Annotated in this window: 45 protein-coding genes (1 of these 45 running past the window's edge); 22 read left to right on the top strand and 23 right to left on the bottom strand. The window is 51.5% G+C overall.

The features are described 5' to 3' along the window. The 3 genes in view from ACYVK4_RS07950 to ACYVK4_RS07940 are tightly spaced (at most 6 nt apart) and all read right to left on the bottom strand, a layout consistent with a single transcriptional unit that may run on beyond the window. A protein-coding gene (locus ACYVK4_RS07950; protein WP_461126961.1) for a hypothetical protein crosses the window boundary here: on the bottom strand, positions 1 to 477 show its 5' portion. The gene continues 189 nt to the left of window position 1, outside the view; only the first 477 of its 666 coding nucleotides appear in the window; its start codon is at positions 475 to 477; its stop codon lies off the left edge, out of view. A 6-nt stretch (positions 478 to 483) separates the two neighbouring features. Next, positions 484 to 1,155 (bottom strand): hypothetical protein, encoded by a 672-nt coding sequence (locus ACYVK4_RS07945; RefSeq protein WP_461126960.1) that lies wholly within the window; start codon positions 1,153 to 1,155, stop codon positions 484 to 486. A 2-nt stretch (positions 1,156 to 1,157) separates the two neighbouring features. After that, entirely contained in the window at positions 1,158 to 1,502 is a 345-nt protein-coding gene (locus ACYVK4_RS07940; RefSeq protein WP_461126959.1) for a PadR family transcriptional regulator, read from the bottom strand. Between the two features lie 174 nt (positions 1,503 to 1,676). On the opposite strand from ACYVK4_RS07940, the gene ACYVK4_RS07935 reads away from it, so the two are divergent. Then, complete coding sequence (locus tag ACYVK4_RS07935) at positions 1,677 to 3,509, top strand: ABC transporter ATP-binding protein (RefSeq protein ID WP_461126958.1); 1,833 nt, start codon at positions 1,677 to 1,679, stop codon at positions 3,507 to 3,509. A gap of 128 nt (positions 3,510 to 3,637) precedes the next feature. Here ACYVK4_RS07935 and ACYVK4_RS07930 read toward each other — a convergent pair whose 3' ends face one another. From ACYVK4_RS07930 to ACYVK4_RS07910, 5 genes are all read right to left on the bottom strand, one after another. After that, on the bottom strand, positions 3,638 to 4,537 hold the full coding sequence (locus tag ACYVK4_RS07930) for an SAM hydrolase/SAM-dependent halogenase family protein (RefSeq protein WP_461126957.1): 900 nt from the start codon (positions 4,535 to 4,537) through the stop codon (positions 3,638 to 3,640). Between the two features lie 10 nt (positions 4,538 to 4,547). After that, entirely contained in the window at positions 4,548 to 5,348 is an 801-nt protein-coding gene (locus ACYVK4_RS07925) for a bacteriorhodopsin (protein ID WP_461126956.1), read from the bottom strand. A 62-nt stretch (positions 5,349 to 5,410) separates the two neighbouring features. Continuing rightward, positions 5,411 to 6,070, bottom strand: a complete 660-nt coding sequence (locus ACYVK4_RS07920; protein WP_461126955.1) for a DUF305 domain-containing protein — start codon at positions 6,068 to 6,070, stop codon at positions 5,411 to 5,413. A gap of 691 nt (positions 6,071 to 6,761) precedes the next feature. After that, positions 6,762 to 8,069: a UDP-N-acetylglucosamine 1-carboxyvinyltransferase gene (murA, locus tag ACYVK4_RS07915; RefSeq protein ID WP_461126954.1), complete on the bottom strand. Its 1,308-nt coding sequence runs from the start codon at positions 8,067 to 8,069 to the stop codon at positions 6,762 to 6,764. Positions 8,070 to 8,177: 108 nt separating this feature from the next. Continuing rightward, entirely contained in the window at positions 8,178 to 8,981 is an 804-nt protein-coding gene (locus ACYVK4_RS07910) for a DUF4290 domain-containing protein (protein WP_461127502.1), read from the bottom strand. A 198-nt stretch (positions 8,982 to 9,179) separates the two neighbouring features. Between ACYVK4_RS07910 and ACYVK4_RS07905 the strand changes: the two genes are divergently transcribed. Next, on the top strand, positions 9,180 to 10,580 hold the full coding sequence (locus ACYVK4_RS07905; protein WP_461126953.1) for an MATE family efflux transporter: 1,401 nt from the start codon (positions 9,180 to 9,182) through the stop codon (positions 10,578 to 10,580). Positions 10,581 to 10,585: 5 nt separating this feature from the next. Here the strand turns inward: ACYVK4_RS07905 and ACYVK4_RS07900 are convergent, their stop codons facing one another. From ACYVK4_RS07900 to ACYVK4_RS07890, 3 genes are all read right to left on the bottom strand, one after another. Next, complete coding sequence (locus ACYVK4_RS07900) at positions 10,586 to 10,825, bottom strand: hypothetical protein (RefSeq protein WP_461126952.1); 240 nt, start codon at positions 10,823 to 10,825, stop codon at positions 10,586 to 10,588. 88 nt (positions 10,826 to 10,913) lie between these two features. Further along, complete coding sequence (locus ACYVK4_RS07895; protein ID WP_461126951.1) at positions 10,914 to 13,052, bottom strand: carboxy terminal-processing peptidase; 2,139 nt, start codon at positions 13,050 to 13,052, stop codon at positions 10,914 to 10,916. Positions 13,053 to 13,197: 145 nt separating this feature from the next. Beyond that, positions 13,198 to 13,971, bottom strand: coding sequence for an FKBP-type peptidyl-prolyl cis-trans isomerase (locus tag ACYVK4_RS07890; RefSeq protein ID WP_461126950.1), 774 nt, complete (start codon positions 13,969 to 13,971; stop codon positions 13,198 to 13,200). Between the two features lie 373 nt (positions 13,972 to 14,344). Here ACYVK4_RS07890 and atpA point away from each other — a divergent pair, with 373 nt between their 5' ends. From atpA to ACYVK4_RS07840, 10 genes are all read left to right on the top strand, one after another. Next, complete coding sequence (gene atpA / locus ACYVK4_RS07885) at positions 14,345 to 15,919, top strand: F0F1 ATP synthase subunit alpha (protein ID WP_461126949.1); 1,575 nt, start codon at positions 14,345 to 14,347, stop codon at positions 15,917 to 15,919. A 96-nt stretch (positions 15,920 to 16,015) separates the two neighbouring features. Further along, complete coding sequence (gene atpG, locus ACYVK4_RS07880; protein ID WP_461126948.1) at positions 16,016 to 16,906, top strand: ATP synthase F1 subunit gamma; 891 nt, start codon at positions 16,016 to 16,018, stop codon at positions 16,904 to 16,906. A 263-nt stretch (positions 16,907 to 17,169) separates the two neighbouring features. Continuing rightward, positions 17,170 to 17,742 (top strand): DUF4136 domain-containing protein, encoded by a 573-nt coding sequence (locus tag ACYVK4_RS07875; RefSeq protein WP_461126947.1) that lies wholly within the window; start codon positions 17,170 to 17,172, stop codon positions 17,740 to 17,742. A 98-nt stretch (positions 17,743 to 17,840) separates the two neighbouring features. Beyond that, the gene (locus ACYVK4_RS07870; RefSeq protein WP_461126946.1) at positions 17,841 to 18,164 is read left to right on the top strand and encodes a hypothetical protein; all 324 of its coding nucleotides are present in this window, start codon (positions 17,841 to 17,843) and stop codon (positions 18,162 to 18,164) included. A 624-nt stretch (positions 18,165 to 18,788) separates the two neighbouring features. Continuing rightward, positions 18,789 to 19,436, top strand: a complete 648-nt coding sequence (locus ACYVK4_RS07865) for a response regulator (protein WP_461126945.1) — start codon at positions 18,789 to 18,791, stop codon at positions 19,434 to 19,436. Positions 19,437 to 19,462: 26 nt separating this feature from the next. Next, a complete protein-coding gene (locus ACYVK4_RS07860; protein WP_461126944.1) occupies positions 19,463 to 21,241 on the top strand; it encodes a tetratricopeptide repeat-containing sensor histidine kinase in 1,779 nt (592 codons plus the stop codon). 84 nt (positions 21,242 to 21,325) lie between these two features. Then, a complete protein-coding gene (locus tag ACYVK4_RS07855; RefSeq protein WP_461126943.1) occupies positions 21,326 to 24,553 on the top strand; it encodes a SusC/RagA family TonB-linked outer membrane protein in 3,228 nt (1,075 codons plus the stop codon). A gap of 121 nt (positions 24,554 to 24,674) precedes the next feature. Then, positions 24,675 to 26,240, top strand: a complete 1,566-nt coding sequence (locus ACYVK4_RS07850; protein ID WP_461126942.1) for a RagB/SusD family nutrient uptake outer membrane protein — start codon at positions 24,675 to 24,677, stop codon at positions 26,238 to 26,240. Between the two features lie 75 nt (positions 26,241 to 26,315). Further along, positions 26,316 to 27,407 carry an IPT/TIG domain-containing protein gene (locus tag ACYVK4_RS07845; protein ID WP_461126941.1) on the top strand — a complete coding sequence of 364 codons (1,092 nt, stop codon included), beginning with the start codon at positions 26,316 to 26,318 and terminating at the stop codon, positions 27,405 to 27,407. Between the two features lie 196 nt (positions 27,408 to 27,603). Next, complete coding sequence (locus ACYVK4_RS07840; protein ID WP_461126940.1) at positions 27,604 to 29,361, top strand: glycosyl hydrolase; 1,758 nt, start codon at positions 27,604 to 27,606, stop codon at positions 29,359 to 29,361. A gap of 103 nt (positions 29,362 to 29,464) precedes the next feature. On the opposite strand, the gene ACYVK4_RS07835 is transcribed toward ACYVK4_RS07840, so the two are convergent. Both ACYVK4_RS07835 and ACYVK4_RS07830 read right to left on the bottom strand, forming a co-directional pair. Next, positions 29,465 to 31,375 carry a PAS domain-containing protein gene (locus tag ACYVK4_RS07835; protein ID WP_461126939.1) on the bottom strand — a complete coding sequence of 637 codons (1,911 nt, stop codon included), beginning with the start codon at positions 31,373 to 31,375 and terminating at the stop codon, positions 29,465 to 29,467. A gap of 487 nt (positions 31,376 to 31,862) precedes the next feature. Then, positions 31,863 to 32,792: a DUF6607 family protein gene (locus ACYVK4_RS07830; protein ID WP_461126938.1), complete on the bottom strand. Its 930-nt coding sequence runs from the start codon at positions 32,790 to 32,792 to the stop codon at positions 31,863 to 31,865. 178 nt (positions 32,793 to 32,970) lie between these two features. Here ACYVK4_RS07830 and ACYVK4_RS07825 point away from each other — a divergent pair, with 178 nt between their 5' ends. From ACYVK4_RS07825 to ACYVK4_RS07810, 4 genes are all read left to right on the top strand, one after another. After that, positions 32,971 to 35,055 (top strand): TonB-dependent receptor plug domain-containing protein, encoded by a 2,085-nt coding sequence (locus ACYVK4_RS07825; RefSeq protein ID WP_461126937.1) that lies wholly within the window; start codon positions 32,971 to 32,973, stop codon positions 35,053 to 35,055. 71 nt (positions 35,056 to 35,126) lie between these two features. Then, positions 35,127 to 35,480: a hypothetical protein gene (locus tag ACYVK4_RS07820; protein ID WP_461126936.1), complete on the top strand. Its 354-nt coding sequence runs from the start codon at positions 35,127 to 35,129 to the stop codon at positions 35,478 to 35,480. A gap of 12 nt (positions 35,481 to 35,492) precedes the next feature. Next, a complete protein-coding gene (locus ACYVK4_RS07815; RefSeq protein ID WP_461126935.1) occupies positions 35,493 to 35,699 on the top strand; it encodes a hypothetical protein in 207 nt (68 codons plus the stop codon). Between the two features lie 28 nt (positions 35,700 to 35,727). Next, positions 35,728 to 36,360, top strand: coding sequence for an HmuY family protein (locus ACYVK4_RS07810; protein WP_461126934.1), 633 nt, complete (start codon positions 35,728 to 35,730; stop codon positions 36,358 to 36,360). Between the two features lie 76 nt (positions 36,361 to 36,436). On the opposite strand, the gene ACYVK4_RS07805 is transcribed toward ACYVK4_RS07810, so the two are convergent. The 8 genes from ACYVK4_RS07805 to ACYVK4_RS07770 form a co-directional block, all read right to left on the bottom strand. Next, positions 36,437 to 36,967: a ferritin gene (locus ACYVK4_RS07805; protein WP_461127501.1), complete on the bottom strand. Its 531-nt coding sequence runs from the start codon at positions 36,965 to 36,967 to the stop codon at positions 36,437 to 36,439. Between the two features lie 113 nt (positions 36,968 to 37,080). After that, entirely contained in the window at positions 37,081 to 37,437 is a 357-nt protein-coding gene (locus tag ACYVK4_RS07800; RefSeq protein ID WP_461126933.1) for a hypothetical protein, read from the bottom strand. An 88-nt stretch (positions 37,438 to 37,525) separates the two neighbouring features. Further along, the gene (locus tag ACYVK4_RS07795) at positions 37,526 to 38,392 is read right to left on the bottom strand and encodes an aldo/keto reductase (RefSeq protein ID WP_461126932.1); all 867 of its coding nucleotides are present in this window, start codon (positions 38,390 to 38,392) and stop codon (positions 37,526 to 37,528) included. A 108-nt stretch (positions 38,393 to 38,500) separates the two neighbouring features. Further along, positions 38,501 to 39,358, bottom strand: coding sequence for a prephenate dehydrogenase (locus tag ACYVK4_RS07790; protein ID WP_461126931.1), 858 nt, complete (start codon positions 39,356 to 39,358; stop codon positions 38,501 to 38,503). Positions 39,359 to 39,470: 112 nt separating this feature from the next. Next, positions 39,471 to 39,863: a GxxExxY protein gene (locus ACYVK4_RS07785; RefSeq protein WP_461126930.1), complete on the bottom strand. Its 393-nt coding sequence runs from the start codon at positions 39,861 to 39,863 to the stop codon at positions 39,471 to 39,473. 152 nt (positions 39,864 to 40,015) lie between these two features. Then, complete coding sequence (locus tag ACYVK4_RS07780) at positions 40,016 to 41,191, bottom strand: pyridoxal phosphate-dependent aminotransferase (RefSeq protein ID WP_461126929.1); 1,176 nt, start codon at positions 41,189 to 41,191, stop codon at positions 40,016 to 40,018. A gap of 134 nt (positions 41,192 to 41,325) precedes the next feature. Next, positions 41,326 to 41,904 carry an NUDIX hydrolase gene (locus tag ACYVK4_RS07775; protein ID WP_461126928.1) on the bottom strand — a complete coding sequence of 193 codons (579 nt, stop codon included), beginning with the start codon at positions 41,902 to 41,904 and terminating at the stop codon, positions 41,326 to 41,328. Positions 41,905 to 42,004: 100 nt separating this feature from the next. Beyond that, positions 42,005 to 43,270, bottom strand: coding sequence for a glucuronyl esterase domain-containing protein (locus ACYVK4_RS07770; RefSeq protein ID WP_461126927.1), 1,266 nt, complete (start codon positions 43,268 to 43,270; stop codon positions 42,005 to 42,007). 306 nt (positions 43,271 to 43,576) lie between these two features. Here ACYVK4_RS07770 and ACYVK4_RS07765 point away from each other — a divergent pair, with 306 nt between their 5' ends. After that, a complete protein-coding gene (locus tag ACYVK4_RS07765; RefSeq protein WP_461126926.1) occupies positions 43,577 to 44,221 on the top strand; it encodes a hypothetical protein in 645 nt (214 codons plus the stop codon). 130 nt (positions 44,222 to 44,351) lie between these two features. On the opposite strand, the gene ACYVK4_RS07760 is transcribed toward ACYVK4_RS07765, so the two are convergent. Further along, complete coding sequence (locus ACYVK4_RS07760) at positions 44,352 to 45,290, bottom strand: nucleoside hydrolase (protein WP_461126925.1); 939 nt, start codon at positions 45,288 to 45,290, stop codon at positions 44,352 to 44,354. 306 nt (positions 45,291 to 45,596) lie between these two features. Between ACYVK4_RS07760 and ACYVK4_RS07755 the strand changes: the two genes are divergently transcribed. Next, the gene (locus ACYVK4_RS07755) at positions 45,597 to 47,564 is read left to right on the top strand and encodes a sensor histidine kinase (protein WP_461126924.1); all 1,968 of its coding nucleotides are present in this window, start codon (positions 45,597 to 45,599) and stop codon (positions 47,562 to 47,564) included. A gap of 29 nt (positions 47,565 to 47,593) precedes the next feature. Here the strand turns inward: ACYVK4_RS07755 and ACYVK4_RS07750 are convergent, their stop codons facing one another. Further along, the gene (locus tag ACYVK4_RS07750; protein WP_461126923.1) at positions 47,594 to 49,624 is read right to left on the bottom strand and encodes a PAS domain-containing protein; all 2,031 of its coding nucleotides are present in this window, start codon (positions 49,622 to 49,624) and stop codon (positions 47,594 to 47,596) included. Positions 49,625 to 50,182: 558 nt separating this feature from the next. Between ACYVK4_RS07750 and ACYVK4_RS07745 the strand changes: the two genes are divergently transcribed. From ACYVK4_RS07745 to ACYVK4_RS07730, 4 genes are all read left to right on the top strand, one after another. After that, entirely contained in the window at positions 50,183 to 51,868 is a 1,686-nt protein-coding gene (locus ACYVK4_RS07745; protein WP_461126922.1) for a M28 family metallopeptidase, read from the top strand. A 152-nt stretch (positions 51,869 to 52,020) separates the two neighbouring features. Continuing rightward, positions 52,021 to 53,322, top strand: coding sequence for a TolC family protein (locus tag ACYVK4_RS07740; protein ID WP_461126921.1), 1,302 nt, complete (start codon positions 52,021 to 52,023; stop codon positions 53,320 to 53,322). Positions 53,323 to 53,324: 2 nt separating this feature from the next. Then, a complete protein-coding gene (locus ACYVK4_RS07735; RefSeq protein WP_461126920.1) occupies positions 53,325 to 54,284 on the top strand; it encodes an efflux RND transporter periplasmic adaptor subunit in 960 nt (319 codons plus the stop codon). Between the two features lie 78 nt (positions 54,285 to 54,362). Next, positions 54,363 to 57,545: an efflux RND transporter permease subunit gene (locus ACYVK4_RS07730; RefSeq protein WP_461126919.1), complete on the top strand. Its 3,183-nt coding sequence runs from the start codon at positions 54,363 to 54,365 to the stop codon at positions 57,543 to 57,545. The last annotated feature ends 126 nt before the right edge of the window (positions 57,546 to 57,671 follow it).

Raw genomic sequence — 57,671 nt, 5'->3', positions numbered from 1 at the left:
TCCTGATTCTCGCAGATAAGTCCAGACAATTTTTCGACTATCCGTTTGCTGGTCCAAGTGCTTCCGATGACCATAGAATAACACCGCCAACGGAGATAAACCACAAATGAAGAAAATAGTAAACATGCCATTCGCGGTAATAAGCGGGGCAGTAAAGTACATTAATGCACCAACTAGTGTGGTTGTCACGAAAGTTGGCCACCGGAAATAGCTCTTCAGGATTTCAACGTGCCGGGTTCGCACCTGTGCTGTGATACTTTTCTCATAATCGGTCTGAATCTGCTGCAGGCCTTCGCCACTGCCCAACTCAGCCCAGGCCCACTTGCTGGCGTCTTCGAACGACATATTGAGCGCCATTTTTCGCTCGGTAAGGCTGGCGTAATGATCCAGCAACTCGGTCATCACTTCGTCATATTCAATGTTCGCCAGACCAGATAGATCTTGTTGGAGATAGTCAAGTTGGGTGGGAGTGAGCATGGCGGCTTAAACGAATTTGTGTTTATACTGGTGCTGAAATAATTGGATAAAACTCGCGGTGTAAAGTAACAGGAGCAGGCAAACAAGAACCGAAACAGTGGGGTAAGTTTGCAAAAACGTTCGTGTTGACTCAGGAGTGTTTTCTAAAAAGTGATTAGGTAGGTTTAGGCTTAGGTGGAAAAGACAAACGGCTAATCCGCATTTGTTTAACAGATATTCCCAGACTAGTTTGCCCGTATCAGTTTGCTGGTGAAAGCCGTAATAATACCCTCGTAATATGAACAGATATGGTGTTATGCCAATAAGCAACGTGACCCAGATCAACCAGTTTACGGGCACCAGCGGTATTATTATGTAGATGAGCAAGCCTACAAGTATGGTAGTGACCAGAGTGGGCCAGCGGAAATAACTTTTCAGGGTATTGATGTGCTGCGTTTTGATCTGTTGCTCAATTGACCTCACAAACGACGCCTGAATACTCTGAACGCCTTTTTCTCCTCCAAGGTCAGCCCATGCCTGTTTGCTGGCTTCCTCAAATGCCAGACCACTCGTCATTTTCTGTTCGGTCAGGCTGGCGTAATGGTCGAGCAGTTCGTCGACAACATCGTCGTATTTGATGTCGCCCAATCCGATTAAATCGAAGCGTAGGTATTTCAGTTGAAAAGGTGTCAGAGCCATGATTACGTGGATGGTTTAAGTTTCAGAACCAGGTTCAGGTTTTCCAGAAAGGCGGCTAACTCGGCGATGCGCCCGGCGGCTTCGGTATGGCCGGTTTTGGTGAGCGAGTAGTATTTACGGGCGCGGCCGTCGACAATCTGGGTTTCGGTGGTGAGCAGCCCATCGGCTTCGAGCTTGTGCAGGGCGGGGTAGAGGGCCCCCTCCGTAATGGTCATTTCGCCCGCCGTCAGGTCTTTCACCTTTTGCGTAATCTCGTAGCCGTACATCTTCTCGCGGTCTTCCAGCAACCGCAAAATCATAACCGACAGGCTACCTTTCAATAAAGAGGAATTCGAGGACGTGTTCATAACCCAAACGTACAAAAGAAATTTACATACCTCCAAATCTTAGGTATTAAATCTGAACCCGAATTTGTATGATTTTTTTGATTACTCTGATTTTTCAGCGGAAGCAACCTATTAAAATCATGGTCAGTCAAAAAAATCACATAAATCCAGGTTCGGATTAACTTTGCACCATCAATGAAAACATACCTTCGATTACTCTCTTTTGCCAAACCACTCGGGCGTTTTCTGACACCGTTCGTGTTTACATCGCTGTTGTCCAGTGTTTTTGGCGTGTTGAATTTTACACTGCTCATTCCCCTGCTCAGCATTCTGTTCGATAAAGTGAACGCACAGGAAATGAAGGCGTTTCTGAATCAGCCCGCGCCAACGCTCACTACCAGCCCAACCGGTTTTTTCAGATACTATTTCGCGCAGGTTTTTCAGGACTATGGCAAAGTAGGAGCCCTGCAATTTGTCTGCTTCGTGATTATCCTGTCTGTTCTGCTCAATAATCTTTTTAAATACCTTTCGGTCAGGCAGTTGGAGTCGTTCAAGGCAAAGATGGTGGCCAAGCTGCGCGAGGCTGTTTTTGCCAAAACGCTACACCTTCATCTCGGCTTTTTTACGAACGAACGCAAAGGCAACCTCATTTCCCGGACCACCACCGACGTGCAGGAAGTGGAAAATTCCATTGCCAACACGCTGTCGGCAGCCTCGAAAGAAGTGTTTCTGTTGATTGGCTACGTCATTGCCCTGCTTACTATTTCGGTAAAGCTGACACTGTTTGCCATAGTCGTCATTCCCATTTCGGGGGTCTTTATTGCCACGCTGGTTCGCCGGATGAAGCGCGATGCTCAGGAAGGACAGCAACGGTTGAGTGGTCTGGTAAGCTTGCTGGACGAGACCTTTGGCGGCATGCGGGTGGTGAAAGGGTTCGTGGCGGAGGGCTTTATCCTGGATAAATTTCGCCGAGAAAACGAAGGCTACCGCGACGCCATCCGCTCGCTGGCCAACCGGCGCGAACTGGCGTCGCCGTTCTCGGAAGTAGTCGGTGTAGCCGCCGTAGCCAGTATCCTGTTTTATGGCGGGTCGCTGATCCTGAGTGGACAATCGGACCTTACAGCGTCCGAATTTATAACTTACATCGCCATTTTCTCACAGGTGACGCGTCCGGCCAAAGATATTTCCAACGCCTTCAGCGGCTCACAGCGGGGGCTGGCATCGGGCGAGCGGGTGCTTGAACTGATCGACACGATGCCTGTGGTTCAGGACAAACCCGACGCGGTGACGCTGACTGGTTTCCGGGATAAAATCTCGGTGCAGCATGTGTCGTTTGCCTACAATGTCGACACTCCCGTGTTGCGTGATATTACGTTCGATCTGCAAAAGGGCAAAACCATTGCGCTGGTGGGCTCATCGGGGGGCGGCAAGTCGACCATTGCCGATTTGATTCCGCGCTTTTATGACCCTACTGCCGGACAAATTCTGATTGATGGTGTCGATATGCGCAATTGCAGCATGGCTTCCCTGCGCGCGCAAATGGGCATCGTGACGCAGGAAAGCATTCTGTTCAACGACACGATCTTTAATAACATCGCCTTTGGCAGTGCCGCCACTGAGGCCCAGATCATGGAAGCGGCCCGGATTGCCAATGCGCACGACTTTATCATGGCGCAGTCAGACGGTTATCAGACCATTATCGGCGACCGGGGCGGCAAATTATCGGGTGGTCAGCGGCAGCGCATCAGCATTGCCCGCGCCATCCTGAAAAATCCGCCAATCCTGATTCTGGATGAAGCCACCTCGGCGCTCGACACCGAATCCGAAAAGCTGGTGCAGGAAGCCCTGACGCGCCTGATGGCCAACCGTACCACCCTCGTGATTGCCCATCGGCTCAGCACCATTCAGCATGCCGACGAGATTCTGGTGGTTAATCAGGGTCGTATTGTGGAGCGCGGACGGCACGACGAACTGCTCACACTGGACGAAGGATTTTATCGAAAATTAAGTACGATGCAGAGTGTTTAGTACTATTTGAGTGGTTGTGTTGTGCGTATGTGGTGTGTGTGTGGTGTCGGGTCCTCAGACCCGACACCACACACACCACAACTAGTATCAGGAGTTGATTCCCGGCTACACCTATTTCACTTACTCCACTACTTACCATTAACGACAATCCTCCAGTCCGGGCCGCTGAATACGTTATACTTCTCTGAAAAGTTTTTCTGATTGACGGCTATGGAAAAGTTGAGCAGGCTGTTTATGTAGGCTACATCGTCGCCAACCGGAGCTTCACCAAAGGTATTGACCATTCGTACGACCTTATCGTACAGGCTCGTATCGCCGTGGAAAATCTGCACCCGCACCGAGGCACCGGGCTTTACGCCTAGCTGGTCAATCATAGTGCGTGGAATGTTGCTCCAGACATTGCCGTACTGAATATCAAGCACGGGGATGTTCCCTTTCGCCGTGCCATTGCTGTACTCCGCTTTCTGGTAGTCTAACTTAACGACCTGAGCGGGTAGCTTTGGGCCTACCTGCTGAAAGGTTATGGCATGAGCGGCCAGCCGGGCGGCTGTATACGCATAAACATCGCGGCCGTGGAAAGTGTATGACGCTCCTGAATTTCTCAGGCGGTTAATGGCTTCATCAATTTGTCGTATTTCGGCGATGCCGAGGTGTTCGGCCAATAGGGTAAGCGTACCATTATCGGGCGTAACGATGTAGTGCCCCGACTTTGTGAGCATCACCACCGATTTCCGTTCGGTGCCCACACCGGGGTCGCATACGGATACGAAAACGGTTCCTTTGGGGTAGTACGGCACGGTCTGGTATAGCCGATAGGCCGCTTCCCAGATGTTGTAGGCCGGAATTTCGTGGGTAAGATCTTCCAGTTTAAGGGATGGCGATACGCCCAGTGCAACGCCTTTCATGGCCGAGACGGCTCCATCTTTCAGGCCAAAGTCAGATTGGAAAACAACGATACCATTCTGGGATTTAGCCAGGGTAGATACCAGAATCAGGAAAAGTGCAGTCAGGTGGTAGGGGTTTCGCATAAATTACGGTTCAGGTTGATGGTTTAATCTCCTCGTCCTTATTCAAAAAGTAGACCGCCAGGCCCATAACTGCCTGGCTGCAACTATCTGCAACGGTAAAAGTGATGTGAATAAGGTTAAAGTCAATGTTGGTAAGCGAAAGAAAATACCCGATCGGATAAGCAAGCCCTAAACTACCAACCGATAGCGTTATTAGCTGGCTGATTCGCTGTTTATCCGTTTGGATTCCGGTAACAGGCTGTTTCCAGAACGGAAGCAGCGTTCGAACAAGAGTAGCATAGCCAAGCAGGGACACAACGCCCCATATACCCTTCAAGCCGGGTAAAATCTCGTTGTCGAACCCGAGTTGTTGATGCCCTATGTAACCCGTCAGGATCATGAAAAAACTCGCTGCCAGAATCGTAAAAGACGTTCGGGCAGACAGAACAGGGGCGGCCTTGCGTAGCACAGCCGCCTGAATCAGCAGTAGGGGGATTATAATGGCCCAGGCCATAAAACGGTATTGGCCGATTGCATTATACGATTCGCGAATGAGAACCTGCCGGTTGCCGGGGTCAGTGACCGTTACCAGTTCGGCCAGCATGTGGTGATAATAGCCCTGAATCTGGTAATAGGAAAGGGCCGACACAGCCGCCATTACTGCCGTTAGTATCCACAAAGAACGCTGCCGGGAAGTGGCCGGGTGTATAGCCAGCGCAGCGATAAAGATGCCGAGAAAGACATAAACTGCCACGACTAAAAAGAAGTACGTGACTAAAGGCAAAATTCCAACGACGCCCGCCGTTGGAACAAAAGAATCGGCTATTTCCATGAATGCAATAACGTTAGTCTGTCAAAACTAACGCTACTGCATTCATAGTGCAACGATTTGTTTTATTTAGGCGCTGCGATCCGTGCTTTCATTTGCTGCACCTGCATGTTGGACTTATCAACAATTTGCTGCGCAAAAGATCGCAGCGAGGTATTTTTGCCGTATTGCAGATAGGTGTTTGCCATGTCGATAGCATCCTGCCGCTGATCGAGAAGGAGCGTCGAGAAATTTTTATCGATGTCACTGGTCAGCTTATCGCTCGATCCTGTCTGTTGCAGTTTAAGGGTCATCGCTTCCAGGTTTCGGCTTTGCTGTTGCACAAAAGCCTGATTGGGCCGCGTTGGCTTAATGCTGGTGAGCGTACTATTCAGGGTAGCAACGTCCGAATCGGTCGTGGTCAGCATCGCTTTTGCCATTTGCTTCAACGACGAATCCTTTCCATTCTGAATTTCCATTTTCAGCAGGTCCTGAGCACCTTGTGTATGAAGTTTGGCCTGCACAGCGTAATCAAAATCGGGGTCGCCGGTTGCCTGTAACTTCTTCATTTTAGTGATCATTTGCTGCAGCGGCTGGAGTAGCGTTGTTTTAGCCGGATCGTTGGCTGTTGTCGAAGCACTAGCCGTAGCGCCACCGGTTGTCGCCTGTGCGCAGGCTGCGAGTGAACCACCGGATAAAAGGGCGGCCAATGCCCAAACGGTCAGGTTGGATTGTAGCGTTTTCATTAGGTACACAATTTTTTTGCTGTTAAACTAACCCTATTCTATTCTAAAGACAAAAACCAGTGAAGAAGGTTTAATCAGGTTACCTGAACAGCAGGGGCAGATACCGTAAAACGAGCTCATTCGGGGCCATTATGCTATTGACACAAAAAGATTGCCCACAAAATCACAGGAGTCTATATTAGAGTCTCTGTGTCCTTTGTGCCTCTGTGGTTACTCTTTTTGCGTCAATAGCAACTTATAAATGCGATAAGTTGTATAAAATCAAGCTGTTGTCCATTAGTCACATCTGGTACATGTCATTAATAGTTAATCACTTATAAATAAAGTGAATAACAGCTGTATCTAGGTTAAATCAGGTCCGTTTTGCACGCCTAATGCAATAATTTTTAACCACAGAGACGGTCCGCCGTTGCGGCACAAAGCGCACAGAGGTTGATGGGGGAAGAAAGTGCCCTAATAAACCTCTGTGCGCTTTGTGCCGCAACGGCGGACCGTCTCTGTGGTTAAAAAAAACCACTAGCAATACGTATAAGCTAAATTTTGATCGAGCCAGCCCATTATTTACATTAAATAAGAGATTAGTTGGATTTTTATAAGCTGGGATTGTTCAAAGGAAATAATCGCCTGTAACCAAAAAACAAAAAGCCCAGCCCGCAAGGTGCGGGCTGGGCTCAATATAAATACGTTTCGGCTACAACCGGATGATCTCGGCACCAATGGCATTCAGTCGGGTGTCGATGTGCTGGTAGCCCCGGTCAATCTGTTCAATATTGTCAATGATGCTGGTGCCTTTGGCCGACATGGCCGCAATCAGCAGGGCAACCCCCGCCCGAATATCCGGCGATGACATACGAATGCCCTTGAGCGGAATCTGACGGTTCAGGCCAACAACCGTGGCGCGGTGCGGGTCGCACAGGATAATCTGAGCCCCCATGTCGATGAGTTTATCGACAAAGAACAGGCGGCTTTCAAACATTTTCTGGTGAATGAGCAGCGTGCCCTGCGCCTGAACGGCCGTTACGAGCACAATGCTCAGCAGGTCGGGCGTGAAGCCAGGCCAGGGTGCATCGGCAACGGTCATCATGCCACCGTCCAGGAAGCTTTCGATTTGATAATGCTCCTGAGCCGGAATGAAAATATCGTCGCCCCGGAATTCCATCTGGATACCGAGTCGTTTGAACTGATCGGGAATAATGCCTAATTCAGGAATCCGGCAGTTTTTAATCGTGATCTCCGACTGGGTCATGGCGGCCAGCCCAATAAATGAGCCGATCTCGATCATATCGGGAAGCATGGTATGCTCCGTACCTTTCAATTCCGACACGCCCTCAATGGTCAGCAAATTCGAGCCCACGCCCGTAATTTTAGCGCCCATCGAATTAAGCATCTTGCTCAGTTGCTGGAGGTAGGGCTCACAGGCAGCATTGTAGATCTGGGTGGTACCTTCGGCCATCACAGCCGCCATTAGTACGTTGGCCGTACCCGTCACGGATGCTTCGTCGAGCAGCATATAGGTGCCGCGCAGGTTGCTGGCGTCTACCTGGTAATAGCCACCGTCATTGGCATCGTAATTGAACTGAGCACCGAGCTTCTCAAAACCCAGAAAGTGCGTGTCCAACCGACGACGGCCGATTTTATCGCCACCGGGCCGGGGAATACGTCCCTTTTTGAAACGGGCCAGCATGGGGCCAAGCAGCATAACTGAGCCACGAAGGGCAGCTGCTTTACGCTTGTAGGTATCGGTTTCAAGGTATTCGAGGTTCACATCGCTGGCCTGAAAGCGGTACGAACTTTCGCCGATACGGGTAACCCATACCCCTAGATCGCCCAGGAGTTCGATGAGCTGGTTAACATCCCGAATACCAGGAATATTATGAATCGTGACGGGTTCTTTGGTAAGCAATACTGCGCAAAGAATTTGCAGGGCTTCGTTTTTTGCGCCTTGCGGATTGAGTTCACCTTTGAGCTTGCGCCCGCCTGTAATTTGAAAAGATGCCATTTAGGAAATAATGAATGATGAATGATGAGCTCTACGAACAGCCGAGCTGCCGGTGTCCTGGAATAAGTGCCAGCGACAGGCTATTCTGTAGGCTTCGTCATTAATAGATTACCGTCTCCGACGGTCGTTGTTTCTGTTCTGATCCCGGTCGTTACGGTTCCGGCTGCCGAAGTTCCGTGGGTTTTGCCCGCCATCGCGATCGTTGCGATTATTTGGCCGTCCCTGGCCATTATCGTTCCGGTTGCGATTGTTGGCATTACGCTGGTTAGGCCCGCTATCGTTGTTTCGGTCGTTGCGATTGTTATTGGGTCGGCCCTGCGTACTGTTATTTCGATCATTCCGGTACGTGTTCCCACCGATGCGCTGAGGTTGGTCGCCGGTGCGTTCGCGGGGGGTGGCTTCCACCAGACCCTGTTCCCGAATGAGCTTGATATCGTCGAAAAGTTTACCGTTGGAGAGTTCGATCAGGCTCTGGTAGATGGTCTCATCTTCAACAGACTCTTTGTTCCAGGCCTGATAGAAGGTACGCATCAGGCGCGTCAGGTACGAAACAAACGCGCGTCGTTCTTCGGGCTCTTCCAGGGCAACCGCCTTGGCAATCAACAGATCGACGTTGCGGCCAAAATGTTTGAATTTTAGATTGTGCGTGTTATAGGGTACACGCTGCGGTTTTTTGCCCAGTGCTTCTTCGGATGGGGGCGGATAGGGGCTATCCACATCCAGGGTAAAATTGGACATGATGTACAGGTCGTCCCATAATTTATTATAGTAGTCCTGACCATCCTTCATGTTGGGATGGATTTGCCGCATCAACTCAATCAGGATATGTGCATACCGAGTTCGGGTTGAGCGATCTTCGATGTTGACCATATTGTCAACTAACTTTTGGATACTACTGCCGTATTCTTTCAAGGGCTTGCCCGATAGGTGATAAAGAAAACAAAAGTACGAAGGAATGGGCCAAGGGGCAAGGGGTAATGAGCGTAGGGGCACAGGGCGTTGGAGGTATGAGACAAAGAGTATCGGCTGCGGAGAATGGGACATCAGGAAATGCTATCTTTGTGCCCCTGTCTCCTTACTCGTACCCCTCTGCCCAACGCTCTTTGCCCAATGCGTGCTGCCCAACGTTCTCTGCTGCTTACCTACCGAGCCGAATTTGCCGATACCCTTCGTCTGAGTATACCCATTATCATTGCCCAGCTAGGTGTGGTCCTGATGGGCGTAACGGATAATCTGTTTGTTGGCCGGTTGCTGGGAGCCGTGCCCTTAGGTGCCGCTGGCCTGGCCAATTCGCTTTCTTTTCTGATGTCCAGTATCGGCGTCGGCGGCCTGTCAGTAGTAGCGGCTCTGGTGTCGAAAGCCAATAACCAGAATGATCCGGCAGCTGTAAATCGGCTGTTTCGGGCCGGATTGCGGGTGGCTATTCAGTTAAGCGTTCTGTTGGGGGGGCTTTCTATCCTGTTAGCTTACAACTTCGATCTGTTTGGACAAACACCCATCGTAACGCGGCTGGCTCGTGACTTTATGCTGATCCTGAGTGCGTCGCTGATTCCACTGCTGATTTTTGTAGCTGCCCGGCAGTTGTGTGATGGCCTTCGTTACCCCCGCGTAGCCATGATAATTACGCTCTCGGCCCTTGGGGTAAACGCACTCTTCAACTATGTATTTATTATAGGCGTTGGGCCCTTTCCTGCTCTTGGCTTGATGGGGTCGGCGTTGGCTACGCTGCTCTCCCGCATATTCATGGCCGGGGCCATGCTGCTCTATATTTACCGCACCCCTCATTTCAGGGCTTACCTGAAGAAGGAATTTAGCGAACTGCCGTCAGCTGAAGAAGCCTGGACGATTCTGCGGCTGGGTATTCCCGGTGGTTTAACGTTTTTCTTTGAAGTCGCCACCTTTTCTCTGGCCGTTGTTATTGTGGGCTGGCTTGGCGAAGCGCAGTTAGCGGCTCACCAGATTGCGATCAATATGGCTTCCGTTACCTACATGATGGCTACGGGTATCTCCTCGGCAGCTGCTATTCGGGTCAGTGCTGCGGTGGGGCGGGCCAATCGGGAGGAAGTCTGGCGCGCGGGAGTAGCCGCCTTTCTGCTATCCGTGAGCTTCATGAGCGTTACGGCACTTATCTTTCTGACTGCCAACGACTGGCTGGTAACGCTCTATATCCGCGACAGCCCGGATGTGATGACCATAGCCGCTTCACTGGTCATTATGGCCGGTTTTTTTCAGCTGTCCGATGGTGTGCAGGTGGTAGCGCTAGGCAGTTTACGGGGAATGTCAGATGTAAATGTACCGACGATCATTACCCTGTTCTCCTATTGGGTCGTTGCGCTGCCACTCAGCTACGTCCTGGCGTTTCCTGCCGGAATGGATGCCGTTGGTGTTTGGATCGGCTTATTGGTGGGGCTGTCCATTGCCGCCGTTTTACTCACCTGGCGGTTTTTTCAGCGGGTAAAGCGAGTCGATATACGCACCGGGTCGAATTTGTCGGCACCGTTCCCGGCCTGAAGGTTCTACCGCATCCTGGCCAGCATCTCATCCCGCGTTGGGCGTTCGGTGGCCAGGTCGTAGTCAATCCCGTCGCGGTCCAGATAATCCATGAAAGCGGCATAGCTGTCTTTCTCCACAGAAAACACGTACCAGTTATCGTACGGCTCGTTGAATAATTCAACTTCCGTCAGGGAAGCACGCTTTTGTAAGGCCTGATATTGTGTTCGCTCAAGTGTGTTTTGTTTGATTAGGAAATACCACATTTTGAGGGTCTTGCTGGGTTAATGGTCATTATAAAAAACGCGCAGCGATTCGCTGCGCGTTTTTTATAAGATAAAATGGGTGTGTCGTTTACTTGTTTACGGCCAGATGAGCGGTCATAATGTAATCGGCCAGCACCAGACCTGCTTCATTCAGATACAGGTCTTTTTTCTTCTTGGGTGCCGCAACGGTTGGGGCTCCGGTTTCATCTACCGGCGCTGATGCCTGCGACACTTTGTTGGCAGCGGCTCGTTTACGTTCAGCTTCGTCGCGCTCTTTGCGCCGTTTCGCTTCCTGCAGGGACACCACCGTGTTTTCCTTCGCTTTCTTGAAGTCGGACAGGTCCTGAGCGAGTTGTTTCAGTTCAGGATCCGACTTGAGACGTTGTTCGAAGCGATCCCGCAGGCGGTTCAGAACTTTGTCATCAAGGCCCCGCGACAGTTCGTAACGTGTAGAATTGATCTGATCCCAGGGGAGGGCACTTGGCTGCGAACTCTCACCATATTCCTCCGCCGAAAAGGCCGATGGGAACTGAACATCCGGCGTAACCCCTTTATGCTGGGTGCTGCTGCCATTGATGCGGTAAAACTTCTGGATCGTCATCTTCACTTCACCCACTTTTTCCGGCTCTTTAGGGAGCCATTGGTTCAGCGGGATCAATGTCTGTACGGTTCCTTTACCAAATGTCTGGCCACCCACTATGATTCCACGCTTATAATCCTGAATAGCTGCGGCAAAGATCTCAGAAGCCGAAGCACTGAAGCGGTTTACCAGAACGGCCATCGGACCATCGTAGAACACCGTTCCACCATCTTTATCCGAATAGACTTCGGTTTCGCCAGTCGATTCTTTAACCTGTACAACCGGTCCTTTTGGGATGAACAAACCCGTCAGGTCGATGGCTTCGGTCAATGACCCACCGCCATTGTCGCGAAGGTCGATCACAATACCGGCTACTTTCTCGGCTTTGAGCGAATCGATCAGCCGTTTCACGTCACTCGTTGTGCTGCTAAAGCCTTCTTCACGTTTGCGGGCTCCTTCAAAGTCGCGGTAGAACATCGGAATGTTGATGACTCCAATCTTAAAAGGCTTACCATTATCCGTTACTTCGATGACTTCTTTTTTCGCCCGCTGCTCTTCCAGTTTGATCTTTTCGCGAACCAGTCGGATTTCTTTGGGCGGAGCACCGGCCAGTGCGTTGGGCGATATGATCTGCAAGCGCACAACCGTACCTTTAGGTCCTTTTATTAACTTAACGACCTCATCGACCTGCCAGTTGGTGGTGTTCACCATCGGGCCATTATCGCCCTGGGCTACCCCCGAGATTTTATCGTCCTTGTTCAGCAACTTGCTTTTGAACGCCGGTCCACCGGGCAACACGTCACTGATGCGAATGTAATCGCCATCTTCCCGAAGCAGGGCACCAATACCTTCCAGCGACTGGCTCATATCCTGATTGAAGCGGTCGGCACTGGCGGGCGACAGATAGTTCGTGTGCGGATCGAGTGCTTCGGCAAACGAGTTCATGTACATCTGGAACACATCCGCGCTTTTCACCCGGTTAATGGCTTTGTCCAGGTTAGTGTACCGCTGGTTCATCAACGCGACTACCGCACTATCCTTTCTGTTTCCCAAACGGAGTTCCAGCGCCTGATTCTTCAGGATTTTTGTCCACAGATCGTTTTGCTCTTCAATCGATTTAGGCCAGGCTGCTTTTTCCCGGTCGGTGTTGAAGCTCTCGTCGGCCGTAAACGTAAACGGCTTTTTGATCTGTTCTTTAATGAACGTGCTTCGCTCCTGATAACGCTTGCGGAAAAGGTTATACAGGTCATACGCTGCGGTCAGGTCACCATTAACCAGCGCGTCGTCGATCTGATAGCGGTATTTCTCAAAAGAGGCTACATCCGATGCCAGCAGATACGTTTTGTTGGCGTCTACTTCTTTCAGATAATTGTCCCAAACCACTGATGAAAGCGAATCATTGAGCCGTACTTTCCGGTAATGATAAGTGGTCAGCAGTTTGGCTACCAGCGTCTCTACTTTTTCCTGCGAAACGGATGGCTGCAGATCGCCCTGTGCCGACACCGACGTTGGGGAGGAGATTGCCCCATCCTGGGCCATACCGATAGTCGTGCCGGATGCATCTACATTGGGCGCACCATTCGATGGCGAATCCGGCTGAAAGCTGAGCATCAGCACGGGTACTAGGGTCACCAGATACTTTTTCATCTATATTACCCGAGGTTAATGGCGAAAGAGCGAATGAGTGAAAGAGTGGGTTGCCAGTGTAGAGAAGAAGCAAACGATAAAGATTTAAACTCGTTTCTTTACTCCTTTGGCGGCCTGCTCTTTCGCTCTTTCATTCTTTCACTCTTTATTGTTTTACAATATCAAGTAACTCTACATCGAAGACTAATGTTGAGCCGGGCTTGATATCGGCACCAGCACCACGATCTCCGTAGGCTAAATCAGACGGGATGTAGAGTTTCCACTTTGAGCCAACCGGCATCAACTGCAGGGCTTCCGTCCAGCCTTTAATCACTTCATTTACGCCAAATTCAGCAGGTTGGCCACGCTCTACAGAACTGTCAAAAACTTTGCCATCGAGCAGGCGGCCTGTGTAGTGCACCTTAACCCGATCCGTAGGGGCAGGTTTAGCGCCAGTGCCTTCTTTTTCAACAGAATACTGCAGGCCGCTAGCGGTAGTAACTACACCCGCCTTGGCTTTGTTTTCCGTCAAAAAAGCAGTGCCTATCTTTTTATTTTCGGCCGATGCTTTTGCGCCTTCTGCGTTCCGAACGGCCATTTGTTTCTGTTGGAATTCGTTGAGGCACTGGCCCATTTGTTCCAGCGAAAGTTGAGTTTTCTGACCTTTCAGCGCATCGCTCAAACCCTGAGCCAGCATCTCGGTGTTCAGGTCTGTCATGCCTTGCTGCTTGAAATTTTGGGCCATTGCCATCCCAATACTATAACTGACAGAATCTTTATTGGAGGCAAGAGCATTGCCTGTCGTTGATGGCTTGGCCGCCGAAGCTGGTCTAGCCGAAACGGGCTTTTTAACAGTTGGTTTTTTTACCTGAGCTGTCGCCGAACCGGCGACAAAAACGGCTGACACGAAACTGGCCAGCATCCATTGGTTGAACTTCATGCGAAAACTAAACGGGGTGTATGTAAACAAAATCAGATACTATTGAAACGTGAAAGAATAGGATAAAAGTTTAAGTACGGGTCTCTTTGATGAAAAAAGATAAGGTGCCGGGCTGTTAATAAATCTTAATTCTATATAAGGCCAGAGAGATAAAAGTAGTTGAAAAGTTGGCGTATGTCAATTTTCACGGGCTAAAGTACTGTTATTTTGGATGAACGGTTTCTATGGCCCGGCTACTGGCTGAAAGCTGCCGGGTGATTTAGCGGAAAAGTCTAACATTCAGACGTTGTTTCTTTGTTTCATCGCAGTTTTATTAAATTTTAATCGTACCTTTGCGGCCGAAAAATCAACATTAAATTCTCATTATACACATATGGAATCCGTAAGACCCGACGAGATATCAGCCATCCTGCGCCAGCAACTGGCCGGTACGCAAACTGAGGCTGAACTCGAAGAAGTCGGTACGGTGCTGCAAATCGGCGACGGCGTAGCGCGTATCTACGGCCTCTCGAAAGTGCAGGCCGGCGAATTGCTGTCGTTCGACAATGGTCTTCAGGCCATGGCCCTGAACCTTGAAGAAGACAACGTTGGAGCTGTATTGCTCGGCGATTATTCAGAAATCAAAGAAGGTGACACCGTGAAGCGTACCGACCAAATTGCCTACGTAAACGTAGGTGACGGTATTCTGGGACGGGTGGTCAATACGCTTGGTTTGCCTATTGACGGTTTGGGCCCTATCCAGGGTGACTTGTATCAAATGCCACTGGAGCGCAAAGCACCGGGCGTTATCTTCCGTCAGCCGGTAACCGAGCCACTGCAAACGGGTATTAAGGCTATCGACGCCATGATCCCCATCGGCCGTGGTCAACGCGAATTGATCATTGGTGACCGTCAGACGGGTAAGACTGCTGTGGCCATCGATACGATCATCAACCAGAAAGAATTTTACGACAAAGGTCAGCCTGTGTTCTGTATCTACGTTGCCTGCGGTCAGAAAGCATCGACCGTGAAGCAGGTAGAACAAACGCTGCGGAAAGCCGGTGCTATGGATTACACGGTAATCGTAGCCGCCAACGCATCTGACCCATCGCCGATGCAGTTCTTCGCGCCGTTCACGGGTGCCGCCATTGGCGAGTTCTTCCGCGACACAGGCCGTCCTGCCCTGGTCGTTTATGACGATCTGTCGAAACAGGCTGTTGCCTACCGCGAAGTGTCGCTGCTGCTGCGTCGCCCACCAGGCCGTGAGGCTTATCCGGGAGACGTGTTCTACCTGCACAGCCGTTTGTTAGAGCGGGCCGCTAAAATCAACGCCAACGATGACATCGCCAAAACAATGAACGACCTGCCACCAAGTCTGAAAGACCGGGTGAAAGGGGGTGGTTCGCTGACAGCGCTTCCCATCATTGAAACGCAGGCGGGTGACGTATCGGCTTATATCCCAACCAACGTAATCTCCATTACGGATGGTCAGATCTTCCTGGAGTCGAACCTGTTTAACTCGGGTATCCGTCCGGCCATTAACGTAGGTATCTCGGTATCGCGGGTGGGTGGTAACGCCCAGATCAAGTCGATGAAGAAAGTGGCCGGTACGCTGAAACTCGACCAGGCTCAGTTCCGCGAACTGGAAGCCTTCGCCAAGTTCGGTTCGGACCTTGACGCATCGACCAAATTGACCATCGAACGGGGTCGGCGGAACCAGGAGATGCTGAAACAGCCTCAGTACTCGCCGGTACCCGTTGAGCAGCAGGTAGCGATCATCTATGCCTCGACCAACGGTCTGCTGGATAAAGTGCCGGTCAACAAAGTGAAACAATTCGAAAGTGAATTTGGCATGATACTCAGCGCTCAGTACCCATCGGTGCTGAACGACCTTCGCGCCGGTAAACTGACCGACGAAGCAACCGCAGCGTTGAAGAAAGTAGCGGCTGACCTGTCTGCAAATTATTAGTTTTAAGGAGTTAGTAGTTAGGAGTGAGGAATGAGGAGCCATTCGGCGTCTAAATTCTCGCTCCTCACTCCTCGCTCCTAACTACTTAAAAAGAAAATGGCCTCACTAAAAGAAGTACGTGCCCGGATTTCGTCGATCAACTCGACCCAACAGATAACCAAAGCCATGAAAATGGTGGCGGCTGCCAAGTTGCGCCGGGCTCAGGATAATATTACGCAATTGCGGCCCTATGCCCAGAAGTTGAGCCAGATGCTCGGAACCGTGTCGGCCGGGGCAGAAACGGCTTCGGAGAACCCATACAAGCAGGCTCGTCCTATTGGGCGTGTTCTCCTGATCGTGGTTACTTCTGACCGGGGTCTGTGCGGTGCCTTCAATACAAACGTGGTGAAGGCCGCTCTGACGCTGATTGATGAAAAGTATGCGGCTCAGGCTCGTTCGGGTAACGTTGAGATTATGGCCATCGGTAAAAAAGGCGGTGAAGCCTTTCAGCGCCGGGGTTTTAAAGTCAATACGTCGCACGTCGATGCGTTTGGTTCGTTGAGCTTTGCTACCGTTCGTACGGCTGCCGAGGAAGCCATGGAAGGTTTTGCCAATGGTCGGTACGACATGGTTGAGGTAATCTACAATGAGTTCAAGAATGCCGCCATGCAAATTGTCCGGACGGAGCAGATGCTGCCGATCGTATCAACTGAAACACCAGGCACGGGCGCGGCAACAGCATCAATCAACTACACCTTCGAGCCTTCGGAAGTGGAAATCATCACCGAGCTGATTCCCAAGACAATTAAAATTCAGTTATACAAAGCTGTCCTGGATTCGAACGCATCAGAACATGGTGCCCGGATGACGGCGATGGACAAAGCAACTGAAAATGCTGGCGAGCTTTTGAAAGAGCTTCGTTTGGTCTACAACCGGACCCGTCAGGCGGCTATCACAACCGAGATTCTTGAAATCGTGGGTGGTGCCGAAGCACTGGCCAGCGCATAAAGCAACTGATTTATACATTAATACGAAAAGCCATCGCCCCATTGGGTGTTGGCTTTTTTGTTGCAGGATTAAGTGCTTGTTAAAAAAGCTTAACGCCCAGAAAGGACTTTGACTGTCAGTAGGTTAACAGCCTGTCTCTGCTCGTAGACTCTATAGAAATCCTGAACGAATATGACTTGATTTTAGTTATTTAGTTGTGATATACGAACCACTATCTTTCAGCGTTTACTAATCGGTTCGATACCAACTAACGATTCAAAAAGATGAAACTTACCCACATAATCACCAGTTTGTTTGTCGCCGGTACGCTGGCGTCCTGCGCTCCGGCCATTACGGTCAAATACGATTATGACCCGAAAGTAAACGTTCGGCAGTTCGCCACTTATCGCATCGAGGCCGACCGTCAGCGAAATGCTGATCCAATTGTTGGCAGTAACCTGAACCAGCGTCGGATTGCCGATGCCCTTGACATGTCGCTTAAGGCACGGGGTTATAAGCCCGTCACACAGGGAGAAGCCGATCTTATTGTTCGGTTCTTTATGGACTCTAAAGACAAGCAGCAGATTCAGTCCAATGGCATGTACTCGCCTTATTCCTGGTGGGGATATGGTGGTATGAACAACAACGTTTATTCCCGACAGTATGAAGAAAACCGGGTTGTTGTCAACGTATCCGATGCCCGGACGAACGATATCATCTGGCAGGGTTGGGCTACCGGTCAACTGAACAGCCGTAACAAGGAACGTGACCGCGATCAGGCCTTCCGCGAAACGGTGACCAGCATTATGAAGAACTTTCCTGAAAGTGCCGGTCAGGATTACGGCGCTGCCCGATAAGTTATTCAACTGCTTAAGTAAAAAAACCTACTGCCCAATGGTAAGTAGGTTTTTTTATGCACTTTGGTTTCGTTAATTTGCGCCTTTACTAGCGTAACATGCCTGCTGCAAGCCGAGGAGTTGTGTATTCACTCATAACGGTAGTTGTTGTACTACTACTTGGCATTGCTGCAATCCTGGGTGTCTCCTACCACCGTCACCAGCGGCTGGAGGACGCTGCCATCGATCTTCAGCATAATTTAAGCCAGCAGGAAGGTCAGATAAAAGCATTACGGCAGCAGCTGGACGATTGTGATACCATCCAGCCAGCGGTTTCGGCTGACTCAGGCTGGGGCACCACAGACCGCGTCGATTCTGTCCGTAGTGTAAGTCAGATAACGCACTCCACATCCACAAAGGATTGGCCTGCCGTCGGGAAGTGACCCCCAAGCCTTTGTATTCCCGCCTGTACCGTACAACGAGTTGATTGTAGCCAATGGGCGCGTTCAAAAGCAGATTCCCCGTCCCTGCACGATTCGAGTCGGTAATTAATTGGCCAGCCAATTGCATCGGTACAACCAACAACCCATTCAAACGGAACGCTTTGTCGCGTCAATATAGCAGAACGGCAAACGGTGCCGAGATGTGCTCCAGGCTATTCCCTTCACCTGACTGCTCAGGGACGACACGCTCCTTTGCCGATAGCAGTTGACGCCACGGCCCGCCGAGGTCAGCCGATCCAATTGAAAATCGAACTGATTTTCATAGGTTGGTACAGTTGCCTTTAATTTTGGCTTAGGAGTAGAGTAGTTCTATAGGGTTTACCCTAAATTTGTGTAGAGTTGGGTTTTCACTATTATATTGATGGTAAAGTATGTCCTACTTTTGCTAAACAAAATTCTATTTAGCTGTATCGTACAACTAAATAATCAACCAGTCAAATTACACGGGTTTGTTTTTGTAAGCTGGTAAGAAAAAGTAGGCGATTAGAAGGGCTCATTTTTCGTTAAGCGACGTAGTATTGGCCGTTATAGCTTATTTTTAGTCTATACGAACTAAAAAAATACATGATACGGGTACTGATTGCGGATGACCATAATGTCTTTGTCGAAGGCATCGCATCGCTTATTTCGGGGTCATCAGATATTAAGGTAACCGAGCGTTGTTATACGGTTCAATCCGTGATAGAGCGGTTGGCTGAAACGGATGTGGATGTGGTGTTGCTGGATATTTCTTTTCCGCAGATAGAAGATGGACTCAACCTGTGTGATCACATTACGCGAAGTTATCCAAAAACAAAGGTCGTAGCGTTGACTATGCACGACGACGCCAGCCTTATTAAGCGGGTGGTGAAAAAAGGGGCGAAGGGCTATTTATTGAAGAATACAACCAAGACCGAGTTATTGCAGGCCATTCAGACGGTTCATCACGAAAAGCAGTACTTCAACGAGACCATTACGCACATTCTGCTGAATGACGGACCAAAAAATAGAAAATCAGTTGCCGGGATGGGTGTAAAACCCAACCTGACGCCCCGGGAGTCGGAAGTGCTGATGCTGATGTCGCAGGGGTTAACAACTCAGCAAATGGCTACACAACTGTTTGTCAGTGCCAAAGCCGTTGAGTTTCACCGGAGTAGTTTACTGATGAAATTCGGGGTGCCCAATACTGCGCTGCTGATTAAGACGGCCATGGAAATGCAGTACATTGATTGAGCCATACAGGTTGTACAACAAAATAGATGTCATCCAATTCCGGATTTTTCCTGTTTTACAAAAAAACGATACTGGTTGTACTGCTCCTCGGAGTTGGTGGCTGGTGTCGGCAGGGATGGGCATTGTCGGCGTCTTCGTCAATTGACAGTCTGAAAAGGCAGATCAGTGTGTTAACTAAAGACCGGAAGTATGGAGATGTGGCCCGGACATACGAGAACCTGGGGTGGCAGTATCACCAGCAGTACGGCTATAACAAGTACACGATGGATGCCTTCTTCAACAGCCTGAAGTATTACAGTCTGCTGGGCGATTCACTGGGGTACTATAACGAGCATATTGTTATTGGCGACTACTACACGCATGACGAGTTCATGCAGCCCTACGCCGAGAAGTATCTGAAGAAAGCGCGTCAGTATTTTGAACGGACAAAGAACATTCCGAAGGTGATCGAGTGCCAGTTGGGGTTGGCCGACATCAATCAGAAGAAAGAACCAATACCTACCGGACTGCTCACGGAACTGCGGGAAACGGAACGGATGAGCGATCAGCACAAACAAGCCTACTCGCAGGCCTATGCGCTGAACCTGCTGGCTAGTACCTATTCCCGGATCAAGCAGCCGGACTCGGCGCAGTATTTCGCCAGTCGGAGTTTAACCATAGCGCAGCGGCTGAAGATTAACTGGCTCATTGCGCTGAATCATTTCTACCTGGGCATCGTCAACCAGTTTAGAAATCATCCGAAAGAAGCAATAGCCGAATACCAGAAGAGTTATAAACTGGCTGAAAATGAAAATAATGTGTCCATGTTACGGGAGCTGTCCAAACACATGGCCGACAGTTATTCGCGAATGGGCGACCATAAGACGGCATACGCAGCTTCGTTGAAGGCGCTGGATTTTACAACACAATTTTATACGTCAGAACAGACCAAAAGTATTCGATTGCAGGAGTTGGATAGTCAAATTAAAACGCTGGCTGTTGAGAAACAGCTGGTTGAAGAACAAAGCCGCAGCCAGCACGTGCTGAACTCTATGTTAGCGATTGGCTTATTGATCAGTGTGCTGGGCGTAGGAGCGCTGGTATTTCTGCGTCGTCAGCAGAAGTTGATTGCGCATCAGGAAACCGTTATTGCTCAGCAGCAGATTCGGCAGCTGGAGCTTAAGTCGCTGCGGGCAATGATCGAAGGGCAGGAGGGCGAACGGAGCCGGATAGCCCGCGATCTGCACGATGGGCTGGGCATTCAACTCTCGCGTATCAAGCTGTTTGTCGAAGCGCATCAGGAACAGTTACCCTTGTCCGTAAAAGAACCGTTAAACCAGTTTTTAGATGAAGCTTGCACAGAAACGCGCTTGATTTCCAATAATTTACGTCCTTACGCACTGTCGACATTCGGGCTCATTCCGGCGCTGGAGGACTTGGTACAAAAGTTAAATCTGGTCAATCAGACGAAGCTGGTGCTGGAGCACTATGGCGAGGTACCGTCGCTGGACGATGAATCTTCGGTCATGCTTTACCGGGTGGTGCAGGAGCTACTAAATAACGCACTCAAACATGCCAATGCACAAACCATTACCGTTCAGCTGATGGCCAGCGACGAAACAACCCTGATTAGTGTCGATGACGATGGGAAAGGGGGTGATTTCGAGAACATGCCAGCCAGGGGCAACGGTATTGCCAATATTAAATCTCGAATTGCCTACCTCGGCGGGCAGGTCATGTGGCAGAGCGAAGAGGGAAAAGGAACGTCCGTCATGATCTCGCTGCCCGTTAAAAAAGAATCACCAACAATTGCTTCAGCTGCGTAACCTTTAGGGGAGGCCACCCTGTCAGGTACGCTAAAATTTAAATTTCCTACTTGCTCTATATAATTGCTTTCAATTAACTATCGTATGATTAAACATATGCTTTCAGGCGCGTTCGTCCTGAGTAGCTGGCTTACTGTCCACGCTCAGGATCGAACCATACCCAGATTGGCCCAGTTGAGAAACCAGGCTGTTCTGGCGACCATTAAAGGTGCACCGACACGCATCGACATCCAGTCGGATGTAAAAGCCCTGATAAAAGGGACGGTATCCGACGAAAAAGGGAATACATTGCCCGGCGCTACGGTGTCGGTGAAGGGTACGCAGTTGGGAACGACGACGGACGTGAACGGGGCCTTCTCGATCAATATGCCCGCTGGTGCCAAAGTACTCGTCATCTCGTTTATCGGGATGAAAACGCAGGAGGTTGAAGTAGGAAGTCGTACAACGCTCAACATCACCCTTCAATCCGGTGATCAGTCGCTGGACGAAGTGGTCGTGATCGGGTATGGTACTGCCAAACGTTCGGACGTAACGTCGTCCATTACGACCGTAAAAGCGGCCGATCTGAAAGATATTCCGGCCGCCGGCATTGACCAGCTTTTGCAGGGCAAAGCGGCCGGCGTAACCGTCACCAGCAATGGCGGACAGCCGGGCGGTGGGGTATCGGTGAAAGTGCGTGGGGTAACGTCCATCAACAGCAACGACCCGCTGTTCGTGATTGATGGTGTGCCGTTTATTGGCGGTAACACATCCAACAGCACGGGTTATGCAGGCCTGGGTGGTGGCGATGGCCAGACCGGAAACAGCGTAATGGCCATGCTGAACCCCAACGATATCGAGTCGATCGACGTCCTCAAAGACGCGTCGGCGCAGGCTATCTACGGGTCGCAGGCGGCTAACGGTGTGATCATGGTTACGACCAAAAAAGGCAAGCAGGGCGAAGGCAAGATCAACTACGAAATGTATACAGGCGTTTCGGAAGTGGCCCGTCGGCTGAACCTGATGAAACTGCCTGATTTTGCCCGGTATCAGAACGAAGTGCTGCCGATCATCGGGAACCCCGTTGCCGACGAGTTCAAGAATCCGGATCTGCTCGGACCCGGTACCGACTGGCAGGAAGCGATGTTCCAGCAGGGTAAAATCAATAACCACCAGTTGAGCTTCTCGGGTGGACGCGATAAAACAACTTACTACCTGTCGCTGAACTACTTCGATAACAAAGGGATTCTGCTGGGGTCTGATTTTAAACGGTATTCATCGCGCTTCAGCCTCGATACCCAACTGAAAAGCTGGGCTAAAGTAGGCCTGAGTGCCAACGTGTCGCGCAGTATCCAGAACGTATCCCTGGCCGATGCCGCCGAAGGTACCATCTGGTGGGGTGCGTCGACCAGCCCGCTGATTCCCGTCAAAAACCTCGATGGTTCGTGGGGTGGTGGCCAGACCGTTGGTGGTGTTCAGTACAACAACGCCAACCTGGTTGGTAACAGCCAGTTTCGGGGAAATACCAAAACCTCGAACAACGTGTTCGGTAGCCTTTATGCTGAGTTTCAGTTGTTGAAAGGTCTGTCACTGCGTAACGAACTGTCGTATTCGTTAGGACAGGACAACAACATAGCGTTCCAGAAAGCCGGTAACGTAGGTGGCACGTCGTTCCGTAGCAAACTGATCGACTCCCGGTCGGATAGCTATTACTACTCGATCACCAATTACCTGAACTACAATCTGTATTACAAAAAGCATGGTATTCAGGCCACGCTCGGCCATCAGGCGCAGAACTCGTACTACCAGTCGATTTCGGGTACGAAAGTAGATTTGCAGGCCAACATTTTTGACCTGAACACGGGTAGCTCCGACCAGACAACCTGGGGACTGAGCGGAGGTAAAGGCCAGTGGGCTATGGAGTCGTATTTCGCCCGTGCCAACTATACGTACGATGATCGTTACTCGATTTCGGCCAGCTTCCGGGCGGATGGTTCATCGAACTTCGGTCCTAACAACCGTTGGGGTTACTTCCCCGGTGTATCGGCGGGCTGGACGATCTCGAATGAGAAGTTCATGAAAGGCGACATTTCGAAAGTGCTGACCTACGCCAAAGCCCGTATTGGCTACGGTATTGTGGGTAACCAGAACTTCCCTGGTGGTGCGCCAAACCCGGCCTATGTGGGTGCGGTTCAGTTCTTCTCCGGTCCGGTGGGCTTCGGTTCGTCGAACATGATCAACGGTATTCCCAACCCGAATCTGAAGTGGGAATCCGTCAAAACCGCCAACGCGGGGGTTGACCTCGGCTTCTTCAACGGCCGCATCGACGCGACTATCGACGTTTACAAGAAAGTAACGTCCGACATGATCATCTTCCTGACCGGCCCAAACCTGATCGGGGTAGGCGACCAGTGGGACGATCTGAAAGCACCGCTGGGTAACGCCGGTCAGATGACCAACACCGGTATCGACATTGGCCTGACCACGACGAATATCAAGAAGGGTAATTTCAGCTGGAAGACCAACGTGGTGTTCACCCAGTTTACGAACAGCTACGACCGGGCCGCCAGTGCTGCTTCAGCCCTTGATGGCAAAGTGTACTACAACAATTACCTGATCACACACACCACGCCGGGCCGTCCGGTTGGCTCCTTCTGGGGATTGGTAACGGACGGGTTGTTCCGCACACAGGCTGATCTGGACGCCAGTCTGCCACAGTTCGGCTACAAAGTGAACCAGACCGAAACCTGGCTGGGCGATATCCGGTACAAAGACATCAACGGCGACAAGAAGATCGACGCACAGGATCTGACTTTCATTGGCAGCCCGCTGCCGAAGTTCACCTGGGGCTTCACGAACTCGCTTAACTACGGCGATTTCGACTTCTCACTGTTCTTGCAGGGAAGCCAGGGCGCTAAAGCCTACAACTTCCTGCGCTGGCAGCTGGAAGGGCTGAACAACGCCTACACCAACCAGCTGAACACCGTAACGGACCGGTATACCGAGGCCAACCCGAATGGAAGTCTGCCGCGCTTCACGAACACCAACAAGAATAACACGGCCATGTCGGACCGGTATATTGAGGATGCTTCGTACGCCCGGATTCAGAACATCACGCTGGGTTACCGGCTACCCCGGACGCTGCTGAGCAAGGTAAAGATCACCAACCTACGGGTATACGGATCAATTCAGAATCTGAAAACCTTCACCAACTACTCGGGCTATGACCCCGAAATCGGAGCCTTCAACAACAGCATCAAACTGATGAACGTGGACACCGGCCACTACCCGAACCCACGGACGTTTACAGTAGGCGCTAATCTGCAATTCTAAGTCAAAGAGCGAAAGAGCGAATGAGTGAAAGAGCAGGATGAGGCATAACGCTTTATCACACTGGGTCTTTTTCACAACAGACGTTCACTCTTTCGCTCATTCACTCTTTCACTCTTTAAAAATGAAAATCAAGCCACTATATGCCTTTGTTCTGACGGCGATGTTGTCTTCCTGTTCGAAAGACTTCATTGATCGGCCGTCGCTTTCGGGCACCACAACGGGTAACTATTACAATAACGCCGACGAGGTTCGGGCGGCAACGAGTACACTCTACAGCGGTCTGCCCTGGCGTAACTACGAAAGCCGGGCGCAGGATGCCATCGGCGACGTGATGTCGGGGAACATGTTCACCTACACCGATGTCGAATACCTGAACTTCACCGTGTCGTCGGCTTCTGAGCGGATTGGCGCGTCGTGGGGTGCCTTCTACAAGATCATCGGCTATGCTAACGTGATGATCAAAACCTTCGAAGAGAAGAAAGCCGCCGGTGGTGGAGCCGCTTATCTGGACCCCGCCATTGCCGAATGTCATTTCATTCGCGGGATGCTGTATTTCTACATTGCCCGTACCTGGGGAGCAGCTCCGATCATTACTGATCCGGGCGCTACGGCCCTGTCGGGGAACTTCAACATTCCCCGTTACATCCAGAAAGATGTACTACGGTTTGCTCTCGAAGAGCTGCAGCTGGCCGAAGCTGGTTTGCCAGAGTCGGACGTGCCGGGTCGGGTAACGAAGTATGCCGCGAAGGGGATGATGGCGAAACTGTATCTCTACAACAAAGATTACGCAAACGCCAAAGCCAAAGCCGAGGAAGTGATCAACTCGGGAAAATATAACCTGGTGACCGATTACAGCGGCATGTTCACCAAGATGAGCATGAATAACAATACCGAAAGTATTTTCTCGATCCAGCACCAACTGGCGCAGGATCCCTGGGGAACGGGCAACATCAAAAACCCCGACCGGGGAGCCGGTGCCCTGCGGACGTCCGAAGCCGATGCCTGGGAAATGTACGTGCCATCGCTGGATTTGCTGAAGGAATATGAATTTGGTGATCTGCGTCGGCAATGGTCAGTAATGGAACACGGCTGGACCAATCCGAACTGGAAGCCGCAGCGTGTGAATGCACCTAAATACAATGCCTTTATGGCCAATGGGTTCAAATATGATACCCTGCAGCCAACCGCCGATGGGGGCAGTCTGAGCCCAACCCGCGCAAATATTGTCAAGTATTTTGCCGGACCCGGTAAAAGCTTCGGTGGTGACCCTGTGCTGGGGCAAAACTCCGGTAACAACGTGGTGCTGCTTCGCTACGCCGACATTCTGCTGATTTATGCCGAGGCTGTACTGGCCGGTGGCGCATCGACCAGCGATGCCAAAGCCCTCGACGCCCTGAACAAAGTACGGAGCCGGGCGGGCCTGTCGCCAAAAACAGCCTTTACGCAGGATGATATTCTGCACGAACGCCGGGTGGAGTTTGCCTTTGAGGGCGACTACTGGTACGACATTCAGCGCCAGGGTTATGCGAAAGCCAAAGCCATGATCGAGAAGCAAAATCGGGGTACCGTTACGGGCGCTACATACATTACCAACTTCACGGAAGAAAAAATGTACCTGCCCATTCCATCGGGCGAAATCGTTCAGGATCCCGAGTTAGGCAAAGACCCCGTTCCGTATTATAAATGATCATCCAGGATTCAATAGTTGGTTTGTGGTAACTGGCCGCAAGTCAACTATTGAATACCGCAAACTATATTAATAATGAAACTCAAGACATTCAGTCGTTTATCGGGCTTGTTACTCCTGGCGGGGTTGACCAGCTTCGTGATGACCTCCTGCGAAAAAGATACGGACGGAAGTCCGCTGGTAGCGCCCGGAAACCCCGTAGCGAAAACCTTTACGCCTGACTCTGCATCCGGCGGCTCCGTCGTTACCCTGACCGGCTCGGGCCTGGGCGACATTCGGACAATCGTTTTCGAGAAGCAAAATATACCGGCCGGTTTTCAGCCAACGCTCAACACAGACAATGCCATTATTTTCCGGGTGCCCACCGAGGCTTTGGGCGGCAAGCAGAAAGTGACCTTCACCAACAGCGCCGGACAATCCGTTGCCGTGGACTTTAAGGTCCTTGCTTATGCTACCGTTTCTGACGTATCGAACTACGATTTTTCCAAAGGGGCGGAGATCACGCTGACGGGCAATAACCTGGACGACGTATCGTCCGTTGCCTTTGCTGATTCCGTAAAAGGCATTTCGGATGCCGCTACGATTGTGTCGAAATCGCAGAAGCAACTGGTCGTTAAAATGCCTGCGTCTACACTGACTCGTGGTACACTGACGATCGTTAATGGCACGGGACGCACCCGTACCAAACAGGAGTTCGTGAATATGGACATGGCGTACAAAGTCTTTACGGATGCGTATGGTACTGGCTTCCAGGATGCTTCCTGGGGTGATGCCGGTGCGGTGTCTGCCAAAGAGTTTAAAACGGGCACGGCTTCGGTGAGTAAAACCTACCAGAAGGGCAACTGGCACTTGATTGGTTTCGCAAACTGGTCCGCTGCTGTTCCATACTCGGCTGATTATACCTACGTAACAGGCTGGATAAAAGGTGCATCGGCCGATTATTCGCTGTATCTGACGACCGACGCCAGCAAAGCCGGTTTTGGTGGGTTTGACGACAAGAACAAGATCAATGTGAAAGCCGGTGTCTGGAATTACTTCAAACTCAAGCTATCCGACATCGACTTCTGGGTACCCGGCAAAACCCTGAGCCAGGTTGGTTTCCGAATCCAGGGCCCTGACAAGCAGGACGAAACGTTCTACTTCGATGATATCCTGCTGGTGAAGTAATTGATTGTACATTACTTAAAGACAATATCTACCCCACGGCAGCGGCCGACCGTCCCCGGCCCCTCCCCTTGAAAAAAGGAGAGGGGAGTAACGAGCAGCCGGTTCTTCTCCCCTCTCCTTTTTTCAAGGGGAGGGGCCGGGGACGGTCGGCCGCTGCCGTGGGGTACCTCTTTTATTCCTATTCCCTTTCCTTTTCATGATTTTTGATTTACTCAATACGGTAAACCGGGCGATACTTCGCCCAAAGGGAGCAATCCCTTTTTTTTTGTCCATATACCTGATCTTTGGGCCTCTTTCAGACATCTTAGCCGCTCCTGGCCCCATTAAAGTCGAGGCTGAACTGGGCGAGTTGACCGGCGTTCAGGTGGCGTCAACCAATCCGGGTTTTTCCGGGACGGGGTACGTAACGGGGCTGGACAATGAAACCGATAAACTAACGCTGACGGTCAATGCTCCCGCCGGGCTCTATGAGTTGAGCATTGGCTATGCGGCCCCCTACGGCGATAAAGGGATTGATTTTCAGGTGAATACTGGGCGGGGAAGTGGTATGCTCAAACAAACGCTCGCCGGATTCACCACCGCCGGGTTAGGCAAGTTCTTGTTAACCGAAGGGCGGAACACCCTTACCATCTACCGGGGTTGGGGCTATTACGATATTGATTACCTGCTACTTACGCCAACAGTCGTGTCTATGCCCACTAAACCATCCCAAACACTTGTCGATGCACAGGCTACTTCATCCACAAAGGGTTTGTTCTCGTATTTGGTCGATCAGTACGGGAGCAAAGTGATTTCGGGTCAGCAGGACGATGTGGCGTATATTCTGGAAAAGACGGGGAAAGAACCGGCCATCGGTTCTTTCGACCTGATCGACTACTCGCCCAGCCGGGTGCAGTTCGGGGCAACGCCCCAACGCAGTAGCGAAGACATCATCAAGTGGGCTCGGAAAGGCGAGGGGCGGGGCATCATCAGCCTGATGTGGCACTGGAACGCGCCCACTGACCTGATCAATCAGGCTCCTGACAAGCTCTGGTGGCGGGGTTTTTATACCGAGGCCACCACCTTCGATATTGCCGCTGTGCTGGCCGATAAACAGAGTGAACGCTACCAGTTTATTCTGCGCGATATTGACGCGATTGCCGTACAACTCAAGAAATTTCAGGCGGCCGATGTGCCGGTACTCTGGCGACCGCTGCATGAAGCCTCTGGCGCCTGGTTCTGGTGGGGCGCCAAAGGGGCGGGGCCGTTAAAAGAACTCTGGCGCATTCTATATGATCGGCTCACCAACTATCACCAGTTGCACAACCTGATCTGGGTCTATACCGCCACCGACACGTTCAAAACCGACTGGTACCCCGGTAATCAATACGTGGATATTGTCGGGATGGACATTTACGCCGACCCAACGGCTAACATGAGCGGTAGCTGGGCCAGTGCTCAAGCTCAGCTTAACGGTAAGAAGCTGGTAACATTATCGGAAACCGGCAACTTGCCTAGTCCGGATAAAATTCGCGGGTTTGGCACGTGGTGGTCATGGTTTGCCGTCTGGACAGGGGCGGATTACATTAAAAAACAACCTGTCGATCAGTTGAAAGCCGTGTTCACCGATACCGACGTGATCACACGCGATGAACTGCCCGATTGGCGGCCACCCCTTACGCTGGGCGTTGAGGAGCAGGACACCGCTAAAACTGTCGTGAAGCGGTTTGTCGTAACTCTGCTGGGAAACCCTGCCACCGGCGATAAAGTCGATATACGTGTGTGGAGTAGAGCCGGAAGTCGGTTGAAATTTGTGGTGACAGACGCCAAAGGCAATTCACTATTGACAAAAGAGACTGAGCATGCTGCCGATGTTGAAAGCCACTCACTTCCCTTAGGCAAAGGGGCGGGCGTTTACTTCATTCGCGTCAGCACTCAGAATGAGAGCCAGACGCTGAAAGTGGTGAAACCGTGAAATGAACGGGTTAATCAGGCCTTGCCTGATTGACCTTTCGCTACCTACTAAAATCGATTAAAACCATGTAAATTAATATTTGTAGCCAAAGTAACCTGCTGAGCTAGCTGGCCTCAGCGGGTAGAAAGAGCGTAAAGGTAGCTCCTTCATCCTCGCTTGAATGGGCCGTTACACCCCCCTGGTGATTCTCCATTACTTTACGCACAATAGCCAGGCCGATCCCGGTGCCCCCATACACACTGCTTTTACTATGGAGCCTTTCAAAAGCACCGAAAATTTGCTCACGATACGCATCGCCAAAACCAATGCCATTGTCAGCCACTGTAATCTGCCAATAAGAGCCCGGAGCCAGCCCAGCCTCCTCCGGAAGTTCGTTTTCGTTTAGTGGCCGGGCGCTCAGTATGACTTTGGGTAAGCGACCCGGTTTAGTGAATTTCAGCGCATTACTCAGCAAGTTTTGAAATACCTGTCGTAGCTGAAGGGCATCTCCGGGTAAGGTCGGTAAGTCGCCTAGTTCCAGCATGGCCCCTTTCTCCTGAATGGCCACTTCCAAGTCATTTAGCACTTCGGTAACTACGCGATTTAGATCGATGGGTTGAAACGTGGTAGGCTGCTCCTGCGACAAACGCGAATACGTCAGCAGAGACCGGATGAGTGTTTGCATGCGGTCGGCGGCCGATTGCATCCGGCTCAGCAAGCTCACTCCATCACCCAGATTAGGGGCGTACTGGTCCTGCAGAATATCACCGAACGATTTGATTTTGCGGAGCGGTTCCTGCAGGTCGTGGCTGGCTACGGCGGCAAATTGGTCCAGGCTGGCGTTACGGCGCTGAAGCTGTTGGTTGAGTTGTTCAACCTGAAGCTGGGCCTGCTTCAGCAGCGTAATATCAAGAGATGAGGTCAGTAGACCGTCCTCGCCAAAGCGGACGGCGTTCGCCAGGAACCAGCGTCCCTGCCGATGGCGTTCAAAGGTGATCGGCAGGCCGGTCTGGACCACCGTAACATACTGATTGAACAATTCACTATTGGCCAGATCAGGACTTACCTCCAGCAGGGTTCGGGTATACAACTCGTCGGCTGTCAGGTTAACCACCTCCAGGGCTGCCTGATTGGCCATCGTGAAGCGAAAATCTACAATTTGGCTCATCGGGTTGCGAATGGCCTGATAGGTAGCAACCGTATTCATGGTCGCATTGAGCACACTTTGTAAGAGGTCGGCCTGCTCTCGCACCATCACTTCGGTTTGCTTGTAATCAGTCACGTTCATGAAGGTGAGCACAACTTTATCCGGGGCGTACCCTACCACCGAGACTTCGAACCAGCCCTGATAGCCATTGACGTCCGTATAATGAAGCGTTGCCTGCTGTGACTCCCCGGTGTCGGCGGCTTTGGCATAAAGGGCGAAAAAGCCGCTTTCTACATTACCCGGATACACGCTCAACAGCGTACGGCCTTCCAGTTCGGCAGGTGTCTTCCCTAAGCTACGCTCCACAGCCTGATTGGCCTTATCTATCCAGAAGTCAGTAATCTGCCCTTGTGGGTTACGAATAGCGGTCAGCGCCAGAATACTGCTTATCGACCCATCCAGGGTAGCCTGAAGTTGTCGGGCCTGCTGTTGAACCAGTTGCCGGTCTTTGTATTTGGCCGTAGTGTCTATGAAATTTACGACCAGGCCATCCCCAAATGGGCTCACGGATAAATCGTACCAGAATGAGTCGCTTGAATTAGGGAAATACTCCTCTCCCCGAAAAATCTGACGCGTTTCGACTACCTCTACAAATCGATCCAGCATGGCTGATTGAGCTAATTCCGGATAAAGCGTTAGCAGGCTCTGGCTGCGTAGCTGGCTGCCGGTATATCCGCTTCGTGCTCGGAAGGTGGGGTTGGCCAGTATAATCTGGAAGTCGATAATTTGTCCGGATTGGGGGTCTCGTACGGCGTTAGCCGCGTATATGTTTGTAAGCGAATTGGCTAATACAGCCTCGAGTAATTCAGGTGACTCATTCGCGTCCATGCAGGTAGTGGCTAAGGTCTGGTTGACTGAAAAAGTATAAAACTACGATGAAATACGTATAAATAGATGTAAATGAGTCTATGTTTGCTCTATGTAAACTTAATATAAAAGCAGAAGCGGCTATTCGGGGTAAGTTTACTCAGAAGCTTCCTGAACTTGGTTAAGCCAGATGGATCATGACTCAATTGGATGCCGACCACAAGTGGTCAGGTATGGCGGGGGGATGATGGGTTTTCTTAGATGCGGGATAGGTGAACGGTACATTAACCGGAATGCAATAGGCAAAAAATCATATTTCTTCGTCTGTCTGCTTGACAGTCAATCGCTTGAGCCGGGCTGAATAATGAGTTTGCTGATGAATTCGACAGGCAGCTTTTTTCCTGTCTGGCTGCCTATACAAAAACTGGGTGCTACGGCTTTGACGCTGTAGCACCCAGTTTACATTGTAACCCACAGGGCAGACGGACCGACACATGGTTGGTCGGTACTATTTCAGATACCTTTCAATCGTTTGCCGGATGAGCTGATGGCTGGCAGCCGAATTATAGGTGGATTTCTGTGCTGTCGCGGCTAGTTCGTCAAGTTCCCGGCCTAATATCTGTCCTTTCACCTGCCCTTTCAGCGCTACGCTATTCCGATTGGCCAGCACTTCGTTCCATACGTTGCGGACATCGACCCAGTAGGCCCGGTTCTTTGTCCACCAGGCTTTTGCCGACTGGCATTTGGCGGCATCCGTACGCTGGTACGTATTGAGTCCTTTTTCGGATGCCAATATCTGGTCACCCGCTTCGGAGCGAATAATTTTATCGTTGTCCTGCTCATGAATGTAGCCGTCCGGACGGATTTCGTGGTGGTTGGTCCGTCGCATCACATTGTAATCCGTTCGTTTGGTGTATTCCCGGCGGGGTAGGGGCGCATCGACCGTGCTCTCCCAATAAGTGCGTCCATCGACATGAACCCAGGTGGCCGAGCCTTCGTAGCGTGGGCTGTCATCCACTTCGAAGACCTTCTGCGTCCACTGACCTTTGGCTTGTTCGGGCGTTAGCTTTATCCGTTTCCAACTGGCGTTCCGGTCGAACTTGAGCAGGCTGGTATTCTGAAATTCCCAGTCCTCGCGCCAGTGCTTGATGACCATCGAATCGCCTACGACCAGCAAATGCTGAATGACCAGTTTCGTCGGGCGATTTGCCGGGCCGACTTCTTCATCGACGAAAACCAGTTCGGTGCCTTTTGCCGTGTATCTGTCTTTGAAGGCATAGCCTTTATCCGGGGCAAACGTCTCGGCATATAAAAAGCTGACCTCATGACAACCGCATTGGCCCTTAATAGCCGCAATGTCTTCAGCTTTTGGCATTTGCTGGGCTCTAAGCAAGTTAACGGTTAGTAAAAAAACGGGTAGTATAAACAATGAGCGCATAGGAAAGACAGATTTCAGTATTGTGTAATGATGAGGCAAAGGTATCCTTATTTAGAATCTTTACAAATTATTTACCGTTTTGTTTGGACAGATTCTAAATAGGGCATACGTTTGTGCCATCAATTCAGCTGATGCCAGCCGGGTGGCTCTGCACCAGAGAAGCTTTATCAACGTTTCCATGCCTTTGTTTATACTCCTTACCTTATCGCTCATACAACCGGGGCCAAAAGACACGCTCAAAGCGCGACCTATCGATGAGGTTGTTATTACGGCTACACGTACCGAACGGTCGATGGGGGCTTTGCCTTTGCCGGTTACGGTAATTAGCGGAAAGCAGATTCAGCAGATGGGCAGCCTGCGGCTCAACGATGTACTTCGTGAGCAGACGGGTCTGGCCATTGTTACAGATCATGGGCAAGGTGTTCAGGTGCAGGGCTTCGGACCCGACTATACCCTGATTCTGGTGGATGGTGAACCCGTCGTGGGGCGAATGGCGGGCACCCTCGACCTAACGCGGCTCGCTGTTGGCAACATCAAACAGATCGAAGTGGTTAAAGGGCCATCGTCCAGCCTGTACGGTTCCGAGGCTCTGGCTGGCGTGGTGAACATCATTACCCAAACGCCCGGCGAAATAGATCCGCGGGCGAAAGGCAACTTGTCGACACGCTATGGAGCCAACAAAACCAGCGATCTCTCGGGCGACATCGCCAAACAGTGGGCGGTTGGCCAATCGGCAAAACTGAGTGTTTATGCCTTTGGAAATCGGTACCAGTCGGGGGGGTACTCGCTTGTTGAGGGAAACCAGACTGTGGCACCGTTTACAAATTATACCGGCAGTGGCCGCTTAACGGTTGCTTTTTCGCCAGTGCTAAAATTATCGGTATCGGGGCGTTTTTTCACCGAGAGCCAGGCCAATGCGTTCATCATTAGTCCGGCTACGCAGGTGACTGGCCCCGGAACGGTACGCGATTATTCGCTGAACCCAGTTCTGACGCATCAGATCAGGCCGGACTGGAAAATGACCTACCGATTCTACCGAACCGGTTACTTTACAGCAACTGACCTGCGCTACACGGTCAGTCAGGAAGCATACGATGCCAGCTTTTTTCGGCAGACATTCAATCGGCCGGAAGTCGTTACCGAACGGATCTTCAATCCAAAGAATATACTGACCCTGGGTACCGGCTTCATTGCCGAAACGGTAGAAGCAACCCGGTATACCAATCGGAAGCAGTTCAACACCACCTACGGTTTCGCGCAGTATGAGTGGATGCCCACGCTTCGCTGGACGGTCATTGCCGGTGGTCGTTACGATGCCCATAGCCAGTACGCCAGTCAGTTTAGCCCCAAGTTATCGGCGCGTTATGCCCTTAGTTCGCTGGTGGCGTTGCGGGGCAGCGTGGGCGTTGGTTTTAAAGCCCCTGATTTTCGACAGTTGTACCTGAATTTTGATAATGCCGTGGCGGGGTATAGTGTCTTTGGAACGCAGGAAGCCGCTGCCGGAATCGCCCGCCTGACGCAACAGGGGCAGATTGCCGAAATTGTGCTTGACCCCGCCCGTTTATCGGCTATTCGTGCCGAGCGTTCGGTGGCCTATAACCTGGGGGCGCAGCTTAAGTCGCCGGTGTTACCCCTGACGGTGGGTCTGAACCTGTTTCGCAACGACGTTCGGGATCTGATCGAGACACAGGTGATTGCCCGGAAAACGAATGGGCAGAATGTATTCAGCTATAACAACCTGAATCGGGTATTTACGCAGGGGGCTGAACTGGAAAGCAGTTGGCGATGGGTTATCGGCAACGGCTACCTGAGTCTTAGTGGCGGCTACCAATACCTCGTTGCCAAAGACAAAGCGGTTGTAGACGGTATTAAGGCCGGAACGGTATACCGGCGTAACCCGGAAACGCTGGCGAGTGAGCGGGTGAATCCCGGCGAATACGGTGGCTTATTCAACCGCTCCCGGCACATGGCAAACGGCAAGCTTTTTTACGAACAGACAAAAAAAGGCTTTACGGCTTCGTTGCGGGCTATTTATCGGGGGCGGTATGGCTTTGCCGACCGTGACGGCAACCTTATCCTGGACTCCAATACCGAGTATGTTCGGGGATACATGCTCTACAACCTGTCGGCTGCCAAAACGTGGAAGTCGATGACGCTGCAAGCCGGTGTCGACAACCTGACGGGTTATACCGACCCGGCATACATACCTAATCTGGCCGGGCGGCTTTGGTACACAACCCTGCGCTGGGCCTGGAAATCCTGATCTGTTTTCGGAAGACTATACAAGCAACATAAACGAACGACTCAATGTGCAAAAACTGTGAATGTCAACTTTTGTCCTGTTCCCCTCATGGGCGAATCACACTGTATGAGAACCCCATTTCCGATGCCATAGACCCGGCCGCTACACCGGCGCAGGGCCTGTATAACATAGCACTTGAGTTCAATAATATAACGCAATGGCTGTGTTATGAGGATTTTCTGGCCCTAGAATGGAATGTACGCAGCATTGATACATCGGCCTATTTTGAAGCCCATCCCTACGAGGAGCGCATTCATTTAAGTACGCCCTCACGCTACCTGAGCTTCAGTTTTCGGCTGCATGAACTACTCGAACTGCGAAAAATGCTGAGTAAGGCTGTAGCGCGGCTGCACTGGTTGGAAGTGCTGCGAAACAGCCAGAACTAACGCCTTTACGGTATGAACGTCCTTGCTTTTCGAACCAACATCAATACCGATGAGCGGGTGTGTCGGGCGGCCTGCCGGTTGTGCAGGCTCCGGGCCATCTGCCGCTGGAGTATCGATCTGGAAGACTGTGTGCTCCGGGTCGAATCTGAATCCCTTACCGAAACAGATGTCATTCGGCTGCTGACGAAGGCCGGATTGCAATGTGATGCGTTGACTTAACACCTATTTACAAACAACTCAATCAATTATGCGTATTTACCATGTACTTCTGGCGGTTTGCCTGGGCACCGCTTTTGTTTCGTGTAACAGTGAAGACAATCCGGTCGTTGTACAGCCTTTGACGGCTACGACCGTCAGGGATCTAGCCGCCGACCCAACCAGCATGACATCGACCGGCGGACAGCAGCCGGTTGCCGCAACGGGTAAGTTCACCCTGTTCAATTTTAAAGACAACAAGCAGATAGCAAACACCGATTCGGCGACGAATAAATGGGATGTTGGCTTCCGGGGAACAATGCTTATTGTGAACGGTGGCGCTATCCGTACCGGGCAGGGGGGCGCTTATGTGCATACGGGAACATTTGAGGAGACAACCACGGTGCCTGTGTCGGCTACCTTTGCGCAGGACCAAAGTGCTACGCAACTGGCTATAACGGCAAGCTCGGGTAAAGGCTGGTACAATTACGAGCCAACAACGAATATTATCTCGTCCGTACCCGGCAAAGTACTGATCATTCGCACGGGCGATGGCAAGTACGCCAAGATGGAAATACTCAGCTACTATCAGGGAGCGCCAACAACGCCGACATCGGCCAACGTAGCCCGGTATTATACGTTTCGATATCTGTATCAGCCGGATGGCAGCCAGGTTTTGAAGTAAATAAGTCGGGTCAGTTAAACGCCATATCTTCAAAATATGGCGTTTAACTGACCCGACTTATTTACTTCAGTCTTATTTACTCAAAAGGGTTGCCATCGTAGGTCACGCTGGCTAGTTTTTTATCGAGGTAGTAAATCTGGTCTGATGGAATCTGATCGATGAGTTCGAGGCAGCGACGGGCAATGTATTCCTCTTCCATCTGCTCTTTCACGTACCATTTCAGCAGCTCTTCAGTTGCGTAATCGCCCTCCCGGCGGCAGATTCCAATGATTCGGTTGATGGAGTCTGTGACCGCAATCTCTTGATCGAGAGCACCTTCAAACACCGAACGAAGCGTATCGAACTCCTGGCTAACGGCTGGAATTTCAGGCGAAAATGCTGTTCCACCCTGGTCGCAGAGGTAGTGAAAAAGCTTCATGCCGTGCTTCCGTTCCTCTTCCGATTGATTATAGAAGAAGCCGGCGCAATGATCGAGGCCATTGCGGTCGCACCAGCCTGCCATGGCCAGGTATTTCGACGATGAAATCATTTCCATCTGTATTTGCTGGTTTAGTGCCAGCTCAACGCTTTCCTTTACCGAACTGCGTAGTCGTACCAAGTCTTTCATCATGAGTGACTGTTTGCGGTGAGAAGTTAATATAACAAAACAACGAAAAAAAACCGACTGTTGTTAAGCAGTCGATTCAATTATAGAAAACCCGGATTAAAGTCTACTGGAGCTTATTCAGCCATTGAACAGCCGCATTCCCGCAGCATTGAATTCAGCTCTAACATAAGCCGGGCACCGGCAAGCAATTCCCGCAAATGAACAACCTCACAAAGGGTGAGCACATAACACCGCTCAGAACGGGGCAGCGCCAGAATTTCAACATCATCGGCAGCGGCTGTACTTAATGCCATTTGTCGAATGTCGACCGTTTCGACCATGCGCCGGAATTGGGCAAAATCGCGAACCGATAGGTAGGTGTGCGTATCCCAGAATTCCAGTACTAATCGATTACTGGCATCGCACTGATAAACAGTCCCTTTATCGGTTCGGAATACTTCCTGTAATGTTGTTGTTACGTCCTTACTCACCGCTGTTGTATATGATTGAACAAAGATACAACGCACAATTTAGTTTAGATAGTTTCTAAACAACAATTTTTACTGAGCCGTCAAGACCTTACTCAGGCAAGGGCATATCCTGCAAATCTTCGTCTGTCAGTTTGATGGTGGCCGCCTGAACGTTCTCTTCCAGGTGTTTTACCGACGAAGTTCCGGCAATGGGCAACATAACCGGTGAAGCAGCCAGTAACCAGGCGAGGGCAATCTGATAGTCGGTAGCCCCGTGGCGTTCCGCCACCTTTTTGATTGCTTTTTCAGCCGCTACATTGCCCGCATTGAGCGGATACCAGGGGATGAAGGCGATGTTGTTCTGTTCGCAGTATTTCAGCACATCGTTCCAGCGCTGCTGCCCGAAATTGTACATGTTCTGCACAGACACAACCTCGAAGTATTGTTTGGCTTCTTCAATTTGATCGACGCTAACCTCCGAGAGGCCAATGTGGCGAATTTTACCCTGCTGCTGGGCTTCCTTTAAAAAACCGAGGAATTCTTCTGAGGGGACTTTATCGTCGAAGCGGTGGAGCTGATACAGGTCGATCCGATCCAGTTTCAGGCGTTTGAGGCTGCCGTTCAGGGCTTCTTCCAGGTGTTTGCGGCTCCCATCAACCGGCCATTGGTTCGGGCCGGTGCGGAGTAAACCACCTTTGGTGCCAATAATCAAGCCATCCGGGTAGGGGTGAAGGGCTTCGGCGATAAGCTCTTCTGATATATGCGGGCCGTAGCTGTCGGCAGTGTCGATAAAATTAATGCCAAGTTCGAGGGCACGTTGCAGTACCCGTATGGATTCATCATGGTCTTTGGGTGGCCCCCAGATGCCATCACCGGTGATACGCATGGCTCCGTAGGCCATTCTGTTGACGGTCAAATCTCCGCCGATGGTAATTGTACCTGCCTGTACAGCGGGTTGTTGATCGGTTGCTTGCATGAGTATTTCGTGTTGTTGACTAATCAGCCCGGAATCAGTATCCGGGCTATGCTATAGTAACTAACAGAAACACCTTTTGGATAAGTTGCATGATGAAGTTTTTGCGACTTACCGCTTCTCAATACCGTCCAGCACGCGCCGGATCACGTTGGCCCGCTGCATGAAATCGAATGAGTTTTTTACATCCTGATCGTCGATGATTTGCTTGAACTGCTGCAGAAACTCGATGTAATCGGCCAGGGCCTGCGACACGTTTTGCCGATTCTGGTCGAAGATGGGTGCCCACATGGCAGGCGAGCTTTTGGCCAGCCGCACCGTGGAGCTGAAGCCGGTACTCGCCATGTCGAAAATAGCCTGTTCGTCTTTTTCCTTCTCCAGCACCGTCAGGCCAAGGGCAAAGGCGCTCACGTGGCTCAGGTGCGACACATAGGCCAGATGCAGGTCGTGCTCCTGCGGGCTCATGTAGAACAGCTTCATGCCCACATCCCGAAACAGGCTTTCGGCCAGCGTTAAACTGTCGGAGTTGCTCTTCTCCCGATCGCAGATGATGAGGTTTTTACCCACCAGCAGTTCCTTAAACGCAGCCCCCGGCCCGGAGTTTTCGGTGCCGGCCATGGGGTGAGCGGCAACGAACTGCGCCCGTTTGGGGTGAGCATCCGCGACCTCGCAGATGAGTCCTTTGGTAGAACCCAAATCCAAAACGGTTGCCCCCGGCGGCAGGTGATCGAGTACGGCGGGCAGCATGTCGATGATGACATTGACAGGGGTTGCCAGCACGACTAATGTGCTTTGTGCAATAGCTTCGGGTAAGGGCAGAAGTTCATCGACAATGCCTTTCGCCAGGGCCAGCTGTCCATTTACGGGCGACATGTCGACGCCGATAAACCGCATTTTTGGGTATTTTTCACGCACGGCAAGGGCAAACGAACCCCCGAGTAAGCCTATTCCAATAATGGTAACTGTCATGAACCAGGATTTTTATGATTTTTTTGACGGGCTATGATTTCTGAAAATCATGGTCAATTCTATTCTTCTGTGCTTGAGTAGGCTAAGATCAAGAATTAGCCGTTGTTGATGATCAGGGCCTGAACTTTCTATTTATCAATCGTTTAAATTGAAGGCTCTGAGCTCCAAAATTAATTAACATACCGACTTCAAGATTATAAGCTTCAAGGTAGTTGATTGCCTGAGCCAAGTGGTCGTCAATAAGGGTAGAAATTGCTTTTAACTCAACGGATATTTTGTCTTCGATCAAAAAATCAACCCTTCGCGAGCCAATGTGCCGTCCTTTAAAAAAAATGGGCATGTCAAACTCCCGTGCGAACACAAGCTGACATTCCTCCAATTCTATAGCTAATGCCCGTTGATAAATAACCTCCTGAAAGCCATTACCCAATACTTTATGAACCTCGAACGCACATCCAATGATTTTACCGGTTAACTCTGAGTGTTTGTACTCGGGCTTAATCATATATGATGAATGTCTATCTTTTGCTTTAATTGGTTGCAATCAATGGCAAATCATCGCAAAATCAAAATAGTTAAATTCATGTACTCCCTGATATAACCAACAGGAATAAGTAAATCAAAGAAATAAAATCATAGTCAGTCAGGAAAATCAAATTAATCCCGGTTCAGACGCCCCGTTGCCTCTTCGATACGCTCCTTGGGCATACACAGCGACACCCGCACGTATCGGTTTCCTTTTGGCCCGAAGATGAAGCCGGGGGCAATGAACACGTGCTTTGTCAGGAGCAAATCATTGACCAGATCTTCGGCCGATGCGACCGAGTCGGGGAGTTTGGCCCAGATGAACAGCCCTTCCTGATCGGTCGAATAGCTACAACCCAGTGCATCCAGAAAGGCGTGAATGGCTTCCAGCCGACCCTGATACACGGCATTGCGTTCCCGATGCCATTCGTCCGAGTTGGTGAGTGCTTCGGTAGCTGCGTCCATCAGAGGCTTGAACTGCCCCGAATCGACATTGCTTTTTATGGTCAGCACCGCATCTACATACGCTTTCGCGCCAGCCATCCAGCCAATGCGCCAGCCCGCCATGTTGTGCGACTTGCTCAGAGAGTTCAATTCAATGGCTACCTCGTTGGCACCATCAATAGAAAGCAGGCTGATGGGCGCTTTCTTGTTGAGAATCAGGCTGTACGGATTATCGTGGCCGAGCAGAATTTTATGGTCGTGCGCGAAGCGAACCGCCCGCTCAAACAGGGCACGGGTAGCGGGTGCGCCGGTAGGCATGTGCGGGTAGTTCATCCAGAGAATCTTCGTTGGACTGGCCGATGCGTTGTTCGCCACTAGCTCAGTCAGCACATCCCAGTCAGGTTGCCAGCCGCCATGTTCCAGCAGTGGGTATTCGCGCACGTTCGCGCCTACCATCGTGCTCACGGCGCGATAGGCCGGGTAGCCCAGTTCGGGAACCAGCACGCCGTCGCCTTCATCCAGAAACGTCAGTGAAATATGCGTAATGCCTTCTTTCGAGCCAATCAGCGGCAGGATTTCAGTTTCCGCGTCAAGGGTAACACCGTAGGTGTGTTGATAGAAATTAGCGATAGCCTGCCGCAGTCCCGGCGTGCCTTTATAAGGTTGATAGCCGTGCGAGGTAGGCTGCTGCACCGACTTGATGAGTGCCTCAATCGTGTTTGTTGACGGCATCAGGTCGGGGTTGCCGATGCCTAAATTGATCACATCATGACCAGCCGCCTGTAAACGACGGACTTCGGCCAGCTTAACGGAAAAATAATACTCCTGCGTTTGGTCAGCGCGTTGGGCGAGGGGGATAATCACTTCTGAACCGGGATTTGTGGGATTTTTTTGATTTCCCTGATTTTGTAAAAAATGAATGAGTAGGTAGTATAACAGCTTGCAAAGATACTAGCCGCTACCATGCTATGAATCATCACCCACTCACATTATAAAAATCAAGACTGTTCAGGTAAATCAGGTGAATCCCGGTTCAGGAGGTATTTTAACAACGGGGCCAGATGCAAGGCCTGCATCATCTCGCCCGTATTGATGATTTCCAAAGCCCGTTCGTGCGAAACGATATGTACTGTGATCTCTTCCGTCGATTCGAGATGCTGGGCCTGTTTCAGTTCGACACCCGTAGCCAGATAGGCGTACGTAACGTTGGAATGCGTACCGGGATTGGCCGAAAGCGTCATGAGCGGCTCCCAGTGCCCGCCACCAAAGCCTGTTTCTTCCAGCAGTTCGCGCTGGGCGGCTACCAGCGGCTCTTCATTTGGGTCGACTACGCCCGCGCACAGTTCGTAGTGAACCCCCGCAATCGCATGACGGTACTGCCGAATCAGCACCAGCTGATTATCGGTTGTGACGGCCACAACATTGATCCAGCTGGGGTATTCAAAGACGAAATAGTTAGGGATCGTGCCGCCGTTTTCCATGCGGATGGCATCCTTCCGAACGGTGAACCATGGCAGATTATGGATGTATTCCGATTGATCGACCTGCCAGGGTCGTGGGTCATTTTCATGAATCATGCCGCAAAGGTAGGCACAGCTAGCGAGAGTGCTGGCTAAAGTGTGTTTTAAACGCTATATCTTCAAAATACGGCGTTTAAAACACACTTTAGCTCTTTGCTTAACGGACTACTTCATCGGCAAAGCGCAGGTATTGCTCCCAATCGTAGTCCATTACATCGTGTTTGCCGGTGCGGTCGTGGTAGCGAACGTTTTTGCCAATGGGCTGATCAACAGCAGGAAACGTCGTTGTGCCCAGCCCCGTTTTTCCATAAAGTTGATAAACCGGTTCAGTATGAAGCGCACCCAGAAACTCCCCTTTCGGGTCCGACCACTGGTCGCCGTCGGCACTGGCCACGTACAGCGGACGAGGAGCAACGAGGGCCAGCAACTCGTGCTGATCGATGGGTAAGTCGGCTACGCGTTTGTTGTATGTACTGTATCGGCCACAGAACCAGTGAGGGAAACTGGTATTCAGCCGCTCAACGGTTTCGCCATACCAGCGTCGGGCCAGAGCCGCTCCGCCTTCGCCCGATTCGTTGGCAATAACGGCGGCAAACCGTTCGTCCTGCGCCCCGGCCCACACGGCGGCTTTGCCAATCCGCGAGTGGCCGATAGAAATAACGCGTTTGGCATCAATAGCGGGATCGGTTTGCAGGTAGTCGAGAATACGGCTCATGCCCCAGGCCCAGGCACCAATGGCTCCCCAGTTAGTTGCTTTCGTCGTATCGCCCAGCACCGACCGGATTCCGGTATGCCATCCCTGCGGGTAGTCGGGTTCGATATCGCCGTAATAAGCCGTAGCCAGGGCATAACCGCGTTTGACGATCATGTTGATGGGCCAGCGTCGGGCCTGCATCCCGCGTGCTTTCTCCGTTGCCTTGTTTTTAGTCACAACGTCGTTATCTCCGCCCATCATCCAGCGGGCCGATAGTGGAATATCCGCTTCTGTCGTGACACAGTGATTGCCGCAGAAATTCAGGCCCAGAAATACCGGAGCGGGCTTCGAACCCGCCTTGGGGAGGTAGATCAGGACGTCGATGGGTGGTAACTGTGGGTAATCGACAAAGAAGATGGATACCTGTTTCCGAATAGCCAGGCCATTCAGGGCCGACTTATCAATAGACGTTGTCTGAAACCGAAGTTTAACGGCTTTGGTGGGTGTTTGACCATACACATTGTCGGCAAACAGTTTCAGTAGCTCGGCCCGTCGGTTGCGCCACTCGGCTTTAGTCCTGACCGCTTTGCCATTTGTATTGATTAATGGATCGGGTAGGGTATAGGTGCCTACTTTCGCTTCATCGTAGTTGTAGCCTTCCGGACCCTGGCCGTTGGCAAATTGCCCGGAGAATAGAATAAGCGTTGCCCAAAACAGGAATCGAATCATAAAACAGGCGTGTGAGAAAATCTTATTCCGAAAAGGCGAGTAGGCTGCCTTTCATACTTGTAGCGCCGATCCGGAATAATTGTAAAACGCTGATTTTTAGGCGATTTCCGATTGGCTGTGGTCAAGGTACAGCCCTGTTGTTTTCGCTTGAATTCATCTGAAAAATCAGTGTAAAACATACCGATCATAAGAATCAGCGTTCTATCAACCCGACAAAGATTTCGGGCAAATCATATTAACCGCCCTGTCCAATTCGTTGTAGAGAGGATTTTACGCTTTGCCTTCGTTCGTACAACCTTTAACCTGATGAGGAACACCATTGCCCTGTTTGCTGCTGCATCCTGTCTTTTCTTTTCGTCCTGCCAGCGTCCTGTGGCGTATTTTCAACCAACAGCGCACCCGGCAGCCGCCCGACTGTCGACGGGCAAAATGGAAAATCAAAAAGCAGCCGTAAAAACCGTCGATGCTGTTGAAAAAATAGACTCGCAGTCGTTCGCGCAGGCAGAAGATCCGGCATTGGATGCACCTCAGGAAAGCACGAAACGAACAACCGACCTTCCCGCACCTGCCAGCCTTGCCGTTGCCAGCCAAACAGCCCGATCCAGCCAAACGACGGCCAGCCGTATCGAACACCGAATGCAGCGGGCAAATACCCTGCTGTCGGCACCTGAGACGCAAACGACTGATCAGCAGCCGGGGCCAAAGCCTAAGAAAAAGCTGAGATTGGGGAATCAGATTCGCCAGAGTCTGGGCATGAAACTACGCCCCGAACTGAACTGGTGGCAGCGCATCAGCTGGAAACTGAAAGCGTCGGTGCTGATTATTCTGGTGGCCGTTGTGTTTGCCATTTTAGGTATCACCATTCTGGCCATCATCTTCGGCATTTTAGGTGCGTTCCTGATGATCAGCGGCTTGAAAAAGTCGTTTAAAGTACGCAGGCCCTGGTTTTGATGCTGCTGTGGTGGTGTCAGATGCTTACATCTGATAAGGGAGGTTTCTCAAAACCTGCCGGTAGGTTTTGAGAAACCTCCCTTATCGGGTTTAAGAACCCGACATCACGGAACGGTAGCACGTTCACGGCTCACGGCAGCACGTTCACTGCGTCGTAAATCAGCTGAATGTATTTCTTTCGGTCGATGTCATACACGAAATCGACGTTTGGTGTTTGTTTCAACACATCAAAGAAATCGACTACTGTGGTGCCCGCCGTCAGCATTCCGGCCACTTCCACATCCACGTAACAGGGTTTAGATGTGAACATTGTAGGGTCAATAAGCCAGGCGATGGCACAGGGGTCGTGCAGGGCGGCACCCCCTTCCAGTTCGGGACGTTCGCGTCGGTAATAGATCGAGAAGAAATCCATTAGTTCAGCTACTACCTTGCCGGACTTATTGCCAATGGCTCTGAACCGCTCAATATCTTCCTGGAAGACCAGCGCTTTGTGCGTCACGTCCAGGCCGCACATCGTAATTGGAACGCCCGACTTGAACACGATGGCAGCCGCTTCGGGGTCGACATAGATATTGAATTCGGCCGTGGGCGTCATATTTCCCCGAAAAGCCCCGCCACCCATCAGCGAAATGCGTTCGATCTTTGGTTTTAAGTGCGGGTAGGCCAGCAAAAATGTGGCAACATTGGTTAGCGGACCAGTTGGCACGATCGTGATCTTCTCGTCACTCTCGGCCAGAATCTGCGCCATGGCTTCCAGGGCCGACAACGGATGATGTTGCAGGGTAGGTTCGGGCAATACCGGGCCATCCATCCCCATCTCGCCATGTACCTTATCGGCAATGATCAACTTGCGAAAAAGGGGTTTGTCACTACCTCTATAAACGGGAACATCGGCACCAATCAGTTCCATGATGCGCATCGTATTCTTGAGCGTTTTTTCCTGTGTCTGATTGCCTGCCGAACTGGTGATCGCTTTAATGTCGAACAGGCCGCTGCCAAAGGCAAGCAATAGCATCACGGCATCATCGTGGCCGGGGTCACAGTCGATAAGTACAGGTATTTTTTTCATAATCGATCAGTTGAGAAACCGTGCTGCACAAAAAAACAGGACGGTGGTGGTTTCGGTGAGCGAAGATACTCGCCTTTGAGCGTGTGCATGGATAAATGGAGATAAATAGATTACCAGTCCAGTCACTAATCAACGCTTGTACAGCAGGTATTCTCAAACATTTACATGATTGTATGAACACATTAGTAAAATCAATAACTTTGAAGTTTATTAAATTTATAGAATATACAGGTAATAAAGACTTTTCCGTACCAATCGTATCAGGGGAAGTACTAATTGGTAAAAGCTTTCTGCTTTATCCCGTCCATGAAAAACCATGCGTTGCTTCAAGGTATTCTGAACGGCTCCTCCAACGCGATGGCTGTTTACAAGCCAGTTCGTGACTCGCAGGGGAGTCTTGTTGATATGCGTCTGGTGATGCTCAACGATTTATCGGCGAAGTGGATGGGCTTCCCCGCCCACCAGCTGGCTGGTCAGCGTTGGAGCGAATTAGCACAACAGTGTTTTTGGATCGAACGCTTCGAATGGCTCAGCCAAGTGCTGGAAACGGACACTGACTTCGAGCAGGAAGTAGATGTGCGCAGGCCTGATGGGTCGTACCAACGGCTGAAGGTGTCTATTCAGAAAGTTGAGAAGTATGTACTCATCACGCACTACCCTTCTGCTCATGACAAGGAGGTCGACGTGCAGGAAGCCCGACATAATGCGTTGCTGGAACGCATCTTTGCTACCTCACTCCTGGGTATTGTCGTGCATCGGGCCATTCGCGATTCGATTGGAGTCATTACCGATTTCCGGGTGATCGAAGTGAACGAAGCCAGTCTGAAAATGATGGGCTCGTTGACCACAATAAAGGGACAGACGCTTAAACAGTACCATCCCCAAACCGAAACGCATGGTTTGTTCAATCAATTTGTGCAGGTGTGTGAAACGGGCGTTTCCTTCGAGACGGAACGCTATTACCCACATATCGGGCGCTGGTACATCCTGATGGGTGTTCAGCTGGGCGATGGGCTGGTGGTTACCTATCAGGATATTACCGATCGTAAGACCGCAGAAATGGCTCGTAAACAGCAATCCGACCTACTGGCCCACATTACAGATGTGGCGCAAATTGGAGTTGTCATCTACGAGCCAATTCGGGATCAGGAAGGTCGGATTATTGATTTTCAGTTCAACTATTTTAATGCACAGGCCCAAAAACGATTGCCCTTAGACTGGAAACAGGTTATCAATAAGTCCATGCGTGCCACGGCTATATTTGAGGATACAGATATAATCATTAGTCACATGATACAGGTGATCGAAACCGACACGCCTGTTCGCCTGGATATGGTGCTTCCCAATGGACATGTGCTGGCAGTCACGTTTTCTACCTTCGGCGAAAATATCGTGTCGTCGGGTGCTGATGTCACGAAGCTTCGGCATACTGAGCAACAGGCCCGCTACAATGCCGAATTAGAGCAGAAAGTAGCGGATCGGACCCGGACATTAAGTTTGACGCTGGAGGAGTTGAAAAAATCCAAAGAGGAACTGGCCAGTGCTCTGGCTGCCGAACGTGAATTGGGGGAGTTAAAATCCCGTTTTGTCGCTATGGCTTCGCACGAGTTTCGGACCCCGCTCACATCGATCAGCACCTCGGCGGCACTGGCGGGGCGGTATACGAACCCAGACCAGTTGGACAAGCAGAAAAAGCACCTTGACCGTATCAATACATCGGTATTTCATTTAAATTCTATTCTTGAGGACTTCCTGTCCGTCAGTCGGCTGGAGGAGGGGAAGATTCGGGCCCAGGTTACGGAGGTCGATTTGAGCCGATTGGTCGATGAAGCCGTGGCCGATATTCAGGGATTATTAAAGCCCGATCAGTCGGTGCAACTGGCTATTGTCTGTCCGGATATTCTTCATCTGGATGCTTCTTTACTCCGTAAAATTCTGATCAATCTGCTGTCCAATGCCATTAAATATTCCGGGCCCGGATCGGTGGTTTTCATTGAAGGGTATTGTGTGGAGAACCAATTACAGTTATCGGTGCAGGACCAGGGCGTAGGTATTTCTGAAGAAGACCAGCGGCATCTTTTTCAGCGGTTTTTCCGGGCCCGCAACGTGAGCCATGTTTCGGGTACAGGGCTGGGTCTTCATATTGTAGGTCAATACGTTAAAGCAATGGGCGGCCACGTATCGGTGCAGAGTGAATTAAATAAGGGAACGGTCGTCACCCTTACCCTTCCGCTGCTCCTGTCATCGTTACATAGGGATCCGATAAGTGGATAAATAGGCGCTTAACGTACCCGGTCCGACGGTCACGCCTTGTCTGAAACGGGCAAGTATACCTTAAATGTAGCTCCCTGGCCGGGCCGGCTGCTGGCGGTAATAGCGCCACCATGATTGGTAACTACTTTCTCGCAGATAGCCAGACCGATGCCCGTTCCTGCATACGTATTACGACCATGCAGCCGCTGGAAAACCTGAAATAGCTGATGCAGGTACTTCTCATCAAAACCAATACCGTTATCGATCACCTCGATCTGATGGTATGTCGTTTCTTTACGAACAGGGGTAACACCTGAAGGTAAGCTGTCAGCCGTCAGGATACTGGCTTTTATTTCAATCATGGGTGCCACTCCGGTCTGGTGAAATTTAAGCGCGTTGCTCAGGAGATTTTGAAACAGTTGACCAAGCTGCATAGAGTCGCCCGGAACTGTTGGTAAGGGGTTTACCTTCACCTGAGCACTGGTTTCATTGATAACGACCTCCAGATCCGTTAATACTGTGTCCACTACCTGATTCAGTGAGACAGGCGTTTGGGCGTTTTGCAGAACCGCAGCAATGCGTGAGAAATTAAGTAAATCGTTGATCAGACGCGACATGCGGCTGGCTGCTGTCTGCATCCGGTCCAGATAAATCGCGCTTTCTCCCAACCCATTGCCCAGGTTGTCCTTCAGCAGGTCGCCGAATTGCTGAATCTTGCGGAGTGGCTCCTGCAGGTCATGGCTGGCCACATAAGCAAACTGCTGGAGGTTGTCATTGGATCGTTTTAGCTCAACGACCGAGGCTTGCAGCTCCTCCGTTCGTTGTTGAACTTCAAGGTCTAATTTGCCCGATAAAGCCCGGAAGCGGGCTTCACTATCGGTTAATGCCTGGCGGGCGATGGTCTGCTCATGCACATCGACGACCGTACCGATCATGCCCTGGTAAATCCCGTCTTCAGTGAATCGGGGACTGCCCAGGTCAAGAGACCAGCGATACAATCCATTCTCCTGGCGTAACCGATACAAGGCGCTAAACGGGACCTGCCTTTCGTTCGCTTCTTTAAACAGGCGGCCCACCGCTGCCTGATCATCGGGATGGCACGCTTCCAGCCAGCCAAACCCTTCGGCTTGTACCTTGGTTTGTCCGGTGGTATCGTACCACTGTTTGTTTAGATAAGTGCAATAGCCACTGGGATCTGTTTCCCATATGATCGCTGGCACCGTATCGATTATCTGCCGGTAGTAAGCCTCACTTTCCTGTAGTTTTTTACGCGCAGTTACTTCCGGCGTTACGTTCACGGCCATCTCCAGAATGGCGTCCACCTGACCCGCCGAGTTGAAAAGTGGTTTCAAACTCAGGTCGAAGAAGTATGTACCGGCTACTCCATCAATGACCAGATTTGCCGGGGCAGCCTTTGCTTCAAAAGGCTCGCCGGTTGTGAATACTTGTTCTAAAAGTTGTATGGCTCCCTTATCACTGGTTTTGGTTAAAACCTCCCGGATAGGTTTCCCCTGAATGGACGGTCCCCGGCCAAAAAAGCGGATCATCAACTCATTGGGAATCTCGATCCGCATTTCCCGGCCTACAAAAAGGCAGGTAGCGACCGGGGCCAGTTCAATGATTGAGCGCAGGCGGGCTGCACTGATGGAACCAGACTCCGTATGCTCTTCGCTCTCGTCAACTGCCTGTGCCACGCCACTAAAGCGATATACCTGATTGGATGGCGTAAAGTAGCTCTTTCCCGTAAAACGCACCCGGCGCAGCTTGCCATCATGGGCTCCAAGGGTACGATACGTTACATCATACCGGCCGTTCGATGCGGGGTTCAACGCCCATTGTATCGCTTCAGTTACCCGGGCGGTATCGTCAGGGTGAATAAACTGAATGGCGTCTTCATACGTAAAGGGGGTATCCTCGGGTAAGCCAAACAAGGCTTGGCAGCGTTTATCCCATTTTAGTTGGTTGGTTGTCAGGTCTAACTCCCAGGTACCCAACCCGGCCGCTTCCAGCGCCATATTTATATCAATCCGTTCGGTAGGCTGACAGACAGGTTCAGAAGAGGGCTGTTGAGTATTGTGCATGACAAGCAACGGATTTGATGACCAAGTTAGTGAAACTACACAAAAAGCGAACCAAGTTTATGGGCCATGATTACTAAGGCTCATTGAGTTGTCTAAGCGAGTTTGTGGTTAAAATACACAGTTTTATCTTATTGTTTATTATTCAATGAATAAAGCAACAGGCAAAAAAGGTTCTCAGAAAGATCTTTGATGAGCTCAATGGGCATGCCTGAAGTAACTCGACGGGGCTTTTAGCTGTGGAGAAACAGATATAGCACGTTCAGGTTCTTTTAATGATAAAAATGAACGGTTAAGACGTATGTTCCCGACGATAAAAGAGCCTTTATGTCCTGGTTGGCTCCCAAAGCCGATTGGGTATTTTTTTAGTTGGGAATGAGGGAAAGGTACTAGTCATTTCTGGTCAATATCTGACCTGCGCAGGATTCCGCTTCACGAATCTGTTTAACGTTTTTAACCGGAACGCTTAAAAAAGTAGGTCGGGCGTACGGGTGAAACATCCTGTTTAGGAACAAGTTGCTTATTTTCGCCACTTGTTTTCCTTATTTGCGCTCCATCAACATGCGTTTTTCTCTTCCTCTTCTGTGTAGTCTGCTCGCGGCCCATGCTGCACCCGCTCAGTCCAGCGATATTCCGGCCGATGCCCAGCGCGTTGTCCAAACCGTGCGGCCCGACGCCATTCGTAACCACATGCGTATTCTGGCAAACGACTCGCTGAAAGGCCGGAAGCCCGGTACACCCGGCTTTGCGATGGCAGCCGAGTACGTGATGGCTCAGTTCAAAGCCCTTGGGTTGAAACCTGCCGGAGAAAACAATACCTATAAGCAGAATGTGCCCCTTCGGCGGTGGGCGGTGCGGGAGGATAAGAGCACGCTGGCTCTGATTGTGAATGGGAAAGAGCAGCCTCTTACCTATGGACAACAGTTCATTTACAGCCCCGCCCCCGATCATGCCACCAGCGAGGTGACCGCTCCCGTCGTGTTTGTTGGCTTTGGCGTTACCGCGCCCGAACTGGGTTACGATGATTATAACGGCATCGACGTGAAGGGAAAAGTTGTGGCTTTTTTGAATGGAGCACCGTCGACCTTTCCATCCAACCAGCGGGCCTATTATTCGTCGGCGAAGGCGGAGAACGCCGTGGCGCACGGGGCCATTGGTACGCTGGCGTTCAACCTGCCCACCGACTTGCGCAACCGTATTGAAACAGCCGCTCCCCGGGCCCGGCAGGGCGTGTATCGCTGGGTAGACAAGCAGGGACATCCGCAACGGACCTATCCGGGCATTCAGGCTGCCGCTTCGTTGAGTGATTCGACTGCCCGGCTGCTCTTTACCAGGGCCGGCACGCCCATTCGGGAGATGTTTACGAAAGCACAGAAGAACATGCCGCAGGCGTTTCCGCTGAATGTGTCGGTACACATGAAAGCACAAACCGATGTAGTAGAAGACGTGGCCGGGCTGAATCTGGTGGCCATGCTGCCCGGCTCTGATCCGGTGCTGAAAAATGAGTACGTCGTGTTCGTCGCTCACCTCGATCACCTGGGCATTACCCGACCCGTAAAAAACGTATCCACGCCCGGCCTGGATGCGCCCGGCGATTCCATTAATAACGGGGCGCATGACAATGCATCGGGCGTGGCGATTAACCTCGAAACGGCCCGGTTATTCGCATCACTGCCCAAAGCACCCCGTCGCTCAATTCTGTTCGTGGGCGTCACCGGAGAGGAAATGGGGCTGCTGGGTTCTGATTATTTCGCCAGCAACCCAACCGTGCCGAAGGAAAAGATTGTGGCCAATTCGACGCTGGATATGCCGTTCTTCTTCCACCCGTTGCTCGATATCGTGCCCTACGGCGCTGAGCATTCGAGCCTGAATACCCCGGTCAAACAAGCGGCCGGGTTTCTGGGCGTTGGCATTAGTCCCGACCCGATTCCTGAGCAAACCGTGTTCATGCGGAGTGACCACTTCAGCTTTGTCCGGCAGGGTATTCCGGCGCTGTTCATCAAAAGTGGCTCGCAAACGGGTAATCCCGACCTCAATGGAACTAAGCTGAACCTCGACTGGCGGGCCACTATTTACCACACCCCAAAGGATGATATGAACCAGCCGTTCGACTTCAACGCAGCGGGTAAGCATGCTCAATTGCAGTTTCTCGTCGGCTATTTAACCGCTCAGGACGACCAGCGGCCCGTTTGGAACAAGGGGGATTTCTTCGGTACGAAGTTCGGTAAAGACAGTGCTGCAAAATAAAATAGTGCATAAAGACAGCTTCATTTGTTAGTTTACCTGTGAGGGTCGCTGAGTATATTTAACTATCTTTTAATTACGCTTAAGCTCCATTACGCGCAACTTTACGGTTTAGGAAATAAGAGGGAATCATCTGCTGATATCCTGCCTGACCAATGATTTTGCGGAAACTACTCGTCCATATTCTTGTCCTGATTGCTGGGTTCCGGGCCTCTGCTCAAACAACGCTAACGTTGCGGCAAACGCTGCAGCAGGTGCGCGAAAACAGCCCGGCCCTGCGCGTTGAACGGTTGAACATCAATGCCGCTCAGGCTGACCAGACAACCGCCAATTTACGGCCGAATCCCGTATTGAATAACCAGACACTTGTTCAACTGGCTCAACCGACGGGGGCAGCCGTTCCTGTGCCCGGTGCCGAAGGCGTAGGTGTACTGAATCGCCAGCGACGGCAGTTCTGGCTGCAGGCTACGAAAGAGTTCGACATTCATAACAAACGTGCCTATCGAAACCGCTTTGCCGAAGCCAACACAAACCTGGCAGTGCAGAGCGTAGCCGAAACCGAACGGGGCATCCTGTTCGACGCGGCCAACCGCTACCTCGATGCGTGGTATGCCCGTGTGCAGCTGGCCCTGCTCCAACGGGCCAAAGCCAATGTTGATACGCTGGTGCAATTGAATAAGGTACGGCTTAAAAATCTGGTCATTACCGAAACCGACCTCACCCGGACGCAACTCATATCGGATCAGTACGACATTCAGACCCGCACGGCTCAGCAGGATGTACGCAACCGCCTGAACGAACTACGGCTGGTCGTTGGCGTGGCCGACAGCATTAATGTGGCCCTGAACGACTCGATCATCAATCCAGCGTTTACCAATCCACTCAGCCTGTACCCAACGGTAAACGCCAGTGCTGACAGCTTGTTACTCCTGGCGTCTACGTCCCGGACCGACGTGCGTGTGGCCGAAGCCAATCTGGAAACCGCCCGGCGCAATGTCGACCTCCAGCAGGTGCTGGCCAAGCCGCGAAATGAAGCTGGTTTGATCTGGAATCCACAAAACACAGTTCCCTACGCGGGCGTCTTCCTGACCCTCGAATTGCCGGTTTATAGCCGTAATCAGGGCGAAATTCAGAAGTCAAAGGTGTTGCAGGAACAGGCCGGGCAGGCCGCTGCGCTGGTGCAGGCACGAATACGGTCGGAGGTCGAAACGGCCTACCAGTCCTTTGCCACCAGTCGGCAGAATATCGACCGCTATGTAGGTATCCGGCGCGATGCCGACCGGGTGCTGGCGTCTGTTCGCTACGCCTATTTGCGTGGGGCCACTACCTTAATTGACCTGCTACAGGCACAAACGTCGTGGTTCGATACGCAAACTGCCTATTATCAGGCTCTTTATACACACCGCCAAAACTACGTCCGGCTGCTGTATGCAACCGGGCAAATCAACACGTACTGAACATGAAATTTTATCCTCTAGTCTTGCTGGTGCTCCTGACAGTTGCCTGCAAAGACAAGCCCAAGCCGGTTGTTACGGCGCCACCCCGCCCGGCCGTCAGCACCGATGGCAGTCGTATCAGCTTCCCGGATTCGTTGATGATGCGGGCGTTTACAACGCAGCCTGCCCGTGCGGGGGCTATTCACACTGAATTTTCGGCCCCCGGTCACGTAGCGGCTATGGTGGTTCGGTCAAGTGAAAATCCGGCGGAGCGGCTTGTTTTATTCGATGATTCGGGTCTGTCCGATAATTACACGGCTATTCTGCAACACCGGATCAACATTCAGACGGAGCGCGGTAACCTGGAACGGGTTAAGGATTTGCAGGCGCACGGGGCCGCTTCGGGTAAGGAAGTGATTGAAGCCCAAACCCAGCTGGCGAACGAAGAAGCGGCCATTATTTCGGACGAAGCGACGCTCAAACTGGCCGGTTTTGATCCCGAAGCCCTGCGTACCGCACGGCCCAATACGATTCTGGTTGTCTGCGAAATTCCGGAGAATCAGTTTGGCAGTATCCGCAGGGGAATAAACTGTACGCTCAATTTTACGGCTTTCCCCAACGAGCGGTTTGCCGGTCGGATCGACAATGTGAATGATTATGTGGATAACACAACCCGCCAGATAAAACTGCGCATTTCGGTAGCGAACCCCGACGGACGACTCAAAGCGGGCATGTTTGCTACCGCCGAGTTTGGTATAAAAGAGGCTGGTCAATACATAACCGTTTCGCGCGATGCCATTGTAACGGTACAGGGACGCGATTATGTCTTTGTCCGAACCGCCCCGCAAGTCATTGAGCGACGGCCTGTAAACCTTGGCCAGCAACGGGAAGATCGGGTGGTGGTGCAAAATGGCCTGAACGAAAGCGATCAGGTCGTTACGGCTAATGTCCTGCAATTGAAAGGATTGAGTTTTGGGTATTGATGTCTGGGCCAAGCTCCTGCTTGGCCCTAAACAGTGAGCCGACAAGGGCCAAGCGGGAGCTTGGCCCAGACGAAAATTATGATTCAGAAACTAATTATATTTTCCCTCAAAAACCGCTGGGTCATCGTTGGCCTTGCAGTGGCGATTATGGGATTGGGGTTGTGGTGCTTCAAACTACTGAAGATTGAAGCGTACCCCGACATTGCCGATACCAACGTCATCGTGATTGCTAAATACGATGGCCGGGCGGCAGAAGAAGTTGAACAACAGGTAACGATCCCTATCGAACGGGTGCTCAACAGCGTACCGCACGTAACGGACCGCCGGTCGCGGACGATCTTTGGGTTGTCTGTCGTGCAGTTGAACTTTGACGAAACCGTTACCGATTATTTTGCCCGTCAGCAGGTTATGGAACGGCTCACGGGAGCGCAGTTGCCGGATGGCGTTGCGCCGGAACTGGCCCCGCTCACCACCGCTGTCGGGGAGATCTACCGCTACGTTATTGAAGCTCCGGCCAGCATGACGCCTATGCAACTGCGCGATTTGCAGGACTGGGTCATTATTCCACAACTGCTCCAGGTGCCCGGTCTGGCCGACGTGACGACTTTTGGCGGGCCTATCAAACAGTATCAGGTCATACCCGACCCGGCCAAGCTCCGTAAGTTCAGCCTGACCTTGCAGGATGTGATCGAAGCGGTCCAGAAAAACAACCAGAACACCGGCGGTAACGTCATTTCGCGCGGTGGACAGGGCTTTGCCGTGCGGGGGCTGGGTGCCCTGAAATCGCCCGACGATGTGCAGAATATTGTGCTGAAAGCCAATGAAGGCGTGCCTGTTCTGGTACGCGATGTGGCCAGTGTCGAAATCAACCCACCCTCACCATCGGGCATCCTGGGGTACCGCATTCCGGACGAAAAACTGGATGTGGTGGGTGCAACCGAAGGTATTGTTCTGCTGCGCCGGGGCGAGAATCCCAGCGAAGTGCTGGAATTACTCAAAGAGAAAATCGCCGACCTCGAAGCCCGCGAACTGCCGAAAGGGGTTCACCTGCGGATACTCTACGACCGGGGATTCCTGATCGATCACTCGCTCGAAACGGTGGCGCATACGCTTATCGAAGGGATTTCGATTGTCGCCATCCTGCTCGTGCTGTTTTTGGGTAGCCTGCGGGCGGCTCTGGTCGTAACGGTTACTATCCCGTTTTCGCTGCTGTTCGCGTTTATTCTGATGAAGCTGGTGGGTATTCCCGCCAACCTATTGTCATTGGGCGCTATCGACTTCGGGATCATCGTAGACGGGGCCAGCGTGATGGCCGAACACCTCATCAGGCGATACCGATCATCCGGCCCCGCCGATCGAAATCAGGGCATCGTGAACGTAACGGCCCGTTCGGCGGGGGAAGTAGCGCGGGAGATTTTCTTCTCCGTCACCATCATCATCCTGGCCTATATGCCCATTCTGCTGATGCAGCGGGTTGAAGGAAAACTGTTCAGCCCGATGGCGCTGACGCTGTCCTTTGCCGTAATCGGTTCGCTGGTTTGTGCCCTGACGCTCATTCCGGTCCTGATTTCGTTCGCTTTCCGAAAGGCACTCGCGCCGGATGGGAAACCACTGAAAGAACATAAGAACTTTCTGCTGTCGCCGTTGGAGCGGGGGTACCAGTGGCTGCTCAAATCGACCCTGTTCAAAGCTCCGGCGGTGGTGGTTGGTGTGGGTATGACGGTTGTACTGGTCATGATCGGCTTTGGTCTGAAGCTGGGCACGGAGTTCCTGCCCGAACTGGACGAAGGCTCTATTTTCATGCGGGCTTTCATGCCGTCGGGGATTACGATTCAGGAAAATGCCAAGATTGCCCCCAAAATCCGGGAGATCATCAGCAGCTACAAGCCGGTTAGTTTTGTCATCACCCAGTCGGGTCGCAACGACGATGGCACCGACCCGTTCCCCACCGACCGGACCGAAATTCTGGTCGGTCTGAAAGATTACAGTACCTGGTCAGACACGATTTCGAAGAAGGAAATTGTGCGCTCCATGCAGACGAAATTGCAGGAAGCCTTTCCGGGCGCGTTCTTCTCGTCGGGTCAGCCCATCATCGACCAGGTTATGGAGATCGTGACGGGCAGCGCGGCCGACTTAGCCATATCGGTCGTTGGGAACGACTTGACGCTGATGCGGGCCAAAGCTGACAGTATTGCCACGCTGGTGAAAGGCATGAATGGAGCCGTATCGGTAAACATCGAGCAGGAGGGACCACAGGACCAGTTGGCGATCAATATCAACCGTCCGGCGGCAGCCCGCTATGGCATCAACGTGGCCGAAATTGAGAACATGATCGAAGCGGCCATTGGCGGTAAAGCGATCGGAAATATTTATGACGAAGCCAAACGCTATGACATTGTGGTGCGCTTCACGCCCGAGAGCCGGGGCAGTATCGACGCGATTCGGTTGTTGCAGGTGCCTTCAGCCACGGGTGCGCTGATTCCCATGAGCGAACTCGCCGATATTCATTATGTACAGGGGCAGACGAACATCTACCGCATCAACGGCAAACGGATGGTCACGGTCAGAACCAACATTCGCGGCCGCGACCAGGGTGGATTTGTGAAGGAGATTAGCGAGAAGGTACGTCAGCACGTGAAAATTCCTGAAGGCTACAGCGTTATCTACGGTGGTCAGTACGAAAACCTGGAACGGGCGGGCGGTCAACTGGCCATTTCCATCCCGCTGACGATTGTGGTCGTATTCCTGTTTCTATTCATGCTCTACGGCAACGTCCGCGATACACTGCTGACGCTCACCTGTCTGCTGTTTGCGCTGGCGGGCGGTATTGGTGCCTTGCTGTTGCGGGGCTACAATTTCAACGTATCGGCGGGTGTGGGCTTCGTGTCGATTTTCGGTATATCGGTCATGGCGGGCGTCCTGCTCGTATCGGCCCTTAACCGGAATCTGATGAACAGCACGAAGTCGTTACAGGAAGTTACCATCGAAACGGCGCAGGAGCAGTTCCGGGCCATTATGGCGATCATGGTCGTGGCGATCATCGGGCTGGTGCCAGCCGCCATCTCCAGTGGTATCGGTTCCGATGTGCAGCGCCCCCTGGCGACGGTGATCATCGGTGGGTTGACAACAACCCTGTTCTTTGCCCCGCTGATCATCCCGCCCCTGTTCTACCTCGTCAACCGCAAACGCCCCCGCCCGACACCGCTGGATGCTGCCGGCCATCATGTGCCGGAACCAATTGAGGAAGGGACGGAGATCTAAGGAGTAAAGCTGTAACCCTGAAAGGGTTGACTATAGATAACCCCGGACGAATGCCCGGGGTTATTGGCTATGTAGGTAGCTGCGCAACCCCGACGGGGTTGACTGTAGATAGCCCCGGACTAACGT

The sequence above is a fragment of the Spirosoma aerophilum genome (assembly GCF_054782495.1).
Note: the sequence above shows the minus strand (reverse complement) of the source record. Positions and strands in the feature narration are given on the sequence as shown.

Bases quoted from the DNA above. Each gene is read 5' to 3' on its own strand.
- ACYVK4_RS07945 (WP_461126960.1), bottom strand. From the start codon at position 1,155: ATGGCTCTGACACCTTTTCAACTGAAATACCTACGCTTCGATTTAATC.
- ACYVK4_RS07940 (WP_461126959.1), bottom strand. From the start codon at position 1,502: ATGAACACGTCCTCGAATTCCTCTTTATTGAAAGGTAGCCTGTCGGTT.
- ACYVK4_RS07935 (WP_461126958.1), top strand. From the start codon at position 1,677: ATGAAAACATACCTTCGATTACTCTCTTTTGCCAAACCACTCGGGCGT.
- ACYVK4_RS07930 (WP_461126957.1), bottom strand. From the start codon at position 4,537: ATGCGAAACCCCTACCACCTGACTGCACTTTTCCTGATTCTGGTATCT.
- ACYVK4_RS07925 (WP_461126956.1), bottom strand. From the start codon at position 5,348: ATGGAAATAGCCGATTCTTTTGTTCCAACGGCGGGCGTCGTTGGAATT.
- ACYVK4_RS07920 (WP_461126955.1), bottom strand. From the start codon at position 6,070: ATGAAAACGCTACAATCCAACCTGACCGTTTGGGCATTGGCCGCCCTT.
- murA (WP_461126954.1), bottom strand. From the start codon at position 8,069: ATGGCATCTTTTCAAATTACAGGCGGGCGCAAGCTCAAAGGTGAACTC.
- ACYVK4_RS07905 (WP_461126953.1), top strand. From the start codon at position 9,180: ATGCGTGCTGCCCAACGTTCTCTGCTGCTTACCTACCGAGCCGAATTT.
- ACYVK4_RS07900 (WP_461126952.1), bottom strand. From the start codon at position 10,825: ATGTGGTATTTCCTAATCAAACAAAACACACTTGAGCGAACACAATAT.
- ACYVK4_RS07895 (WP_461126951.1), bottom strand. From the start codon at position 13,052: ATGAAAAAGTATCTGGTGACCCTAGTACCCGTGCTGATGCTCAGCTTT.
- ACYVK4_RS07890 (WP_461126950.1), bottom strand. From the start codon at position 13,971: ATGAAGTTCAACCAATGGATGCTGGCCAGTTTCGTGTCAGCCGTTTTT.
- atpA (WP_461126949.1), top strand. From the start codon at position 14,345: ATGGAATCCGTAAGACCCGACGAGATATCAGCCATCCTGCGCCAGCAA.
- atpG (WP_461126948.1), top strand. From the start codon at position 16,016: ATGGCCTCACTAAAAGAAGTACGTGCCCGGATTTCGTCGATCAACTCG.
- ACYVK4_RS07875 (WP_461126947.1), top strand. From the start codon at position 17,170: ATGAAACTTACCCACATAATCACCAGTTTGTTTGTCGCCGGTACGCTG.
- ACYVK4_RS07870 (WP_461126946.1), top strand. From the start codon at position 17,841: ATGCCTGCTGCAAGCCGAGGAGTTGTGTATTCACTCATAACGGTAGTT.
- ACYVK4_RS07865 (WP_461126945.1), top strand. From the start codon at position 18,789: ATGATACGGGTACTGATTGCGGATGACCATAATGTCTTTGTCGAAGGC.
- ACYVK4_RS07860 (WP_461126944.1), top strand. From the start codon at position 19,463: ATGTCATCCAATTCCGGATTTTTCCTGTTTTACAAAAAAACGATACTG.
- ACYVK4_RS07855 (WP_461126943.1), top strand. From the start codon at position 21,326: ATGATTAAACATATGCTTTCAGGCGCGTTCGTCCTGAGTAGCTGGCTT.
- ACYVK4_RS07850 (WP_461126942.1), top strand. From the start codon at position 24,675: ATGAAAATCAAGCCACTATATGCCTTTGTTCTGACGGCGATGTTGTCT.
- ACYVK4_RS07845 (WP_461126941.1), top strand. From the start codon at position 26,316: ATGAAACTCAAGACATTCAGTCGTTTATCGGGCTTGTTACTCCTGGCG.
- ACYVK4_RS07840 (WP_461126940.1), top strand. From the start codon at position 27,604: ATGATTTTTGATTTACTCAATACGGTAAACCGGGCGATACTTCGCCCA.
- ACYVK4_RS07835 (WP_461126939.1), bottom strand. From the start codon at position 31,375: ATGGACGCGAATGAGTCACCTGAATTACTCGAGGCTGTATTAGCCAAT.
- ACYVK4_RS07830 (WP_461126938.1), bottom strand. From the start codon at position 32,792: ATGCGCTCATTGTTTATACTACCCGTTTTTTTACTAACCGTTAACTTG.
- ACYVK4_RS07825 (WP_461126937.1), top strand. From the start codon at position 32,971: ATGCCTTTGTTTATACTCCTTACCTTATCGCTCATACAACCGGGGCCA.
- ACYVK4_RS07815 (WP_461126935.1), top strand. From the start codon at position 35,493: ATGAACGTCCTTGCTTTTCGAACCAACATCAATACCGATGAGCGGGTG.
- ACYVK4_RS07810 (WP_461126934.1), top strand. From the start codon at position 35,728: ATGCGTATTTACCATGTACTTCTGGCGGTTTGCCTGGGCACCGCTTTT.
- ACYVK4_RS07805 (WP_461127501.1), bottom strand. From the start codon at position 36,967: ATGAAAGACTTGGTACGACTACGCAGTTCGGTAAAGGAAAGCGTTGAG.
- ACYVK4_RS07795 (WP_461126932.1), bottom strand. From the start codon at position 38,392: ATGCAAGCAACCGATCAACAACCCGCTGTACAGGCAGGTACAATTACC.
- ACYVK4_RS07790 (WP_461126931.1), bottom strand. From the start codon at position 39,358: ATGACAGTTACCATTATTGGAATAGGCTTACTCGGGGGTTCGTTTGCC.
- ACYVK4_RS07785 (WP_461126930.1), bottom strand. From the start codon at position 39,863: ATGATTAAGCCCGAGTACAAACACTCAGAGTTAACCGGTAAAATCATT.
- ACYVK4_RS07775 (WP_461126928.1), bottom strand. From the start codon at position 41,904: ATGATTCATGAAAATGACCCACGACCCTGGCAGGTCGATCAATCGGAA.
- ACYVK4_RS07770 (WP_461126927.1), bottom strand. From the start codon at position 43,270: ATGATTCGATTCCTGTTTTGGGCAACGCTTATTCTATTCTCCGGGCAA.
- ACYVK4_RS07765 (WP_461126926.1), top strand. From the start codon at position 43,577: ATGAGGAACACCATTGCCCTGTTTGCTGCTGCATCCTGTCTTTTCTTT.
- ACYVK4_RS07760 (WP_461126925.1), bottom strand. From the start codon at position 45,290: ATGAAAAAAATACCTGTACTTATCGACTGTGACCCCGGCCACGATGAT.
- ACYVK4_RS07755 (WP_461126924.1), top strand. From the start codon at position 45,597: ATGAAAAACCATGCGTTGCTTCAAGGTATTCTGAACGGCTCCTCCAAC.
- ACYVK4_RS07750 (WP_461126923.1), bottom strand. From the start codon at position 49,624: ATGCACAATACTCAACAGCCCTCTTCTGAACCTGTCTGTCAGCCTACC.
- ACYVK4_RS07745 (WP_461126922.1), top strand. From the start codon at position 50,183: ATGCGTTTTTCTCTTCCTCTTCTGTGTAGTCTGCTCGCGGCCCATGCT.
- ACYVK4_RS07740 (WP_461126921.1), top strand. From the start codon at position 52,021: ATGATTTTGCGGAAACTACTCGTCCATATTCTTGTCCTGATTGCTGGG.
- ACYVK4_RS07735 (WP_461126920.1), top strand. From the start codon at position 53,325: ATGAAATTTTATCCTCTAGTCTTGCTGGTGCTCCTGACAGTTGCCTGC.
- ACYVK4_RS07730 (WP_461126919.1), top strand. From the start codon at position 54,363: ATGATTCAGAAACTAATTATATTTTCCCTCAAAAACCGCTGGGTCATC.